The sequence below is a fragment of the Micromonospora sp. NPDC005194 genome (assembly GCF_040608335.1).
In the GTDB taxonomy this organism is placed as follows: domain Bacteria; phylum Actinomycetota; class Actinomycetes; order Mycobacteriales; family Micromonosporaceae; genus Micromonospora.
Genome location: NZ_JBEXIA010000037.1, coordinates 1 through 57,671 on the forward strand (window position 1 = coordinate 1; position 57,671 = coordinate 57,671).

The following is a 57,671-nucleotide window of genomic DNA, read 5'->3' on the forward strand; positions in this document are numbered from 1 at the left end:
CGGGCGCGGCCACGCGCGAGCGCGCCGCGCCCGGCGGCCGACGGCGGTCGCGCTCAGCGCGCGGAGAGCATCTTCTCGGCGTACGCCCAGAGCCGGTCCGCGGCGACCGGGTCGATTGCGTGGTCGGCGACCCCGCCGGTGGCGTTCGGGCCGCCGGGCACCACCTCCGCCTCCTGGTTGTCGACGAAGTACCGGCCGCCGATGCCGTCGAGCAGGGGTGACGCGGCGAGCAGGACGGTGGTCGCCGCTCCCTGGGCGGGGGTCTTGTAGTAGTCCGGCACGACGAGGTTGCCCGCCTCGTCCATCGCGCCGAACGCGCGCATCATGTCGTCGTCCAGGTGACGTTGCAGGTTGGTGTGGATGTACCCGGGGTTGAGGGAGTTGGCGGTGATCCCGTCCTTGGCCCACCGCCGGGTGATGCCGACCGCGAGCAGGACGTCCGCGGTCTTCGACTGCCCGTACGCCGACCACGGGTCGTACGGGCGCCGCTCGAACTGGGGGTCCTCGACGTCGAACGGAGCGCCCAGGTGCGCCCCGGAGCTGACCACCACGACCCGGGCCGCCCCGGCGGCACGCAGGTTGTCGTGCAGACCGACGGCGAGCGCGAAGTGCCCCAGGTAGTTGGTCGCGAGCTGGAGTTCCCAGCCCTGCGCGGAGAGCTGCCGGGTCGCAAGCGCCATGATGCCGGCGTTGGCGACCAGCGCGTCGAGCGGGCCCCGCCAGGCCGCGACGAAGGCGTCGACCGACGCCAGATCGGCGAGGTCGAGCGCGGCCGACCGGACAGCGCCCCGGGTGGCGTCGGTGGCGAACTCCTCGACGAGCGCGGCGGCCCGCTGCGGGTCACGGACCGCGACGGTGACCTCGGCGCCGGCGCCGGCCAGGGCGCGAACCGTCTCGACACCGAGGCCGGAGGCGCCGCCGGTGACGATCATCCGGCGCCCGGTGAGGTCCACGCCGTCGAGGATCTCGGCGGCGGTGGCACGGGCGGTGAACGACGTGGTGAGGCGTGGGTTCGCTGTCATGTCAGCCAGACTATGAACCTGAACCTGGACTGCCTATAGTCTAGGATCCGCGATACTTTAGTGATCGTCCAGGACGGTGCGGATGGATCCCCTTGAGGACGTACTGGCGTTGCTCGGTGCGACGAGTCACGTCTCCGCCGGCCTCGTCGCCGGAGGGCGCTGGGCGGTCCGGTTCGACCCACCGGCCGGCGCGAAGTTCAACGCCATCCGGCGCGGCCGCTGCTTCCTGCTCGTCGACGGCGAGCCCGAGCCGATCGGCCTCGCCGAGGGCGACTGCTACCTGCTGACCCGGCCGGTGGCCTACACGCTCTTCAGTGACCCCGACGCGCCGGTCCAGCCGGCGTACCCGATCTTCGCCGCCGCTGCCGACGGCGTGGCGCACGCGGGCGACGGCGACGGCGACGACATGTTCCTCATCGGCGGCGCGTTCTCAATGGGCGACCGGGGTCGCAGTCTCCTGTTGGACAGCCTTCCGCCGATCATCCACGTGCCCGCCGACACCCCCGCGGCCGCCACCATCCGGTGGGCGCTCGACGAGATCGACAGCGAGCTGCGGCAGGCACAGCTCGGATCGCGACTCGTCGCCGAACACCTGGCGCTCGTCCTGCTGATCCAGGTGCTGCGGCTGCACCTGGCCCGCGGTCCGCAGCACACGTCCGGCTGGCTGGCCGGGCTCGCCGACCCGGTGGTCGCTCCCGCGCTGCGGGCGATGCACGGGCGGCCCGCGCAGTCGTGGACGGTGGACGAGATCGCCCGCGCCGCGTCCGTCTCCCGCTCCACGCTCGCCGCCCGCTTCCGGCAGGTCGTCGGCGTGGGCCCGCTGGAGTACCTCACGCGATGGCGGATCGAACTCGCGGCGGACCGCATCCGCCGCGGCTCGGACACCGTCGCCACCATCGCCCTGGCCGTCGGGTACGGCTCGGAGAGCGCCCTCAGCGTGGCCTTCAAACGTGTCACCGGCGTCTCGCCGCGGACGTACCGCAGACAGGTGGCCGGGAGCGCCGGGACCGCATAGGGGTCACCCGTGCGGTGCGGCGCGTCGCCTGCGCGGTTGGGCGCGTCCGGGCGGGGTAGACCCCGGTCTGCCACGCGGGTGGTGGGGCCACCCGCGGCTGGATCGCCGGCGCCGGGCGGTCGGACGCCTCGGGGGGCGACGGCGGATGGATCAGCGCGGGTGAGCGGGCCCGACACCCTCGGCGACATCGTGGAGCTGCGGGTGCCTTCTGCTGCCGTTCCTGCTGGTAAACGTGGCGATCTGGATGCGTCCGGCGAACCCCCGCTCGGAGGCCATGGTCAAGTCCCTGTGCCGGGTGCTGGCGGTGTTCGCGCTGGTGCCGGTCGTCGCGATCGGCCTGGTCTGGCGGCTGGAGTTGGCGCAACGCCTGCGGCACGCGCCGCCCGAGTGACGCTGATCGGGCCACTTCCCGTCTCCGTCCGGTGCGCGGAATCGCGGGGCAGAACCAGCCCACGGAGCGCGCCACACCGGCGCGGTTGACATCACCGCCCATGATTGTGGTCGCTGCCCGGAATCCTGATCGTCAGAGGCTGGAGGTCGACGTGGCTGCGGTGTCCCACCCGGTGTTCGCGCGGGTGTACAAAAGGCTCAGCGTCGCCATGGACCGCGCCGGCACCGCCGAGTTCCGCCGCGACCTGGTCGCCGGCCTGACCGGCCGGGTGCTCGAGGTCGGCGCCGGCAACGGGCGCATGTTCGCCCACTACCCGCGGACGGTGACCGAGGTCGTCGCGGTCGAGCCGGAACGCCGCCTGCGTGCCGCCGCCGTCTGGGCGGCCCCGGCCGCGCCGGTGCCGATCACGGTCGTCGACGGCCTGGCCGAGGCGTTGCCCGCCGCCGACGGCGAGTTCGACGCGGTCGTGGTCGCGTTGGTGCTGTGCACCGTGCCGGACCAGGCCGCCGCGCTCGCCGAGATCCACCGTGTGCTGCGCCCCGGCGGGCAGCTGCGCTTCTTCGAGCACGTCGCCGCCGAGGAGCCCGGTCGCCTCCGTCGGGTCCAGCGGTTCTCCGACGCCACGCTCTGGCCGAAACTGTTCGGCGGCTGCCACACCGGCCGCGACACCACGGCCGCCATCGAGGCGGCCGGGTTCGCCATCGACGAGCTGCATCGCTTCCGGTTCCCGGCCGGCAGTTCCAGCCCCTCCTCGCCGTGCGCGCTGGGTCGCGCGACCCGGCCGGAGCACCGGCTGCGCTGAGGTGTCATCGGGCCGTCCGCGAGGTTCAGCGCCTCGGCAGGCCGGCCAGCCAGTCGTCCAGGGCCGCCGGGCTCGCATCGCGGCAGCGTACGCCGCAGCGTCGAGCGGGCCTCACCAGCTGCTGCCGGGACAGGCCGGCCGCGTGCCGGGCCCCCGTCGATAATCGCTTGCCGCGCACGACGGGCGTCGACAGAGTGGTGCCCATGACGTACTGACGGACACCACCTGAGCACCGCGCCGAGGCCGCTTCGCGCCGCTCGGTGCCGTACCGCCGTCCGTCCCCTTGCGATTCAGCGAGAAGTGAGCGTCGTTGTCTGAGCACCACTCCCCTCGGGAGTCTTCGTCCCCGTCCGCCCCGGCCACCATTGCCGTGTTCGCGTCCCCCGCGAGTTGGATCGAGTCCGCCGCGCTCGACCAGTGCCGGCAGGTGGCCGCCCTCGACGGCATGGTCCACGTTGCCGGCATGCCGGACCTGCACCCGGGCAAGGGCGCCCCCATCGGCGCGGCCATGGCGTCGACCGTGCTGTACCCGTTCCTGGTGGGCTCGGACATCGGTTGCGGTATCGCGGTGTTCCCCATTCGACTCCGGCGCGTCGTACCCGAGCGGCTGGCTGCCCGGTTCCCCGACCTCGACCGCGCGCTCGACCCCGAGCGGGACGCCGACGATCCGGCCTGGACCGTCGTCCCGGGCGACGTTCCCGCCGGCCACCGGGACGGTCTCGGTACGGTCGGCCGCGGTAACCACTTCGTCGAGCTGGCTCGCGTCGACACCGTCTTCGCACCCGAGCACGCGCACCGACTCGGGCTGGCCACCGGTGACCTCGTCCTCGTCGTGCACAGCGGCTCGCGGGGCCTGGGTGAGCGGATCCTGCGCACGCACACCGAGACGCACGGGGCGGGCCCCGCTCCCGACCCGGCCGCGTACCTGGCCCGGCACGACGAGGCGGTGCGCTGGGGCTCGCTCAACCGCCGGCTGCTGGCCGCCCGGGTCGCGTACGCCCTGGGGGCCGAGCCGACCGAGCCGGTCGTCGACCAGTGCCACAACCTGGTCGAGGTGCGCGACGGCGTCTACCTGCACCGCAAGGGGGCGGCGCCCGGTGACGGCCGCGACGTGCTCGTCGCCGGTACGCGGGGTACCGCGTCGTACCTGGTGGCCGCCCACGCCGGGGCGGACGCCAACCACTCGGTGGCGCACGGCGCGGGCCGGAAGATGTCCCGCGCCGACGCGCTGCGCCGGGGCCGGGCCAAGCACACGGTCGAGGAGTTGCGGCGTACCCCGGTGGGTTCCCTGGTGGTGTGCGGCGACCGCCAGTTGCTCTTCGAGGAGGCGCCCACGGCGTACAAGCGGATCGAGCAGGTGATCGGCGATCTCGTCGAGCACCGGCTCGCCACGCCGGTGGCCACCACGATCCCCCTGGTCACCTACAAGACGCCGGATGTCGGGGCCGCGCCGCGATCGGACCGGCGCGACAAGCGTCGCGGGCGGGGTCGGTCGTGAGCGCGCAGCTGCTGCTGTCCGCCGGCCGTGGGCCGCGGGAGTGCGCGTGGGCGCTGGCCCACCTGTTGCGCCGCCTGGAGGCTGACGCCACCCGGCAGGGCGTGACCGTCCAGCGGGTCCACGCGGTGCCCGGTGACCGTCCTGGCACCTACCGGTCGGTGCTGATCCGGCTGTCCGGCGCCGACGTCGACGCGTTCGCCGCCTCCTGGACGGGGACGCTCTGCTGGCAGGCGCCCAGCCCCTACCGGACGAGCGCCGGTCGAAAGAACTGGTACGTGACCGCGCAACCGCCGCCGAGCGACGCACCGCCGACGACGTTCGCCGAGGCCGACGTCGACATCGTCGGCTGCCGCACCGGCGGCCCGGGCGGCCAGCACCGGAACAAGGCCAGCACTGCGGTACGCGCCACGCACCGCCCCTCGGGCCTGGTCGTGGTGGTGGACGACGAACGGCAGTTCAGTCTGAACCGGCGCGTCGCCCTCGAGCTGCTGCGCCAACGGGTCGAGCGCGGCGACGAGGCGGCCCGCCGCGCGGTCACCACCGCCCGTTGGCGCATCCACGACGACCTCGTGCGGGGCGACCCGACCCGCACCGAACGCCCGTAGCGCAGCGCGCTCAGACCTCCAGGACCGCGTCGGCGAAGGCCCGCGGCGCCTCCTGGGGCAGGTTGTGCCCGACGCCGCCGCCGACGGTCCGGTGCTCGTACCGGCCGGCGAACTGCTTGCCGTAGACACTCGGGTCCAGGTGGGGGGCGCCGTTGGCGTCACCCTCCAGGGTGATGCTGGGCACCGAGATCTTCGGCTTGCCGGCCAGGCGCTTCTCCACCTCGTCGTACTGCGGTTCACCCTCGGCGAGGGCCAGCCGCCAGCGATAGTTGTGGATCACGATGTCGACGTGGTCGGGGTTGTCGAACGCGGCGGCGCTGCGCTCGAAGGTCGCGTCGTCGAACGTCCACCGCGGCGATGCGGTCTGCCAGATCAGCCGGGCGAAGTCGCGGCGGTTGCGGTCGTACCCCTGCCGGCCGCGCTCGGTGGCGAAGTAGAACTGGTACCACCAGGCGAACTCGGCCTTCGGCGGCAGCGGCGTCCGGCCCGACTCCTGACCGTCGATCAGGTAACCGCTGACCGACACCAGACCGGAACAGCGCTCAGGCCACAACGCGGCCACGACATCGGCCGTACGCGCACCCCAGTCGAACCCGGCCAACTTCGCGCTGTCGATGCCCAGGGCGTCCATGAGGGCGATGAGGTCGAGCCCCATGGCGGCCGGCTCGCCGTTGCGGACGGCGTCGTCGGATCGGAACCGCGTCGTGCCGTGACCCCGCAGGTACGGCACGACGACCCGGTGGCCGGCGTCGGTGAGCAGCGGTACGACGTCGACGAAGCTGTGGATGTCGTACGGCCAGCCGTGCAGCAGGATCACGGGAGCGCCGTCGGCCGGGCCGGCGTCCACGTATCCGACGTTCAGGACCCCGGCGTCGATCTGTCGCACGTCATCGAACAGTGCCATCGAACCGGTCCCCTTCCTCGGCTGATTCCGGCTGTCGAAACGCGGCTCCGGACCACCGGCCCAGCCCCGAAATCGTAGGAATCCACGAGCCGCCGGACAGCGAGTTGCGCAAGAACAGCAGCGCCGGTGAGCGGATCGCTAGAATGCGTCCGCGAACAGGACACTTCCCGTGTGGTCGCCGCGCTGGTCGTAGGGTGATGACATGGCTGAGCGATCCCTGACCCTGATGGCGGTGCACGCGCACCCCGACGACGAGGCGACGAGCACCGGTGGCGTCCTCGCCCGGTACGCGGCCGAAGGTGTCACCACGGTCCTCGTGACCTGTACCGACGGGCGATGCGGCGACGGCCCCGGCGGGGCGAAGCCCGGTGAGCCCGGCCACGACCCGGCCGCCGTCGTGGCGATGCGTCAGGCCGAGCTGGAGGACAGCTGCGCGACGTTGAAGGTCACCCACCTGGAGACGCTCGGCTACGCCGACTCCGGGATGATGGGTTGGTCGACGAACGACCAGCCCGGCTCCTTCTGGACGACGCCGGTGGCCGAGGCCGCGGACCGGCTCGCCGACCTGATCCGCCGCTACCAGCCGGACGTCATCGTGACCTACGACGAGAACGGCTTCTACGGCCACCCGGACCACATCCAGGCGCATCGCATCACCATGGCCGCCGTCGCGCAGACCGACATCCCCGCGAAGGTCTACTGGACCACCGTGCCGCGGACGGCGTTCGCGGAGTTCGGCCGGATCATGAAGGAGCTCGGCGTCGAGTGGGCCGAGCCGGACCCGTCGTCCGACCAGCCCGAGCTGGGGCTGCCCGACGACGAGATCACCACCTGGGTCGACACCCGGAGCTACGGCGCGCAGAAGTTCGAGGCCCTGGCCGCGCACGCCAGCCAGACCGAGAACATCTTCTTCCTCCAGTTGGGCCCGGAGCGGTTCACCGAGCTGATGGGCAGGGAGACCTTCGTCCGGGTGCGGGACACCACGGGCGCGCCGGTGCCCGAGGACGACCTCTTCGCCGGCCTGCGCTGACGCGTACCCACACCCGGCGGCGGGCCCGCTACCGTTGCCGGGTGCGGGTGGTGGTGGCGGAAGACCTCGTGTTGTTGCGGGACGGGTTGATCCGGCTGTTGGAGGCCCACGGCTTCGAGGTGGTCGCCGCCGTGGGCACCGGGCCGGATCTGCTGACCGAACTCGTCACGCGGCGCCCCGACGTGGCCGTGGTCGACGTGCGGCTGCCGCCGTCGTACACCGATGAGGGTCTGCGGGCCGCGCTCGCGGCGCGGGCCGAGGTGCCGGGGTTGCCGGTGCTGGTGCTCTCTCAATACGTGGAGCGACTGTACGCGCGGGAACTGCTCGCCGACGGCCACGGCGGGATCGGCTACCTGCTCAAGGACCGGGTGTCCGACCTCGGCGAGTTCGTCGCCGCGGTCCGCCGGGTCGCCGCGGGCGGCACCGCGCTCGACCCCACAGTGGTGGCGAAGCTGCTCGACAGCCGGACCCGGGTGCTGCCCCTGGACCGGTTGACCCCTCGCGAGCGGGAGGTGCTCGGGCAGATGGCGCAGGGCCGGTCCAACGCCGCCATCGGCGCCGCCCTGTTCATCACGGAGAAGGCCGTCGCCAAGCACACCAACAGCATCTTCGCCAAACTCGGGCTGCAGTCCTCCGAGGACGACAACCGGCGCGTCCTCGCCGTCCTCGCCTACCTCGACGCATAGGGGTACTGGTACCACCACGGGAGGGGTTCCAGGCTCCTCGAAACGCGTCGCGCCAGCGGCGAGCCTGAGAACATGACCGCAACCGTCAGCACGACGGCCCTCCAACCGGGCCCTGTCCCCCGCGCCGACCGCGCCCTCGCCCCCGACCTCGCCCGCGGCGCCATGCTGCTGTTCATCGCGCTCGCGAACGCCGCGAACGCGGCGTTCGCCGGCCAGCCCGGCCTGGACGGCACGCCGCACGGCGCGCAGCGCGTCATCAACGCCGTCCTGGCGATGTTCGTCGACAGCCGCGCCTACCCGGTCTTCGCCGTCATGTTCGGGTACGGCCTCGTGCAGATCGCCCGACGACAGGGCGAGGGCGCACGGCGGATCCTGCTGCGGCGGGCACTGCGGGTGCCACCGGGCCGGCGTCTCTGGCTCGCCCTCGACGTCGCCGCGTGCGCCCTGATCGGGTGCGCCGACCTCAGCGTCTGGGTGCTCACCGGCGGCGGCTACTTCTGGCCGGCCTGGACGTTGCTCGGCCTGGCGACGATCGTCGGGCTGCACGCCTGGGTGGTCAGTCGCCCTCCCGGCGCCCGCGAGCGGGAGCTCACCGAGCGGATCGCCACGCTGACCCGTTCCCGCCGCAGCGCCGTGGACCAGCAGGCGGCCGAGCTGAAACGGATCGAGCGCGACCTGCACGACGGGGCCCAGGCCCGCCTGGTGTCCCTGGCGCTGACCCTCGGCCTGGCCGGGGACCTGCTGCGCCGCGACGTCAACGGTGCCGCGCAGCTGCTGGCGGAGGCCCGCGCCACGGCGACCGCCGCCCTCGACGACCTTCGCACCGTCACCCAGAGCATCCACCCGGCGGTCCTCGCCGACCGCGGCCTCGGTGACGCCGTCCGCGCCCTGGCGCTCGACCTCGCCGTGCCCGTCACCGTCACCGGCGACCCGCCCGCGCAGCTCCCACCGGCGGTGCAGACCGCGGCGTACTTCGCGGTGGCCGAAGCCCTGGCCAACGTGGCGAAACACAGCGGCGCCACGGCGGCGTGCGTGACCTTCGACCAGGCCGGCGACATGCTACGGATCCAGGTCGACGACAACGGTTCCGGTGGCGCCGACCCGGGCCGCGGGACCGGCCTGCGCGGCATCATCGGTCGCCTCGACGCCATCGACGCCCGCCTGTCGGTCGACAGCCCGGTCGGCGGCCCGACCCGGGTCAGCGTCACGATCCCGATCGAGCCGGCATGAAGCTGCGCAGGCACCGCAGGCACCGCAGGCCGATGGCCCGCACGCTCCGCGGCGGTACGCCTCAGGACGTCGCGGCCGACTGCCCGCTGCGGCTGTCCGGCAGTACGCCCTGGTCGGGGCGGTGGGTCAGCACCCGGGGGCCGGTCTCGGTGACCGCGACGGTGTGCTCGGAGTGGGCCGAGCGCGAGCCGTCCGCGGACCGGATCGTCCAGCCGTCCTGATCAAATTTGATCTTGCCGGTGCTACGGCAGAACCACGGCTCGATCGCGAGCGTCAGGCCGGGCTTGAGTTTCATGCCCCGCCCGGGTCGGCCGTTGTTGGGCACGTGCGGGGCCTCGTGCATGGTGCGGCCGATGCCGTGCCCGCCGAACTCGTCGTTGACCTGGTAGCCGTAGCGGTGGGCGACCTCGCCGATGGCGGCGGAGATGTCGCCGAGCTGGTTGCCCGGCCGCGCGGCGTCGATGCCGGCCGCCAGCGCGACCTCGGTGGCCTCGATCAGCTTCAGATCCGCCGGGTCGGGGGTGCCGACGACGACGGACAGCGCGGAGTCGGCGGCCCAGCCGTCGATCCCGACCGCCATGTCGATGCTCAGCAGGTCACCGTCGCGCAGGACGTAGTCGTGCGGCAGACCGTGCAGCACGGCGTCGTTGACCGAAAGGCACAGGACGTTGCGGAACGGGCCGCGACCGAACGACGGCGTGTAGTCCCAGTAGCAGGACTCGGCGCCCCGCTCCCTGATTCGGCGGCGGGCGTGGTGCTCCAGGTCCAGCAGGTTGACCCCTGCGGCGGCCACCGCACGCAGCTCGGCCAGCAGCTCGCCGACGAACCGGCCGGTCACGGCCATTCGATCGACTTCCGCGGCGGTTTTCAGCTCGATCACGATCAACCCTTCCGTCTCCGGTGCGGTATATTTATACCACGTTGGCCCGAGGGGTCGGCGGGTCGACATTGCCGGTCCGCGCGGACGCATCTATCCTGCTCACATGGTCCGCCCACCCCTCACACCGGAACAGATCGCCGCGGGGCAACGCCTCGGGGCGGCCCTCCGGGTCGCACGGGGCAGCCGCAGTCTCGTCGAGGTGGCCCTGGCGGCCGGCATGTCACCGGAGACGCTGCGCAAGATCGAGGTGGGCCGGCTTCCGGCACCCGCGTTCGGCACCGTGGTCTGCCTCAGCGAGGTCCTCGGCGTCGCGCTCAGCGACCTGGCCGAGGTGTGGCTGGCCGATCTGCGCGTCCGCGAGGCGTCCTGACCACTCGGTCGACGACCGCTGGGTAGCCTTGAGCCCATGATCTTCATTACCGCGAAGTTCCGGGTGCTGCCCGAACATGCCGACCAGTGGCCACAGATCGCCGCCGCGTTCACCGAGGCGACCCGCGCCGAGCCGGGCTGCCTGTGGTTCGAGTGGTCCCGCAGCCTGGACGACCCGACCGAGTACGTCCTGGTCGAGGCCTTCCGCGACGACGAGGCAGGCGCGGCACACGTCCAGTCGGCCCATTTCCGCGCCGCGCAGGAGACGCTGCCGCCGCACCTGGCCGAGACGCCGCGCATCGTCAACGCCACGGTCCCGCAGCAGGACTGGTCGCTGCTCGGCGAGATGGCCGTACCCGAGGCCCGCTGACCGCCGGCCGACGCCGGCAGGGCCACTTTCCGCCGTTTCCGCTCGGCGCTTTTCGCCAACCCGGGCCGGTGGCTCCACTGGGGACTGTCGGATATCCGCGATCCCCGACGCCGGCCCGGGTGGAGGATGTCGGACATCGATCTCGTCGCTAAGGTCCAGCGTGACAAGCGCCTGCCGGGGAAGGCGGTGATCGATGCGTTGCGTCACCTGTGGGGCCGACACCGATGCGGCGCTCCCCACCTGCCAACGGTGCGGTTCGGCCCTGCCCGGCGCCGTCGTGCCGCAGCAGGAGTCTCCGCCTCGCGCGTTCTCCGTCGCGACCGAGCCTCCCGACTCGACCACCGAGCCGCCCGGCCCGACCGTCCTCGCGACCGAACCGCCCAGCGCGACACCCCTCACGACCGAGCCGCCCAGCGCGACACCCTTCGCGACCGAACCGCCGGGGGTGTCGCCCGTCGTCGGCGGGGCCTCGGGCGCGATGTCGGGGGCGGCCCTGCCACCCCCGCTGTGGGACCTGCTGGTGTGCGCGGTGCTGTTCGCCGGCTGGGCGCTGGTGCTGCTGCTCGTCGCGCTCGCCCGGGGCGCCCAGGAGCCGTCCGAGGTGCCGGGTCGACTGGCCCTGTGGCACTACGTGCTCGCCGCGCTCGCCGTGGCCATCTACCTGTTGACGGCCGTCCGGGGCGTACCCGAGTCACCTGGCTACCTGTGGGCGCGCGCGGCCCGGGGTGACGGCCGTGACGGTGACCTGAGGCGAGGGCTCCAGCTTCTGGTGCCCACGGTCGTGGTGACCGTCGCGGTGGCGCTCGTCGCGGGCATGACAGTGCCGCTGTCCGCCGCCGTCTCCGAGGCGACGTCCACCTCGGCGACCCCGACCGCCGACGACGAGGTGCCCACCGAGACGCCGCCGACGCCCGACCCGGTCCCGACGACGACGCCCGGCCCGGAGACGCCGACGCCGACGGTGAGCGACGATCCGGATGCCCGGCGGCGTACGCAGGCCCAGGCGGTGGACGCGCTGCTGTCGGAGTCGATCGCCTCGCGCGGCGACCTGGCCATCGCCATCGCGGCCGTGGGAGAGTGCCGCGACCTGAACCGCTCGCTCGGCCTGTTGGACGGCGTGACACGCCAACGCCGCACCCAGCGTGACCAGGCCGAGGCACTGACCGTCGACGCGCTCACCGACGGGCCGGCGATGCGCTCCCACCTGGTCTCCGCCTTCACGTACGCCGGGGACGCCGACGCGGCCTACGCCGCCTGGACGCGACGCTCCATCAGCTCCGGCTGCTCGCTCGACGCCAACTGGCGGCGGGGCAACCAACTCTCCGAGCAGTCCCAGAAGGCCAAGAACGAGTTTCTGCGCCGGTGGAACCCGATCGCCACCTCATGCGGGTTGCCCACCCGCACCAGCAGGGAAATCTAGGGAGCCGGGAGATGACGACGTGACGGTGACCGAGGCGCCGCAGACCGACCACTTCGATTTCCCGTCGTACCAGGTGCCACCGCGGCTGTCTGACACCACCCGGCAGTTGTGTGGCGCGGCCTACCTCGACCAGAAGTACGCCGAGACGGTGATCAGAGAGGTGATCGAGGACGAGCGGCGTGCCGTCGCGCTCTCGTTCGGCTTCGACCTCAACGCGGTCGTCCGGCACTGCTTCCGGGCGCAGCACCGCTACCTGGTCCGCGACAGCATTCTGTTCGGGCTGCTCGTCATCGGTCTGCTGACCTCGATCACCGCCACCGTGGGCTGGGTGGTGCTCGGGTTCACCGTGCTGCTGGCCCGGTCCCGGGAGTCGCGCCAGCTGTCCCTGCCCGTCCGCGTCCTGTTGTACGGCACGCTGGCCACCATCGTGCTGTGCAGTGGCGGCCTGGCGCTCGTGCTGCCTCTGTTCAGTCTGTCGAGCGGCCTCGAAATCTTCGCCGGCTCCCTGCTGGGCACCGGCCCCGACCTCAGCGCCGACTCACTGGTCGAGGCGCTGCAGGCCAGGATGACGGCCGGCCTCTTCGGCTTCCTGGCCTGGATGCCCCTCCTGCTCGGTGTCGCCACCCTCGCCGTCCTCGTCCGGTTCGAGCGCACCACCCACCAGATCCTGACCGACGAGCTGCGCCCCGGCATCCCACCGGTCCTGCCGACCCTGCCCAACGAACGGGTGGCCCGCCGGCTCGACCTGGTGGCCCGCGCCCAGTACGGCAACATCACCGTCCAGGAGCGGGACCCCTTCCTGGGCTGCGGTGCGGCCGAGCACGGCTGGTCGTACGCCATTCCGGTGCGGCCCTCCCCCGGCCGGGCCGCCGGCCGCGACGGCGGCACGGATGCCCCGCCGATCGACCAGGCGGAGCTGGGGCCCGCGCTGACCGCGCACGTCCGGGCGGCGATCCGGCGGATGCGGGAGGATCCGCTGCCCCGCGCCGTCCGGGTGCCCGGGCTCTCCCTGGTGCCGCACATCGTCGCCGACGGGGTACGCCGGCAGGGTGACCCGCTGCTCGACCCGGTGACCGGGATGCCGCGCAGCCGCGCCTCGGAAGAGGTGATCGACGTGATCGTCCGGCATCCGCAGGGCGGCCTGCGCTACTACGACCGGATCGTGGTCAGCGGCGCCGGCAAGCCCCTGCACACCGCCGACGGACGGCTCGTGCTGCCCGAGCAGAACCTCGGCATCGACATCTCCGCGTTCGTGCACGCCGCCGTCGAGGGCGGGTTGCTCTACGTCGAGTTCGTCACCACGGTGATGCCCCCCATCGAGGCCCGGTACGCGGTGGTCGATCGGCTGCGGCCCGAGCAGTCGATGGTCCGGATCGTGCGTGACGTGCTGGCGAACATGGTGACCGACTCGGTGCTCAGCGGCTGGCACCTCATCAAGCGACTGCGGCACGATCGGGGCATGAAGACCCGGATGGACGACGCGCTCGCCGCGAGCGAGCAGTTCCGGACGCACGACTACGGCGCCCGGGTCAGTGTGCGTCAGCTCGTCGCCGAGCGGACCGCGGTCAAGCACCTGCAGCTGCTCGACGAGTGGAAGTACACCAAGCTGCTGGAGCGGGCCGTGCTGGAGGCGGTCGTGTCGTTCCTGACCGAGCGGGGCCTGGACACCGGCGATCTGGTGCAGCGCGCGTCCGAGGTCCAGAACATCTTCGGCAACGTCAACACAATCTTCGGCGGTCAGCAGGCGTTCGCCAGCTCCAATGTCACGTTCGAACAGCACACCTAGGAGGCCCCCGATGGCGGACCCGGATCAGCCGGCCCGGTCGATCGTGTTCCACAACACGATCCATGGTGGGCAACAGGCGATGGCCAGCGACAACGTCACCATGGTCCAGTACAACGGGACCAACGACCTCGCCGAGCGGTTCGACGCGCTGCTGCGCACCCTGAAGGAGCATGTCGCCGACTTCGAGGACCCGGATCGCGCCGGCCGCGAGGTGGCCGCGATCGAGGTCGCCCGCGAGCAACGGCAGCCGGACCCCAAGCCGGTGCTGACGTCGTTGGAGACACTTGCCGCGCTGGCCACGGTTGGCGGCACGCTGGTGGAGGCGGTCAGGGGCGCCATCGACATCGTCTCCCAGCACTGGCCACTCTGACCGGTACGGTGAGCAGAGCTGGCTGGCCCGACGGCACCAAGGGCGCCCAGGTCGGTGCGAGCGAATACCGACAGTCGTCTATGGACATGCCATCCTGTTAACGCTAACGTAGCCGACGACCGTCGATATCTGAGCGTAATCTGACCGTCACGAAGGGCCTGTCATTGCTGGTCCCGGCTGTGCGGTCGACATCGTTCGCGGCGTGGGGCGGGTGGAGCGTGGCCGGCACGGGACGGCCCGGGATCACCACCGGGCGACCCGCGCCGAGGGCCGGACGATTCCAGGCCACGGCCACTTCATCGATCACCGCCGCGTCCCCGGGCAGGACCGTCGGCGCTGACCGGCAACCGTAACGCCACGTACCGAACCGCCTGGCCCGCCGACCACGCCGTCCCCGACGGCTCACCCCGGCGCCGGACGGCCTCGGTTTCGTCGTACGCGGCCACAGACCGGGCCAGGTCCCGCCGTCCCCCTGCTCAGAGTCCGGGCCCGAGCAGGGGGAACGGGCCGGCCCCCGGCACATCGTCAATCTCTCACCGATGAGGAGAGCACGTGCGACTCAGACAACCCCGCCACCGGCGGTCGGCGCTCATCGCCGCCGCCGCCACACTCGTGCTCGTCGGCGCCGCCCTCACCCAGACCGGCGCCTCGGCGGCCGCCGCCGGATGCCAGGTCACCTACTCGGTCAGCTCCCAGTGGCAGGGCGGCTTCGGCGCCAACGTCACCATCACCAACCTGGGCGACGCCGTCAACGGATGGCGACTGACCTGGAACTTCGCCGCCGGCCAGACCGTCACCCAACTGTGGAACGGCAGCTACACCCAGGCAGGCAGCGAACTCACCGTCACCAATGCCCCCTACAACGCCAGCATTCCCACCAACGGCAGCACGAGCTTCGGCTTCAACGGCAGTTGGACCGGCAGTAACCCCGTACCGGCCTCCTTCGCCCTGAACGGCACCACCTGTACGGGAGGGGTGGACCCGACGACCCCGCCACCGACCACACCGCCACCCACCACACCGCCACCGACCACACCGCCACCCACCACACCGCCGCCGAGCACGACCCTGCCCTGCGACATCTACACGGCCGGTGGCACGCCCTGCGTCGCGGCGCACAGCACCACCCGTGCCCTGTACGCCTCCTACAACGGGTCGCTCTACCAGGTGCGCCGATCCTCGGACAACAGCACCCGCAACATCGGGGTGCTCAGCACCGGAGGACGGGCCAACTCCGCCACCCAGGACAGCTTCTGCGCGAACACCACGTGCGTCATCACGGTCATCTACGACCAGTCCGGGCGCGGCAACAACCTCGGCTACCAGGGCGCGGGGGGCATCGGGGGCGCCGTGCAGCCCGCGGTGGCGACCAGGGAGTCGTTGACTGTCGGCGGCAACAAGGTCTACTCGCTTTACATCAACGGCAACAGCAGCTACTGGCGCGACGGGCACCTGACCGGCATCCCGACCGGGGCCGCGCCGGAGGGCATGTACATGGTGACCAGCGGCACCCACGTCAACAGCGGCTGCTGCTTCGACTACGGCAACAGCGAGACCACCCGTCGGGCCGACGGCCGGGGCACGATGGACGCCATCTACTTCGGAACGAGTTGCTGGTTCGGCGGCTGCTCCGGCAGCGGTCCCTGGGTCCAGGCGGATCTGGAGTGGGGTCTGTTCCCGGGCGGCAGCAGCTCGTGGAACCCGAACCAGCGGGCGTTCACCAGCAAGTTCGTCACCGCTACGTTGAAGAACAACGGTACGACGCGCTTCGCCATCAAGGGCAGCAACTCCCAGTCCGGCAACCTCTACACGCTCTGGGACGGCTCGCTGCCCTCGGGCTACAACCCGATGCGGAAGCAGGGCGCCATCATCCTGGGCAGTGGTGGCGACTGCTGCATCGACAACTCCAACCAGAGCGTCGGAACCTTCTACGAGGGCGCGATGGTGGCGGGCTACCCGTCCGACGCGACCGAGAACGCGGTGCAGGCGAACATCGTCGCCGCCGGCTACCGCTGAGGTCCCGCGGCCGCCACCCCCGTCTCGCGGCGTGTGGCGGCCGCGACCAATCGCTACGCCGCGTGGCCCGGCTCGGGAAGGCTCCCGAGCCGGGGTGAGCCCGCGCGGCGACGCCAAGCGGCGGCAGGCATCATGTCGGCGTGAACTCAACCCTGGCCGCCCTGCTCGGCTCCGCGATCACCGCCTTCGCATCGCTGTTCGTGGTGTGGGTGCACGGTCGGATCAGGCGGCGGCAGCGCGAGCGGGCCGAGCTTCAGCGGGCGTACGTCCTGGTTCTGTCCGGCGCTCTACGCCTCGCCCACAAGGCCGAGGCGTTGCGGCAGACCGGGTACTGGCGGTCGGGCCTGCCGGAGGCGGGTAACGACCTGCTCGGAGGGCACAAGCCGCTGGGGCCGATGATGCTGCACGACTGGCTGGCCCGGGACATGGTCACGGTGGAGGCCGCCTGGTCGGAGATCTGGACGCGCGGGGACCAGGACGGCATCGCGCTGACCAACGGGCTGATGACCGCGTTCAACGGGGTGCTGGCCGCCGCGCTGCGGGCCAGCGGTACAGAGCCGTTCGAGTCGTCCGACGAGATGACGATCGCCAGCCGCCGCCTCGGCGAGGCACGTCGGCAGCTCGCCCTGCACGCGCGCCGGGCCGCCAAACTGGGCCCGCGGGACGTCGACCTGTTCACCGAGCGCGAGTACGGCGTACCGGTGGGCTGAGGTCTCGTTTCGTTGCCGCGGTGGCTTGGGGCTTGGAAGGAGGCTCGGGTCGCTCGGCGGGCGTGGGCAGGACCAGGTGGACGACCCCGAGCATCAGTGCCGCCACCACACCGTCGAGCCAGTAGTGGTTGCCGGTGGCCACGACGACCAGCAGGGTGACGAGCGGGTGGGCCAGCCACAGCCACCGGAGGCGCCCGCGGGTCACCGCGACGAGCGCGACGGCCACGACCAGCGCCCACCCGACGTGCAGGGACGGCATGGCGGCGTACTGGTTGCTGAGGGTGTCGGTGTCGGGTGGACCGTAGACGGTGGGCCCGAACCGGCGGCCGGTGTCCACCAGGCCCGTCAGCGCGGTCAGCCGGGGCGGCGCCAGGGGGACCAGGAGGTGCAGGGCCAGAGCCGCCGCGGTGAGACAGGCGAGCACGCGACGCGTCCACAGGTAGTGCGCCGGGTGTCGCACGTAGAGCCAGCCGAGGGTGATCACCGTGGTGGGGAAGTGCACGTACGCGTAGTAGCCGTTGGCCAGGTGCGCCACCAGGTCGTGCGCGAGCAGCGGATGCTGGACGGCAGCCTCGTCGGGCAGGTGGAACAGCCGCTCGATGTGCCAGACCGACTCGCCGTTGGCCAGCGCGGTCGACACCCGACCGGCCACCGCCATCCGCGCCACCTTGTAGAGCAGGAACAGCGTGGCGACGAGCAGCAGCTCGCGCGCCGCGCGGCGGGCCGGAGCGGCCCGCCGGCCGGGTGCCACCGGCTGCGGCACCGCCAGCTCGGCGATCTCCACAGGCGCCTCGATTCAGTCACTGTCGCCGGGTGGATCGGGCCGCCACCGTCTCCAGACGGTGGCGGCCCGCTGCGGTCGGACGTCAGCGCCGGTCGGGCGTCCCCCTCGGCGCGGGGTCGACGGAGACCTGGTCGAACGCGGGCGCCCCGTCGACCGCGTCGGCGCCGACCGCCGTCGTCGTGGCGGCGTCCGGCAGGTCGAGGCTGGTCCGCAGGGTCACCGGCCGGAGCAGGAGCGCGGCGATGACGCCGACCACCCCGATGGCGGCCGAGATGAGGAAGATGTGCCCGGTGGCGTCGCCGTACGCGGCCCGCACGATGTGCTGGATCCCGTCGGGCAGCGCGGTGATGTTGAGGTTGCTGTCGCCGCCGGCGCCGGAGGCGGGGATCCCGGCGGCGGTCAGGTCACGCGTGATCTGGTCGGTGACCCGGTGGGCGAGGACGGCGCCGAGCACCGAGACACCGATGGTGCCGCCGAGGGACCGGAAGAACGCGACGCTGGAGCTGGCCGCGCCGATGTCCTTGAGGGCCACCGTGTTCTGGACGGCGAGGACGAGGTTCTGCATGGTCATGCCGACGCCGGTGCCGACGATGAACATGGCGACGCCGACCAGGACGAGCGACGTCTCGTGGTCGATGGTGCCGAGCAGTGCGAAACCGGCGACCAGGAGGATCGAACCGGCGACGATGTACGGCTTGATCCGCCCGGTCCGGGTGATCAGCCGCCCGGCGACGATCGAGGAGCCGAGGACGCCGGCCATCATCGGGATGGTGAGCAGGCCGGCCTCCGTCGGGCTGTAGCCGCGGCCGATCTGGAAGTACTGGCCGAGGAAGACCGCGCCGCCGAACATGGCCATGCCGACCGCGAGGCTGCCGAGGATGGCCAGCGCGGTGGTGTGCTGGCGCACGATGCCGAGTGGGACCACCGGCTCGGCCGCCCGCGACTCCACCCAGACCGCGAGGGCGAGCAGGAGGAGCGCGCCGCCCACCATGACCCCGGTCTGCCAGGAGACCCACGCGAACGACCCGTCGACGAAGGAGATCCAGATCAGCAGCACGCTGACGCCGGCGGCGATCAGGGTGGCACCCAGGTAGTCGATCTTGACGTTCTCCCGCCGCAGCGTCGGCAGGTGCAGGGTCGCCTGGAGCAGGATCAGCGCGATGGCGGCGACCGGCACGCCCACGAAGAAGCACCAGCGCCAGCCCAGCCAGGACGTGTCAACGATGAGGCCGCCGAGCAGCGGGCCGCCGACGGTCGCGACCGCCATGACGCCGCCGAGGTAGCCGTTGTAGCGACCCCGCTCACGCGGCGGGATCATGGCGGCGATCGCCACCTGGACGAGGGCCTGCAGGCCGCCGACCCCGATGCCCTGGAACGCGCGGGCCGCGATGAGCTGCCCCGCGCTCTGCGAGAAGCCGGCGATGACGGAGCCCAGCAGGAAGACCACGATGGCGATCTGGATGAGGAGCTTCTTGTTGAACAGGTCAGCCAGCTTGCCCCAGATCGGGGTGGTGGCGGTCGCGGTGAGCAGGGTCGCGGTGACCACCCAGGTGTACTGGTTCTGGGAGCCGTTCAACGACCCGATGATCTTGGGAAGCGCGGTCGAGACGACAGTGCTGCTCAGCATCGCGACGAAGAGCACCAGCAGCAGACCGCTGAGCGCCTCGAGCGTCTGCCGATGGGTCATCGGCTCGGTGCCGGCCGTGGTGGTGGGTGCGCTCATCGCGCGGCCTCCAGCTTGTCGTGGTTGGCGAGGGCGACGTCGAACAGGGCTGCGCGGCGAGCGCCGTGGGTTCACGAACCCGCGCATTCGCGCACCTGAGTTGGTTGCCTCACGCAAGCATCTACCGATCTTGCCCAGTCGGCAAGTTTGCGCATTGAGAAGCCGGTCACTCCACGTACGCTGAGCGCGATGGACGAGATCACCGGTCTACGGGAGCGCAAGAAGGCGGCCACCCGCCTCGCCCTGCACGAGTCAGCCCTGCGCCTCGCGGCCGAGCAGGGCCCGGACTGCGTGACCATCGAGGCGATCGCCGACGCCGCGAACGTCTCCCGGCGGACGTTCTCGAACTACTTCTCCAGCAAGGAGGAGGCGCTCTTTTACGGCGACACGGTGCGCCTGCGCCGGCTGTTGCAGTTGGTGCACGAGCGGCCGGGCAGCGAGCCGCCGTGGACCGCGCTGAGCCGGGCGGCCGAACACGTGACCAGGGAATCATCGGATGATCGCGACCACAGCTGGCTGACCCGACGCCGGCAGCTACGCGGGCACCCCGGCCTGGCCGCGCAGCAGGTCGCGGCGTACACCGCGATCGAGCGCGAGCTGGCCGCGGAGCTTGCGCACCGGCTCACCGGCGCGGCGGTGGAGCTGCGCTCCCGTCTGCTGACCGCGACGTTCCTGGCCGCCCTGCGCGTCGCCACCCAGCACTGGATCGACCACCCGGGCGACGACCTGCTGGAGATCGTTCGCACCGCGCTCGCCGAGGTCGCTCCCCCGTCGGCCGCCGCACCGGCAGACGACTCGACGACCTGACCATCGACAGGTGTACGACCCGACACGGCGCGCGCCGGCCCGCCGCCAGCGAGCGCCACAGCGGAACGACGGCGGGCCCCGTCGCGCCGGCCACCACCGCTCTCGGCGCTGGTGGCCGGCGGACGAGGCCCGCCGTCGACGGGGTCAGCGGTAACCAGCGGTCACCACGTTGGCCTGCACCGCGTTCTCGGTCGCGTCGGACGGGTAACCGGCGACCATGGCCCCCTCGTAGAAGGTGCCGGCGCTCAGGTTCGCGCCCCCGTCGGGCTTGCAGCAGTCACCGCCACTCCCCAGGATGATCGCGCCCTGCTTCTTCATGGGGCTGTATCCCGACGGGAGCGAGCCGTCCCACAGCGTGTAGAGGCTGCCGGACTGGGCGTCGCTGCCCTTCATGGCGAAGCGGGACGTGCCGTTGTTCTTGAGCGTCGCCGTGACGAACTTGCTGGTGAACGCCCGCTGGTTCGGGTTCCACGAGCTGCTGCCACCGGGGAACAGACCCCACTCCAGGTCGGCCTGCACCCAGGGACCACTGCCGGAGCAACCGCCGAACCAGCACTGCTTGCCGAAGTTGATGGCGTCCATCGCGCCGGCGGCGTCGGCCTTGCGCGTCGTCTCGCTGTTGCCGTAGTCGAAGCAGCAGCCGCTGTTGACGTGGGTCCCGCTGGTCACCATGTACATGCCCTCGGGCGCCGCGCCGGTCGGCACGCCGGTCAGGTGCCCGTCGCGCCAGTAGCTGTTGCCAGGATTGATGTAGAGCGAGTACGCCTTGGCGCCGCCGACCGTCAGGGACTCCGAGGTCGCGGTCGCCGGCCTGCTCTGCGGCGAGCCCGGAACCACGCTGGACCCCTGGTACCAAAGGTCGTTTCCGCGCCCGGACTGGTCGAAGACGACGGTGATCACGCAGGTCGTGCCGGAGCAGAACGAGTCCTGCGTCGCCGCGTTGGCGGTGCCGCCCGTGCCGGTCAGGCCGATGTTGCGGGTGGTGTTGTCCGACGAGCGCCGGACCTGGTAGAGGTTGCCGGCGTACGTCGCGTAGAGGGCTCGCGTCGTGCTGTGGGCCGCCACGCACGGGGTGCCGCCGGAGGCGTAGATGTCGCACGGGCGCGCGCCGCTCGGCGGCGGGGTCGTGGTCGGCGGGGTGGTGGTCGGCGGGGTCGTTGTCGGCGGGGTGCTCGGCGAGGCCCAATGCTGGTTGGCGCCGCCGTTGCAGGCCCAGAGGATCAGTTTGGTGCCGTTCGCGGTGGCCGCGCCGTTGGCGTCCAGGCACAGCCCGGACTGCACACCGGTGATGGTGCCGTTGCTGTTGACGTTCCACTGCTGGTTGGTCTGGCCGTTGCAGTCCCAGATGATCGCCGCGGTGCCGTTGGTGGTGCCTCGGCCGGAGGCGTCCAGGCACTTGTTGCCGTACACCGTGAGCTGCTTGCTCGACGTCCAGGTCCAGGTCTGGCCGGCCGCGCCGTTGCAGTCCCACAGTTGGGTCTGGGTGCCATTGGTGGTGCTGGAGTTGGGAACCTCGATGCATCGACCGGACGGGACGCCGACGATTGTGGTGCTCTGCCCGGGCGCGATGGCGGCGGCCGCCAGCGGCGCGGCGGCGGCCTCGGCGGCGGACGATCCGGCGCCGGCCGTCGCACCGACGGTGACGAGGACGAGGACGCCGGCCAGTGCGCTGGCCAGGACGGCCAGGCGTGGGAGGCGACGTCTCGGGATGGGATCGCGGGCCATGCCTGACCCGGCGGGGGACGGGGTTCGCACGAGGTGGCTCCTCGGAGTCGTGACGGCGTGGATGGCCGACGCCGCAGGTGGTGGTGGCGGGGGCAGCCGAATCGATTCGCGGCAATCGTAGGATCAATTTTCGATGAGTGTCAATGAATGCCCGCCCGGCGGGAGTCCGGCGGTGGCCGCCCGTGCCGACGGCCACCGCCTGACCTCTTCCGCGACGCCTACCGCCCCCAGATCCGCCAGGTCTGGTTCAGCGGATTGCCCTGGCTGACCGCGTTGCAGGGCCACTGGAGGACCGTCGCGCGGGCCGCCGTGGAGACCCCGTTGACGTCGACACACTTGCCGCTGTGCCGGGCGACGAGCTGGTAGTCGTGCGAGTCGTTACCGGAGTAGGTCACCTTCCGGAGGGCGAACTGCTGGTTGAGCCCGTTCTGGCAGGTCCACTGGTCCACGGCGGCGCCGTTGGCGGTGGAGGCGCCGCTGACGTCGAGGCACTTGCCGCTCTGCTGGTTGACCACCGTGTAGGTGTCGGCCACGCCGGCGACCGGCCGGAAGTTCCAGAGCTGCTGGTCACCGCCCTCGCAGTAGAACTGCTGCTGAACGTTGCCATCGGTGGTGCTCAGGCCGGTGTTGTCCAGGCACTGCTGGGAGTGCTGGGCCACCGCCACCGACTGGAAGCCCCCCTCGGAGGGCGGCAGCAGGGTCACCGTGTACGTGTCGTTCTGGTTGCCGTACGGCAGGTTCACTGTGGCGTTGTTGTTGGACACGGTGACGACGCTGTTCGAAACCGTGACCGGGCCCTGCACCGCACCGCCGTTGTTGTACGGGATGCGCTGCGTGAGCACCCGCACCTGGTTGTTCTGCACCACGCCACTCGTCGTGTCGAGGCGTTGCAGATTGACGCTCAGGTTCCCGGTCGTCCGACCACCACCGACCAGGACCTTCGCCACCCCGTTCGCCTTCGTGGCGTACGCGTCGTAGGACTGGCTGCCGGTCACTGACACGATCTGCCCGGCCTGGGAGGCGTAGTAGCGGTAGACCCACCACTCGCCCTTGGGCTGATGCTGGCCGGCCGAGTTGCGGACCAGCAGGTTGCCGAGGTCGTTGTGCAGGTTGCCGGCGCTGGCCCAGTTGGCCCGCAGGCCGTCCGCCCGGGCCCGCTCCAGGCGGGCGATGTACCAGGCGCCGTCGGCCGGGTTCTGCTCGTTGCTCGCCCCGTACTCGTTGATCTGGTAGGGGCGGGGATGCGGGATGCCGCGCGGGTCGAGGGTGGCGTTGGCGGCGGCGACATTGGCGACCGGGTCACCGGGCAGCGAGTGCCAGCTGATGATGTCCGGCACGGTGTTTGTCGAGCGCACGAAGTCCAGGTACTGGTTCCAGAACGCGTGGTTGGTCGACGGCACGCAGGCGCAGCTCGGCCCGACGATCAGCTGGTTGGGGAACTCCGTCCGGAGGCGCTGGTACGTGCGCCGCCAGAGTTCGAGGTACTGGGAGATCGGCCGGTTCCAGAAGATGGTGATGTTGGGTTCGTTCCAGATGTCCCACTGCACCGACAGTCCGGACGCCCGGACGTCGCTGATCACCCGGGTCAGGAAGTTGTCGTAGTCGGTCCAGTTGCCGTTGTCGCCGGGGAAGCGGGAGATGCCGGCACCGTCGGCGCCCCACAGGTCGTGCGGCAACAGGATGAACTGCCCGCCCAGGGCGACGGTCCGACGGGCCTGGGCGACTGTGGCGTTCCAGCGGCGGTCGTAGTTTCCACCGACCCAGCCGCTGCCGGGCAGTTGCGCGCCGCCGGCGCGCATGTACTGGAAGTTGACGTCGCGGTAGAAGTGGTCGGGCGGGCCACTGGCGTTCTCGGTCATGCCGTAGATCCAGCCGGACGCGCGGTAGGTCGGCGTGCCGGTGGTGGTGGAGAAGTTGACGCTGATCGACTCGTCGGCGGCCTGGGCCGGGGACGCGGCGACGGTGACGGCGGTGGTTGCGGCGAGCAGGCCGACGACGAGTCGGGCGACGAGCGCGTGGGCTCGTCCCGACCTGCTGCGGGACGGGGTTTTCACGGGCGGCTCCTTGGTGGGGCGCGGGGGACGCTCTCCGGAGGGCTGCGCTTGCGAATCGATTCGCAGGGATCGTAGGTCGGAGACTCATCCGTGTCAATGAAGTGACGATCGCGTGAAGCCGCTGTTTCCCAGCAGTGCCTCCATGGACGCTCACCAGCCCTTGACCATCGCGCACGGGCGGTCCTATCTTCGTGCGAACCGGTTCGTCGAATCGGTTCGCCTCATGGTCGGACGTGGTCCGGCCCGCGACGGTCAACCCACGACACCCCACCTGACGATCGACTTGAAGTGAGGCAGCACATGACACGACTCAACCGACGGCGGCGCCTGGCCGCCGTTGCCGTGCTAGCGCTCGCCGCGGTGACGGCGAGCGCCTGCTCGTCGTCGTCCGGCGACTCCGACGGTGGCGGCGGCGCGTACCTCGTCTGGGACCCGTATCCGCAGTTCGCCGACGACTCCGACTGGGTCGCCCTGCTCAAGAAGTGCGGAACCTCGGCGGGCGTGACTGTCGAGCGGACCGGCTACGACACCACCGACCTCACCAACAAGGCGCTGCTCGCCGCCCAGCAGGGCAACTCGCCGGACGTGCTGATCGTCGACAACCCGGTCATCTCGACACTGGCCGAGGCCGGCGCGCTCACCACCACCGAAGAGAACAAGCTGGACGTGTCGAGCATGGCGGCGAACCTGCTCGGCGCCGGCCAGAGCGGGGGCAAGACGTACGGGGTGCCGATCGGGGCCAACACCCTCGCGCTCTACTACAACAAGGACCTGCTGACCGCCGCCGGCGTCGACCCGGCCTCGGTCAAGGACTGGACGTCACTGACCGCGGCGCTGACGAAGGTCAAGGCCAAGGGCAAGAAGGGCATCACCTTCTCCGCGATCGGCACCGAGGAGGGCAGCTTCCAGTTCCTGCCCTGGTTCTGGGGATCGGGCGCCCAGCTGACCAGCCTGGACTCGCCGCAGGCGGTGTCCGCGCTGACTCTCTGGACGGACTGGCTGGGGCAGGGCTACGCCCCGAACTCGGTCATCAACAACACCCAGACCACGAGCTGGCAGGAGTTCGCCACCGGCGACTTCGCGTTCGCCGAGAACGGCACCTGGCAGTTGGCCAACGCGGAGAAGCTCGGCTTCTCGTACGGCACCATCGCGATCCCGGCCAGCGCCGGTGGGCCGGCCCCGGCGCCGACCGGTGGCGAGTTCGTCTCGATCCCGGTCCAGAAAAAGACCGACCGGTACGCGACGTCGCAGAAGCTCGTCACCTGCCTCACCAGCGCCGACAATCTCCTCACCACCGACACCACGCTCTCCTACGTCGCGCCGGCGGCCGCCGTGCAGGACCGGCAGGCAACCGAGAACCCCAAGCTCAAGGTCTGGGTGGAGGCCGTCCGGGCGGCGAAGGGCCGCACCGGTGACAACCTCGGCACGAAGTACCCGAAGATCTCCGAACCACTGTGGACCGCCGTGCAGGCAGCCCTGAGCGGCGGGAAGTCGCCGCAGGAGGCGCTGACCGCCGCGCAGGCCTCGGCCACGAGCAAGTAAGCGCGCCGAACCGACACGATGACCCCCACGACGCGGATTTCCACCATCACGCGAGGCCACGGTGGGGCGGTTGAGGCCGCCCCACCCGGGCCCCCCGCGCCTCGAAGCCGCCGGCCCGGACGTTGGCTGGCGTGGGGCTTCCTGGCGCCGACGGTCGTCTACCTGCTGGCCTTCTACGCCTACCCGCTCTACCGCAACGTCGAGCTGAGCCTGCGCGAGTACACCGTCCGCTCGTTCGTGCAGGGCGGCGCACCCTTCGCCGGCCTGGACAACTACCGCACCGTCCTGGCCGACCCGGCGTTCTGGCCGACGTTGGCGCACACAGTGGTCTTCACCGGCGCGTCGCTCGTCTTCCAGTTCAGCATCGGCATGGCCCTGGCCCTCTTCTTCCGCCAGAACTTCCCGCTGTCGGGCACCCTGCGGGCGCTGATCCTCGTACCGTGGCTGCTGCCGCTGATCGTGTCGGCCTCGACCTGGTCGTGGCTGCTCAACAGCGACTCGGGCCTGGTCAACGCCGCGCTGGGCGTCGTCGGGATCGACCCGGTCAACTGGCTCACCTCGCCGACCTGGTCGCTCACCTCGGTGATCATCGCGAACGTCTGGATCGGCATTCCGTTCAACCTGGTGGTGCTCTACAGCGGCCTTGCAGCGATCCCGGTCGAGGTGTACGAGGCGTCCGCGCTCGACGGCGCGACCGGTTGGCAACGGTTCTGGTCGATCACGTTCCCGCTGTTGCGCCCGGTCTCCGCGATCACGCTGCTGCTGGGGCTGATCTACACGCTGAAGGTCTTCGACATCATCTGGATCATGACCAGGGGCGGCCCGACCGGTTCCTCCGCCACGCTCGCCACCTGGTCGTACCGCCTCGGCTTCGGCAACCTGCTGCCCGAGTTCGGTCCGGGCGCGGCCGTCGGCAACCTGCTCATCGTGATGGCCCTGATCGCCGGGCTCGTCTACATCCGGTCCCAGCGGAGGCAGCACCTACGATGACCACGTCACCGCGTCGTGTCTGGTGGAAGACCGGAGTCGGTCTGGTGCTGACCGGGCTGATGCTCTTCCCCGTCTACTGGATGATCAATGTGTCGTTCACCCGGGACCAGGACATGCGGGCCAGTCCGCCGCACCTGTTCCCGACCGACGGCACGCTGGACGGCTACCGGGCCGTCCTCGACCAGCAACTGCCGTACCTCGGCACCAGTTTCCTCGTCGGGCTCGGCACGGTGGCGCTGACCGTGGCGCTCGCCGCCCCCGCCGGGTACGCGCTGGCGAAGCTGCGGCCACCCGGCGGCCCGGCGCTGAGCTTCCTGCTGCTGATCGCCCAGATGATCCCGGGCATCATCATGGCGATGGGCTTCTACGCCATCTACCTCACCCTCGGCGTCCTCAACACGCTGCCGGGCCTGATCCTGGCCGACACGACACTCGCGGTGCCGTTCGCCGTACTGATCTTCACGGCCTTCATGTCCGGCATCCCCGACGAGCTGCTCCAGGCCGCCGTGGTCGACGGCGCGGGACGGCTGCGTACCTTCTGGTCGATCGTGCTGCCGGTCAGCCGCAACTCGATCGTCACGGTGTCGCTCTTCGCGTTCCTGTGGTCCTGGTCCGATTTCATCTTCGCCTCGACCCTGGCCGGCGGCGGCGACCACCAGCCGATCACCCTCGGCATCTACCACTACATCGGCAACAACAACCAGCAGTGGAACGCCATCATGGCCACCGCCGTCGTCGCCTCGATCCCCGCCGCCGTGCTGCTGATCCTGGCGCAGCGGTACGTCTCGATGGGCGTGACCGCCGGCGCCGTCAAGGATTGACCATCCGCGGCGGTCGAGGACTGACCACCCGCACCACAGAAAGGCACCCGCCACCCATGACCGTCGCCCCGTCCGGTCCGGAGTTCGCCATCCAGGACATCCCGTTCAGCTACCGCGGATCCTGGTTCAACATCTCCCCGGTGGTAGCCGAGAAGACGTACGCCGACGACCTGCACCTGGTGTCGCACCAGACCGGGCTGCACCCGGTGCTGCGCCTCTCCCCCACGGCCGCGGGCACCACGGTCGTGGCCACGCCCGCGCTGCTGACCTGGCGTGCCGGTCCCGGTCGGATCGAGGCCGCCTACGACGCACCCGACACCCTGCGGATCCGGGGCCGGCACCTCGGCCTGCGGATCGCCGCGGCCGCGGGCACCCTCACCCCGTTCAGCGGCACCTACCTCTACCTCGACCCGGTCGACGGCTCACACGTCTTCACCTCGTACGAGACCGGGCGCCGCTACCGGGTCACGGTGCTCTCCGGCGCGCTGCGTCGCGCCGACGGCGTCGAGGCGCTCGGCACCGCCGACCGCTGCCTGGACCTCCCCGGCGACCAACCCTGGGAGATCGCCATCGAGGAGTACGCCACCGCCCGCCGGCCGTACGCCGCCGCCGTCCCCTTCGACCGGGTGTGCCGCGACCGCAGCGCCGAGTTCGCCGCGTTCGTCGACGCCGTCGCGCCGTGGCGCGGCGCGGACACCCCCGCCGCCGAACTGGCCGCGTACGTGCTGTGGTCCGCCACCGTCGCCCCGGCGGGCTTCGTCACCCGGCCCGCCGTCCTGATGTCCAAGCACTGGATGGACAAGGTGTGGAGTTGGGACCACTGCTTCAACGCGATCGCGCTCGCGGCCGGTGAGCCGGAGCTGGCCTGGCACCAGTTCCACCTGCCCTTCGACCACCAGGACGGCGCGGGTGCCCTGCCCGATTCGGTCACCCACTCGGAGGTGCTGCACAACTACGTCAAGCCCCCCATCCACGGCTGGGCCCTGCGTCACCTGCGCCGACGCCTCCCCCAGTCACCGGACCGGGCGGCGCTCGCGCAGACGTACGACCGGCTGGCCCGCTGGACCGGGTTCTGGCTCGACGCGCGCCGTGCGCCCGGCCACGACCTGCCGCACTACCAGCACGGCAACGACAGCGGCTGGGACAACGCCACCACGTTCGACGAGGGCCGGGTCGTGCAGACCGCCGACCTGGCCGCGTTCCTGGTCTCCCAGTTGCGGTGCTTGGCCGACCTCGCCACCGAGCTGGGCGAACCTGCCGACCGGTGGTCCCGGGAGGCCGACCGGATCCGGACGGCCATGATCGGGCAGCTGTGGGACGGCGAGCGCTTCACCGCCCGCAGCCCGCACACCGGGCAGCGGCGGACAAGCCGCAGCCTGCTCGACCTGATGCCGGTCGCTCTCGGCGCCGACCTGCCCGCCCCGATCGCCGACGCGCTGGCCCGGGGCGTCGAGACCCACCTCACCACGCACGGGCTGGCCACCGAACCGACGGACTCGGCCCACTACCTCGCCGACGGCTACTGGCGGGGCCCGATCTGGGCGCCCTCCACCGTGCTGGTCGAGGACGGTCTGCGGCGGGCCGGGCACACCGCGATCGCCGACGACATCAGCCAGCGCTTCCTCGCGCTGTGTGAGAAGTCCGGTTTCGCGGAGAACTTCGACGCCGAGACCGGCGCCGGGCTGCGGGATCGCGCGTACACCTGGACGGCCAGCAGCTACCTCATCCTCGCGGCCGCCCAGGAGGAACGCCGAGCCGCGCGGCGGTAGCCGGCCAGCGGGGTCCCGCCGATGGGCGGGGCCCGCGCGCCGGTGGAGGGTCAGTGGGTCCGGACCGGGCCGGTGCTGGACCGCAACGAGATGGGCGGGCTGTAGAGGCGGTGCCGCGGCACGCTGCCGGGGGCCGCGATGATCTCCAGCAGCAGCGACACCGCCTCGGCGCCCATGTCCCGCATGGGCACGTCCGCCGCGGTCAGCGGCGGGCGGAAGTCCTCCGCCCAGTGCTGGGCGGCGACCCCGGTGACGGAGAAGTCGGCCGGCACGGACAGCCCGGCGCTGGTCAGCGCACGCTGCATCCCGGGCAGCGCCGCCTCGTTGATGGTGGCCACCGCCGTGACGTCCGGATGCGTCCCGAGCAACTGCTCCACGCACGCCTCACCGGAGGCCGTGTCGTCGCCGCAGCAGACGTCCACGCCGACCAGACCTCGTTCCGCCACCGCCGCCTGGAAACCGGCCAGCGCGCGATGGCTGGGCCCGTAACCCGCCGCCACCAGCTCGGCGGAGCGGTTGACCAGCGCCACGTGCCGATGCCCCAGATCGGCCAGGTGGTGCACGCAGCGCGCGATCAGCCCGGCGTAGTCGATGTCGACCCAGCTCATGCCGTGCGCTTCGGCCGTCCGACCGATCGTGACGAACGGCAGACCCGTTCTGGCCAGCCGCGTGACCCGGTCGTCCTCCAACCGGATCTCCATGAGGACCACGCCGTCCACCCGACGGCCGGTGACGATCCGCTCGAACGACCGGTCGTGGTCGCCGCCGGACGGGGACAGCAGCACATCCAGGTCGTGGCGGGCGGCGGCCTCGACGACGCTGGCCACGAAGCCCAACTGCATGTCGGTCAACCGCTGGCTCGCCGGTGGGATCACCAGCCCGAGGGTGCGGGTACGCCCCTCCTTCAGGGCGCGGGCGCTGGCGTTCGGCCGGTAGTCCAGCTCGTCGATGACCGCCTGGATCCGCTGCCGGGTCGCCTCCGAGACGGTCCGCTTGCCGCTCAGCACGTACGACACGGTGCTGCGGGACACCCCCGCCCGCCGGGCGATCTCCCCGATGTTCATACGCCGCCCTCGAATCGATTCCTGCCCCGACGGGGACGCGCCCAGCTCCGGTTCCGAGCATAAGCGCTCCGCACCGGCACCCGGATGCCCCGCCCGGCCCGTTCGGCCCGCCGGACCGGGTCGGCCCGCCCGTCCGCCGTCCTCGACCCGGTCAGGAATCAAGAAGCGCCGCCTCGGCGCCCCGGCCTAGCCTTTTCCCAGGTAGCCGGCACCACGCCGGGCCGGAAAACATCGAGAGGGAGCCCGACATGTCCGCGAAGACCTCCACGACCGAGTCCGACGGCTTCAGCGCCGAGGAGCGCGCCGCGATGAAGGAGCGTGCGGCCGAGCTGCGCGCCGAGGGTAAGAAGGGCGCCAAGAGGGCCGACGGGTTGCAGGCGGTCCTCGACCGGATCGCGCAGATGGCGCCCGACGATCGCGCGCTCGCCGAGCGCGTGCACGTGGCGGTGACCGCCGCCGCCCCCGAACTGACGCCGAAGACCTGGTACGGGATGCCCGCCTACGCGAACGCGGCCGACAAGATCGTCGTCTTCTTCCAGGACTCCGGCAAGTTCAACTACCGCTACTCGACCCTGGGCTTCCAGGACACGGCCAACCTCGACGACGGAGATATCTGGCCGGTGGCGTACGCGCTGCGGACGTGGAGCCCCGAGGTGGAGAAGAGGGTCATCGAGCTGGTACGCGCGGCGGTCTCCTGAGCACCGCCGCGATCGGGTGGCTCGCGGTCGGCGGACCGGGTCCCGTCCGCACGCCCGCCGGCCCGCGGTGACGCTGGCGCTTGCGCCCACCGGCGATGATCGGTCCGTGTCGCTCTGGGAGGTCGTCTCGCGCATCGGCGTACCGCTGATCGCCGTCGTCGGCGCCGCGTTCGTCGTGGCTGGCGCGTTCGCCGACCCGCCCGACTCCTTCTCCTGGCCACGCGGCTGGCAGTGGGCGTGGACGGGGCTGTGGCTCATGGCCGCCGGCGAAGCGGCGTTCGGCACCGACCGCCCGTGGTTCGAGCGTGCGTGGAAGGGCACCGCGGCGCTGCTCGTCGCCGTGGCGTGCGCGGTCGCCGTGTGGCGTCATTATCGGTGGCGAAGGCAGGCGAGGCCCACGGGCGAGCGAGGGCGGTAGCCGACGGTCCGGGACGACGCGACGCGCACGCCGGCCGCCCCAGCCCGCCACCGGCACCGGGCCGACGGCGGGCTGAAGCGCAGGCGCGGGACGCGCCGGGTCAGGTCGTCGTGCAGGTGAGGTCGGTCGGCGGGTTGTTGACGCCGGTCGCGGAGGCGATGAAGCCGAACGTCGTCGAGCCGCCTGCCGGCAGCGACCCGTTGTAGTCGACGTTCGTCACCCGCACGTTCGCGCCGCTCTGCGTGTGGGCGCCGCTCCAGATCTGGCTGATCACCTGCCCGTTGGGGAACGTCCAGGAGACGGTCCAGCCACGGATCGGGGCCGCGCCGGCGGTCACGGTGACCTCGCCCTGGAAGCCGCCCGACCACGAACTCGTCACCGTGTACGTGGCCCGCGCACCGGACGGCGACGGCGTGCTCGTCACGGTCGGCGTCGGCGTCGGGCTCAGGGTCGGAGTGACGGTGGGCGTGGGCGTGCTGCTCAGCGTCGGCGACGGTGTCACACCGGGCCGCGCGGCGCGGTAGGTGTGCCCGGCGCGGACGGCGAACTGGACGACATCCGTCTCCGGCCGGGTGGTGGTGGGCGTGCTGCCGTCGGTGACGTCGTCGAGGGTGAAGGAACCGGTGAAGAGCCGGCCCCGGAGTCGTACGGTGCCGTCACGGTCGGCGCGGACGCTGATCTCGTCGGCCTGCCCGCTGGTCCAGGCCACGCCGACGGTGTATCCGCCGCGCGCGCGTAGCCCCGCGACCTGGCCGGTGGGCCAGGCGCTCGGCAGCGCCGGCAGCAGGTGCAGCTCGCCGGTGTGGCTGTGCAGCACCATCTCGGCGATGCCGGAGGTCGCGCCGAAGTTGCCGTCGATCTGGAACGGTGGGTGCAGGTCGAACATGTTCGGCGCGAGCCGGTCGGTCCGCACGAGGTCCTTCAGGAGCTTGTGGGCGCGGGCGCCGTCCTCCAGCCGAGCCCAGTAATTGATCTTCCAGGCGAGGGACCAGCCGGTGCCGTCGTCACCGCGCAGCTCCAGCGTCCGGCGCGCGGCCTCGTAGAGCTGCGGGGTGCCGCGCCGGGTGATCTGGTTGCTGGGATGCAGGCCGTACAGGTGGGAGACGTGCCGGTGGTTCCGCTCGGTCTCGACCCAGTCGGCGAGCCACTCCTGGACGTTGCCGCGCGAGCCGACCTTCGTGGGCGCCAGCCGGTCCCGGGCCGTGCGCACCTGGGAGCGGAACGTCGTGTCGACGCCGAGCACCTCGCTGGCGCGGGCGACCGCGTCGAACAGGTCCCGCAGGATCTGGTTGTCCATGGTGGGGCCCGCGCAGACACTGGCGTTCGAGTGGTGCGGCAGCTCGGGCGAGTTCGACGGGTTCGTGACCAGGTAGCCGAGCGTCGGGTGGGCCACCAGGGTGTCGAGGAAGAACTGGGCGGCGCCCTTGAGGGCCGGGTAGTTGGCCGACAGGAAGCCGGTGTCGCCGGTGAACAGGTAGTGCTCCCAGATGAGGGTGGACAGCCAGGCCCCGCCGGTCTGCCACATGCCCCACAGCGCCCCGTCGACGACCGAGGCGCCGCGCCACCCGTCGGTGTTGTGGTGGGTGACCCAGCCGCCGGCGCCGTACTGCGCCTGGGCGACGCGCGCACCGGTCACCGTGAGGTCCTTGATCATGTCGAAGACCGGCAGGAAGCACTCGGCCAGGTTCGTCGTGTCGGCGGGCCAGTAGTTCATCGGCAGGTTGGCGTTGATGGTGTACTTCGAGTCCCAGGGCGGCGTCATGGAGTCGTTCCAGATGCCCTGGAGGTTCGCCGGCTGGGTGCCCGGCCGCGACGAGGAGATCAGCAGGTAGCGGCCGTACTGGAACAGCAGGGCGGAGAACTGCGGGTCGTTGGTGCTCGCGTGCTGGGCGATCCGCACGTCGGTCGGCTGATCGGCGGCGGCCGTACGACCCAGGTCGATGGTCACCCGGTTGAACAGGGCCTGGTAGTCGGCGAGATGGCGACCGCGCAGCTGGTCGGCGCCCACGCCACGGGCCGCGGCGAGACGGCTGCGCGCGATGCCCTGGTAGTCACCGTTGACCGTGCGGTAGTTGACATAGCTCGAACCGATCGAGATCAGGACGGTCACGCTCGTGGCGCCGGAGACGCGCAGGGTGCCCCCGGAGCTGCTGACCGTGCCGCCGGTCGCGACGGCCTGGGCCAGGGCGAGGAAGCGCACCGACCCGTTGACACCCTCCATGGCGCCGGAGATGCCGTCGACGGCGATCGTGGTGGCGTCGGGGCTCGACATCGTCGTCCGCTGCGGGCTGTCGAAGGTGGCGTTGAACGTGATCGAGTTGGCGCGGTCGGCGGTCAGCCGGAGCACGATCACCGCATCGGGTGCGCTGGCGAACACCTCACGCTGGTACCGGACACCGTTCAGCACGTACGTCGTGGTGACGGTGGCGGTGGTGAGGTCGAGCGTCCGGTTGTACTGCGAAACCCCGCTGGCGGAACCGAAGGCGAGTCGGAGGTTGCCCACCGGCTGGTAGGCGAGCTGGCCGCCCGGGGTTCCCATCATCGTCTGGTTGATGAGGTCCTGCGCCTGGGTCCACTGGTCCGCGAAGACCCGCCGCCGGATCTCGGCCAGGTTGGCCGCCCCCCGGGTGTTGGCCGAGTCGTACGGGCCGCCGGCCCAGATGGTGTCCTCGTTGAGCTGGAGTCGTTCGGTGTCGACGTTGCCGAACACCATCGCGCCCAGCCGGCCGTTGCCGATCGGCAGCGCCCGTAGCCAGTCGGTGCCCCCGGGTCCGTCGTACCAGAGGGCCAGGTCGCCGGCGGCGAGCACCTGCGGCGGCGCCACCGAGCCGGCGCGGGCGACGGCGGACCACGCGACTGGCAGCAGCGCGGCTCCGGCGCCCGCCGCACCGGCCCTGAGCACGTTCCTTCGTGTCACTTCAGGCATGGTCTCTCCAATCAGCGCAGTTCAGAGGCGCAGGAGGGGGAAGGACGGCGCCCGTGCCGGGCCACCGCCGAGGAAGTCGAATGTCGTGGACATGCCCACGGCCAGCGCGCCGTTCGAGGTCTCGTGCGAGACGTGTGGTGGGGCACCCTGGTGTTAGCGTTAACAGGTGCCGCCCGTTCGCACCCTGCAGCAACGTTCACAGCCGGGACCGACGCGCCGAGCTCCCGACGGCGCGTCACCTCTCCCTCAATAGACCTTCGTAGATGGCAGTGCCGCTCGTCAAGAGGTGTCGGCCATGTTTCCCGCCAGCGTCCCGCCGGGGTCGCGGGCCGGCCGCCCCGCCCCGACGCTCGGACCGGGTTGCCATCCCGACGCCATCTTCGTAGCATCCAGGGCAGACGATGTTATCGCGAACATTTGGTGGCATCAGGGTATGCACCCCGCAGGAGGTGGCGCCAGTGTCCGCAGGCACGCCGGCCGTCTCGGGCTACCACAACCCGGTCGTCCCCGGCTTCTACCCCGATCCGAGTGTCTGCCGGGTCGGCGAGGACTACTACCTGGCCTGCTCCAGCTTCGAGTACTTCCCCGGGGTACCGCTCCTGCACAGTCGGGACCTGGTGAACTGGCGACAGATCGGCAACGTCCTCGACCGTCCCAGCCAGCTGGAGATCCCGCCGGACGCCGACGCGTCCCGCGGCATCTTCGCGCCGACCATCCGCCACCACGACGGCCGGTTCTGGGTGATCACCACCAACGTCAGCCTGGGCCGACACCTCATCGTCACCGCGGAGGATCCCACCGGCCCGTGGTCCGAGCCGGTCTACCTCGACCTCCCCCACGTCGACCCGTCCCTGGCCTGGGACGACGACGGCACCTGCTGGCTGACGACCTCCGGAGTGGACGCCTACCGGATCGACCCGGACAAGGGGCAGGTGCTGGAGGGGCCGATTCCGCTCTGGTCGGGCACCGGCGGCCAGTACCCGGAGGCGCCGCACCTCTACCGGATCGGCGACTGGTGGTACCTGCTGCTCTCCGAGGGCGGCACGCACACCGGCCACGCCGTCTCGGTCGCCCGCTCACGCAGCCCACGGGGGCCCTTCGAGCCCGCGCCGACCAACCCCATCCTCACGCACCGCAGCACCAACCTGCCCGTACAGGCCGCCGGGCACGCGGATCTGGTGCAGGCCGCGGACGGCAGCTGGTGGATGGTCCTTCTCGGCATCCGGGCGAAGGGCCAGTGGCCGCCCTTCCACGTGCTCGGACGCGAGACGTTCCTGGTACCGGTTCGCTGGGACGGCGGGTGGCCCGTCGTGGACGTCGTCCGGGAGGTCACCGCCGCACCCGCCGGCAGCGCACCGGCCCTCGCGGCCCCGCCCGGCCCGGTCACCTACCACGACGACTTCGACGCGACCGCCCTCGCGCCCGGCTGGATCTCGCCCCGCTCCCGCCCCGACGCGGCCTGGTCGCTGACCGAGCGGCCCGGATGGCTCACCCTGCACGCCACCGGTACGACGCTGGACCGCGCCGGCGCGACGATCGTGGCGACGCGCCAGCGCCACCATGACTGCCGTGCCGGCACCCGGGTGGATCCGGGCAGCGGCACGGCCGGGCTCACCATCCGAATCGACGAGGCGCACCACTACGACCTGGAGGTCCGCGCCGGCAGCGTCCGCGTCGTCGGCCGGGTCGGGCCGTTCCGGCAGGTCTTCGCGTCCCTCGACGTACCCGCTGGCCCGCTGGTCCTGACGATCGCCACCCGGACCGACGACCTCTACCCGCCGACCGTGACCTCCGCGGCGGACCTGGCGGCCGCGGACGAACCCTTCGGTGTACGCCCCGCCACCTCCGACATGATCTCGTTCGAGGTGGAGACCTCCGGGGGCCGCGTCCTGCTGGCCGAGCTCGACGGGCGCTACCTGTCCACCGAGGTCGCCGCCGGCTTCACCGGCCGGGTCATCGGCATGTACGTGACCGAGGACAGCGCCGCCTTCGACTGGTTCGACTACCGCCCGGCAGCGCGGCCGATCGACTGAGCGCGGACCGGCTCGCCATCGACGGATCACCGTAGACTCCCCGTGTGATCGAGGAGAGCCGGCGGCACCACCCCCGCAAGCCCCGGCGCGGTGACCTGCCCATCGCCACGATCGCCGAGCTCGCCGGGGTGTCCCCTCCCACGGTCTCCAAGGTTCTCAACGGCCGCGCCGGGGTGGGCGAGCAGACCCGGCAGCGGGTGGAGGCCCTGCTGCGGGACCATGGCTACCGCCGGCCGGAGACCGCCGCGAGAACCCTCTGCATCGAGGTGCTCTTTCACCAGATGCTGTCCTCGATCGCCCTGGAGATCCTGCGGGGGATCCAGGAGGTCGCCGGCTCCCGGGACTGCACGGTCGGCTTCATCGACATCCGCCATCGGGTGGCGGCGGGACTGCCCTGGATGGAGCCCCTGCTGCTGCGGCAGCCCACCGCCGTCATCGCGGTCTGCTCCCTGGTCACCGCCGAGCATGGCAGACAGCTGACCGCCATGGGCATCCCGCTCGTGGCCATCGATCCGGTCGGCGAGCTGTTCCCCACGCCTGCCGTCGGGTCGAACAACTGGAGCGGCGCCCTGGCCGCCACCCGGCACCTGCTCGACCTCGGCCACCGACGGATCGGAGTGGTCACCGGGCCGCAGCAGGACCTGTCCGCGCGGGCTCGCCTGGACGGCTTCCGAGCCGCGCTGGACCATGCCGGCGTTCCGTTCGACGGCAGCCTCGAACGACGCGGAGTCTTCAGCTTCGAGGACGGCCGTGACCTCGGCCGTGAGTTGCTGACCCTGGCCGAACCGCCCACCGCCGTCGTCTGCGGCAACGACCTCCAGGCGCTCGGCGTCTATGCGGCGGCCCACGAGGCCGGTCTGCGAATCCCCGACGACCTCAGCGTCGTCGGCTTCGACGACGTGGACCAGGCGACCTGGACCACGCCACCGCTCACCACGGTGCGACAGCCGTTCAGCGAGATCGGGGCCACCGCTGCCCGGCTCGCGTTGGCGCTGGCCGACGGCCATTCCCTGCCCCAGGAGCGGTACGAGCTCGGCACCGCGCTGGTCGTGCGGGGCAGCACCGGGCCGCCCGGTTCCCGGCGGCCGGACGCCGCCCTCCGCCCGTGAGCCGCAAAGTTCTCTTGGCGGCCATGTCGAGAAACGGCGCGCGGCTCCGTCCCTGACCGAGCCCCCCACCATCGCCGAATGACCTCGGCGATGAACGACGCACTGCTCCGGAGCCTCACGCCGGGCGTGCTCGGCGTCCTCGTCCGCCGCGGAGCTGACTTCGCGGCGGCCGAGGACGCCGTGCAGGACGCGCTGGTCGAGGCCATCCGCGTCTGGCCGGCCGACCCGCCGCGGGACCCGAAGGGCTGGCTGATCACCGTGGCCTGGCGCCGGTTCCTCGACACCACGAGGGCGGACGCTGCCCGTCGCCGTCGTGAGGACCTGGTCGACTCCGAGCCGGCGCCGGGGCCCACGCCGGCGGTGGACGACAACCTCCAGCTCTACTTTCTCTGCGCCCACCCGTCGCTGACGCCGTCGTCCGCCGTCGCGCTCACGTTACGCGCCGTCGGCGGGCTGACCACCCGTCAGATCGCCGACGCCTACCTGGTGCCCGAGGCGACCATGGCGCAACGCATCAGCCGGGCCAAACGCACCGTCTCCACCGTGCGGTTCGACCAGCCCGGCGACGTCGCCACCGTGTTGCGCGTCCTCTATCTGGTCTTCAACGAGGGCTACACCGGCGACGTCGACCTCGCGGCCGAGGCCATCCGGCTCACCCGGCAGCTCGCGGCCGCCATCGACCATCCCGAGGTGGCGGGGCTGCTCGCCCTCATGCTGCTGCACCACGCCCGCCGCGCCAGCCGGACCGCGTCCGACGGCAGCCTGGTGCCGCTCGCCGGGCAGGACCGCAGCCGGTGGGACACCGCCGTCATCGCCGAGGGTGTCGACATCCTCCAGGCGGCCCTCGCCCGCGACCGGCTGGGCGATTTTCAGGCCCAGGCCGCCATCGCGGCGCTGCACGCCGACGCGCCCACCGCCGAGGAGACCGACTGGGTGCAGATCGTCGAGTGGTACGACGAGCTGGCACGCCTGACCGACAGCCCGGTCGTCCGGCTCAACCGCGCGGTGGCCGTGGGTGAGGCCGACGGCGCCCGGGCCGGTCTGGCGGCGCTCGCGGCGTTGGACGACTCGCTGCCCCGTCACACGGCGGTGGCGGCGTACCTGCACGAGCGCGACGGCCAGCTCGCGACGGCGGCCCGCCTGTACGTCGAGGCGGCCCACCAGGCCCCCAACCTCGCCGAGCGCGACCACCTGACACGCCAGGCCGCCCGCCGGCAGCGGTGACGGCTCCCGCCCGACGTCGGCAACGCCCCCGTCACACGCCTGTCGCCGGCGGCGACGGCGCGGACCACCGGGCACCGGTCATCCGGACCAGCCTCGACTGCCGGCCCCGCCGCCGTCGCATGGCGGAGCCGGCGCGAACGATCGTGCTCGGTCAGCTGTTCAGAGTGGCGAGCAGCGCGCTGCTCATGCCCTGCTCACCGCGCGCGTTCGGGTGGAAGGGCGCGGCCGAGTTCTGCGGCACCAACCCCTCGACCCACCGGGTGCCGCTGCCCTTGCACGCGTCCCGACCGATCGACGGCGTGTAGACGTCGGCGTAGGTGGCGCCGTTCGCCCCCGCGGCGCTGGCCAGCATGGCGTTGAGCGACTTCTCGATACCCCGCAGGTACGGCACGTCCTGGTAGGCGATCGGGACGACGGGCCAGCAGCCGTATCCGCTGTCGGGCAGGATCGCCGGATATCCGAGCACCACGATCCGCGCACTCGGCGCGGCCCGACGGATCGCCTGCAGCGTGGTCGTCACCTTCGGCACGGTGGCCGCGATCCGGGCCTGTAGCTGGTCGGTGCCTCCGGCGGTGTACCGGTTCTTGCAGGGTGAGCCGAGGGGACTGCTGAGGCTCGCCTCCGCGCATTCGCTGATGATGCCGGAGAAGCCGATGTCGTTGCCGCCGATCTGCACCGTCACCAGCGCCGTGCTCGACGTGACCGCGTTGAGCTGCGGTGGCACGTTGATGCCCAGTTGGCCGCTGCCGCCGTAGAGGATGTCGTCGGTCGTGGCGCCGGAGCAGCTCACGTCAGCGAACGACGTCGAGCCGGCGGACGCGGCCACCAGCGAGGGATAGTTGCGGTTGGACCGGAGGCAGTTGAGGTCGACCTGGGTGGGGATCAGCGGACCGGCGGTGTACGAGTCGCCCAGCGCGACGTAGCGGCCGGTGGGGACCGCGGCGCTGGCGGGTGTGGCGACGGCGAGCAGCACACTGGCGGTGGCCGCGGCGAGCGCGGCGAGTCGGGTGGCTGCCCGCAGGAGCGGCAGGCGGGGACGGGGCATGACGCCTCCCAGGGGAGATCGCGGTGGTGATGGTGGTGCCGAGATCCTGTCGCCGCCCGACGAGTGGCGTCAATATAGATGGACCTCACTAAATACCTTCCCACGATGTGGGTCAGGGGGGCTGTGCGACAGGCTCCGACCCTTCGAGGTCCGCGCCGGATGCCGGCGGCGTTGACGTCATATGTCGTACGGGTTAAATTGTCAGTGATCTATATCCCTGGCTCCTGTGGACCGGCAGCCGGCCCTCGCCGCCAACCACCCGCGAGGAGTGCACGTGCTCAGACGAAGAATCGCCCTACTGCTCCCCGCGCTCCTCGCGGCCGCCCTCGGCACCGCGGTGGTCAGCGGCGCGGTGGTGCTCACCACCACCCGACCCGCGCAGGCGTTGGAGAACGGGCTGGCCCGCACGCCACAGATGGGCTGGAACGACTGGAACGCGTTCGGGTGCAACGTCAACGAGACGCTCATCCGGCAGACGGCCGACGCGCTGGTCTCCAGCGGCATGGCCGCGGCCGGATACCGCTACGTCAACATCGACGACTGCTGGTCCACCAAACAGCGCAACGCCAGCGGCGACCTGGTCGCCGATCCGCAGAAGTTCCCGAGCGGCATCAAGGCTCTCGCCGACTACGTCCACGACAAGGGCCTCAAGCTCGGCATCTACTCCTCAGCCGGCACCCTCACCTGCGCCGGGTACCCGGCCAGCATCAACTACGAGCAACGCGACGCCAACCTCTGGGCATCCTGGGGGATCGACTACCTCAAGTACGACAACTGCGGCGACCACCTCGGTCGGAGCGCGCAGCAGCGCTACACCGCCATGCGGGACGCGCTCGCGGCCACCAACCGGCCGATCCTCTACAGCCTGTGCAGTTGGGGACAGGACAGCGTCTGGACCTGGGGCGCGGGGGTGGGCAACTCCTGGCGTACCACCGGCGACATCGGTGGGAACTGGAACTCCATCATGAGCATCCTCGACCAGCAGGTCGACAAGGAGTCGTACGCCCGACCCGGCGCGTGGAACGACCCGGACATGCTGGAGGTCGGCAACGGCCCCACCGACACCGAGTCCCGGGCCCACTTCAGCCTGTGGGCGTTGCTGAACGCCCCGCTGCTGGCGGGCAACGACATCCGCACCATGTCGGCGGCCACCCGCACGATCCTGACCAACACCGACGTGATCGCCGTCAACCAGGACTGGGGCGGTCAGCAGGGCCGCAAGATCAGTGACTCCGGCGACCTGGAGGTCTGGCGCAAGCCGATGTCCACCGGCGGGGTGGCCACAGTGCTGCTCAACCGCGGCAGCGGCACGACCACGATCTCCACCACGGCCAGCGCGCTCGGGCTCGGCAGCGCCGGCTCGTACGCCGTACGTGACCTGTGGTCCCACACGACCTCGACGTCCACCGGCACGATCAGCGCGTCGGTGCCGGCGCACGGCGCCGCCATGTTCCTGGTCACCGGCGGCGGCACTCCCCCACCGAGCACTCCCCCACCGAGCACGACGTCGACGATCCGCAGCACGTCCGCCGGCCGGTGCCTGGACGTCAACGGCGCGTCCCAGACCAACGGCGCCACGACCATCATCTGGGACTGCCACGGCCAGGCCAATCAGTCCTGGACCTCGACCAGCGCTCAGGAGCTGCGGGTCTACGGAGGCAAGTGCCTCGACGTCTACAACGCCGGCACCGCCAACGGAACATCGGTGATCATCTGGGACTGTCACGGCCAGGCGAACCAACAGTGGCGCTTCAACGCCGACGGCTCGATCACGGCGGTCGCCTCGGGCCGCTGCCTGGACCTGGTGGGCAACGGTACGGCGAATGGCACACGCACCCAGATCTGGGACTGCAACGGCGCAGCCAGCCAGCGGTGGAGCCGCAGTTGAGCGACCCGCCACGGTAGGCGGGGCCGGCCGGGCGCGGTCGCGGGCACCGACCCGCGCGTCGCCCGGCCGGCGCACGCCGCTCCATGCTCACCCCTGCGGCACGCGGGGAACGTCCGACGCATAACATTGCCACGGTTCGGGACGGCTCTGCTGAAACGAGGCGACATGCGTTGGCTCCAGCGGTTGCTGGGCGGCGGGCGGGTCCAGCTCGACCCGGGGCGGCAGCAGGCGCTGCTGCGAGACCTCCAGCACGGATACGGCGCGCACTCCCGGAACCCGTTTCCCGCGCAGGTCGAAGCGGCCACCGGAATGCTGGGCGGCGACGACGGCCTGGTGGTGGCGGCCCGGATTCTGAGCCAGGTCGCCGACGAGGCACACGTGGATCTGCGGGCGCAGGCGCAGGACATCCACCGGCGGACGGGCCGGCGGCTCCTGGTGCACCGGCGCAACTACCGGCCGCTGTGGATGGAGGCCGGTCCCGGCCTGCGGTGGCCGCTGTTCGCGTTGCCGTGCGGCTTCCACCCGTACGCCCAGGTGGCCGCCGCCGTCGCGGTGGTCGGCGGCCGGGCGGCCCGGCTCGATCGGGTGACCGACCCGAACCCGCTGGTGATCCATGTGTTCGAGGTGCTCGACCTCACCACCGCCGGCTGGGAGTACGGCCGGGTGCGGGTGGACACCGACGCCGCCGCCTTCGTCGATCGACTGATCACGAGCGCCGCGCAGATCCTCGCCGCGATGGACGACCCGCCCCGGTTGCCACCTCCGATCCGTGCGCTGATGCGTCGCAACAACACAGTGGACGTGCACGATCCGGCCGGCCCGCGCGCGGTGGGACGGATCAACCTGGGCGCGCGGATGCGGGAACAGCTGCTGGCCTGACCAGGGCGGGCCGAGGACCCTAGGCGGGCTCAGGACCCTAGGCGGGCGTTGACCCTAGGCGCGGGCGTTCGTGGCCAGGAAGGCGAGCAGCAGGGCCGCCGTCTCGTCGGGGTACTGCACGTGCGGGTAGTGACCCGCGCCCTCGATGACCTCGAGGCGACCCAACCCGGCCGGCAGCGCGGCCACGATCGCCTCCCCCTCGGCTCGCGGGTCGGCCCAGTCCGGGTCGAGCGATCCCTCGACGATCAGGGCCGGGCAGCGGACGTTACCCAGCTGCGCCCCGGCGTCGACCGGCGCCGACTGGCCCATCTTGCGCATCGCCGCCATCCGGCCGGGCTCGCGCATCATGGCGTCGATCCGGGCCGTGCGAGCGGCCCAGTCGGCCGGCTTTTTCGCCGGGTAGGCGATGTCGAGGTAACTGCGCCAGAGGGGCACGCTGCCCAGCAGGCCGGTGCCGAGCAGCCGGGCCATGCCCTTGCGGTAGCGGGCGACCCGCAGGTCGCCCAGCTTGATCGACTGCTTGCGGGTGAAGGGGGTCAGTTCGACGATGCCGGTGATCAGCTCGGGCGCCTGGGCGGCGGCGATGGTGGCGGCCCCGCCGGAGATCGAGTGGCCGACCAACACGGCCGGACCGCCGAGGTGGCGGATCACCGCGAGCAGATCGCCGGCGATGTCGGTGCGGCTGTAGGAGGGCCACTGCGCGCTCGACTCGCCGCAACCCCGCAGGTCGACGGCGGTCACCCGGTAGCCGGCGGCCACCAGGCGCGGCACGACGAAGCGGTACGCCTCGCGGCTGTCACCCATGCCGTGGGCGAGAACGACGAGCGGCCCGGAGGCGCCGGTCACCTCGTACGCCAGGGTGCCGCCATCGACGGTCAGGTACTCGGTCATGGGATCCTCCATGTTCGGCTAATTGCGTTAGCTTTAAGCTAATGCAATTAGCCAGACGTGTCAAGCCTGATCACCTTCGCCACGTCACCGAGGTCGTCGTTCAGCTGGTGATCGCGCCCCGGCAGCCGGTACACCCGCGCCTGCGGGAGCACGCCCGCGTACAGGTCCGCGTGCGACGGCGGCGCCGTCTCGTCCTGGAGCCCGTGAAACACCCGCACCGGTACGCCACGCGGCAGCCGGGCACCGAGGTCGTGCGGCAGCTCGAACTCGTCGCCGGGCCAGCCGCCCGCGCCGACGAACGGGGCGGCGATCAGCACGATCATCGCGAGGTCCCGCTCGGGTGGCCGCTCGGCGAGCGCGTGGACGAGGATCGCCCCGCCCACCGAATGGCCCACGACGACGGCGCCGTCGTCCAGTGCCGCGATCTCCCGCCGGATGGCGGCGCTCCAGGTGGCGTAGCTCGGGTCGCCCTCGTCGGGCATCCGCGGGTAACGAACCTCGTACGAGTCCCCGAGCCCGCGCCGCAAACTGTCGAACAACCTGCTGTCCCACTCGTCGTGCGTGCCGGCGCCAGCGCCCTGAACGAACAGGATCTGCGCGGTCGCTGCCATGACGATCTCCTCTCGCGTGCTCGCCCCCGATCGGGTTCGATACCCGGTGCAGCGTCGACGCGGCGCCGTGCGCCGGCGACGGTGTGCGCCGCGCTGCCGCGGGGCGCTTCGACGGGGATTGTGCGGCGCGTGCAGGGCCGGCGAGGACGTGCCGGACGGCCTGCCGCAAGGGCGGAACCAGGCACGAATCAGCGGAACGATTTCATTCACAGCGGGAAAAACACCACTGCTATCCGCTCCCACTTTAACGTATATCGCAACGGGGGTCTTGCCGCAAGACCCGGGTCTTGCCGCAGAATCGTCCGCCGGACACCGGAACGGACGAAGAAACGGGGCGCGATGATCGACCAGTATGTGCGAGATCTCGACGAGGTCGACGAGACGCAGGTCGCGATCGTCGGCGGCAAGGGCGCCCGTCTGGGGGCGTTGTCGCGGATTGACGGCATCCGCGTACCGGCTGGCTTCTGCGTGACGACGGACGCCTTCCGACGGGTCATGGCCGAGGTGCCCTCGATCGACGATCAGCTCGACCACCTGTCGCGCCTGAGGCCGGACGACCGGGAGGAGGTCCGCGACCTCAGCGCCCAGATCCGCCGGACCATCGAAGGGGTCGCCCTGCCCGACGACGTGGCGGCGGCCATCGGCCGGGCGCTCAGCCAGCACGGCGAGGAAGCTGCGTACGCCGTCCGATCCAGCGCCACGGCGGAGGACCTGGCGACGGCCTCCTTCGCGGGCCAGCAGGACACGTACCTGAACGTCAGGGGTCCGGCGGCGATTCGCACGCACGTCAGCCGGTGCTGGGCCTCGCTCTTCACCGAGCGGGCGGTCACCTACCGTCAGCGCAACGGCATCGACCATCGGGCGGTCCACCTGGCCGTTGTCGTGCAGAAGATGGTGTTTCCACAGGCGGCCGGCGTCCTCTTCACGGCCGACCCCGTCACGTCCAACCGGAAGGTCGCGTCCGTGGAGGCCAGCTTCGGCCTCGGCGAGGCCCTGGTCTCCGGGCTGGTGAACCCGGACTCCTACCGGGTGCGCGACGGCGCGATCATCGACCGGACGATCGCCAGAAAGCGTCTCGCCATCGAGGCGCTGCCGGCCGGCGGGACCACGAGGCAGGCGATCAGCCCGGAACGACAGGAGCAGCCGGCGCTGACGGACGCGCAGGTCCTGCGGCTGGTGGACGTGGGCCGGCGGATCGAAGCGCACTTCGGGCACCCGCAGGACATCGAATGGTGCCTGGTCGACGGTGACGTCGCGATCGTGCAGAGCCGGGCGATCACGACGCTGTTCCCCGTCCCGGCGGCCGAGGACCGGGAGAACCACGTCTACCTCTCCGTCGGCCATCAGCAGATGATGACCGACGCCATGAAGCCGTTGGGGCTCTCCATGTGGCAGCTGACGGCCATGGCGCCGATGCACGAGGCCGGCGGGAGGTTGTTCGTCGACGCCACCCGGCTGCTGGCAGCGCCCGCGAGCCGTGCCGGCTTCCTCCGCATGGCGGAGAGGTCCGATCCGTTGACCAGGGACGCGCTGGAGACCGTCCTCGCCCGCCCCGACTTCGTTCCGACGCTCCCGGACGGCGGTCCCAGCGGCCCGCCCGTCGGCGGCACGCCCGCCCCGATCGAGAACGACCCGGCGATCGTCACCGAGCTGATCGAGCGCAGCGAGGCGTCTCTCGCCGCCCTGCGGCACGACATCGCGACGGTGACGGGCCCGGCGCTGTTCGACTTCCTGCTGAAGGCGTTCGAGGAGCACAAGCGGATCCTCAGTGATCCCTTGAGCATGCAGGCGATCATGGCGGGGATGGAGGCCACCTGGTGGCTCAACGAGCAGCTGTCCGAATGGCTGGGCGAGAAGAACGCCGCCGACACCCTCACGCTGTCCGCCCCGGGCAACATCACGTCGGAGATGGGCCTGGCACTGCTCGACGTCGCGGACGTCATCCGACCGCATCCGGAGGTGGTGGCCTTCCTGCGGGACGTCGAGGACGACGGCTTCCTCGACGAGCTGCCGAGGCTCGCGGGCGGGACCGAGGTGCGCGACGCCATCCGGGCCTACCTCGACCGGTACGGCATGCGGTGCGTTGGCGAGATCGACATCACCAGACCGCGTTGGAGCGAACGCCCCACCACGCTCGTACCCCTGATCCTCGACAACATCAGGCTCCTCGAACCGGGCGCCGCCGGGCGGCGGTTCGCGCAGGGGCTTCAGGAGGCGCAGCAGAAGCGCGAGGAGCTGCTGGAGCGGCTGCGGGCCCTGCCGGACGGGGACCGGAAGGCCGACGAGACCACGCGGATGATCGACCGGGTCCGCACCTTCATCGGGTACCGGGAGTATCCGAAGTACGCCATCATCAGCCGCTACTTCGTCTACAAGCAGGCCCTGCTTCCGGAGGCCGAGCGCCTCGTGCGGGCCGGCGTGCTCCGCGAGAGCAACGACATCTTCTATCTGACCTTCTCCGAGCTGCGCGACGTCGTGCGGACGCACCAGGTCGACGACCACCTCATCCAGCGGCGGAGGGACGCGTTCCGCTTGCACCGGACGCTCACGCCGCCCCGGGTGCTCACCTCCGAGGGTGAGGCCATCGCCGGGGCGTACCGGCGCGACAATGTGCCGGCCGGCGCGCTGGCCGGCCTCCCGGTCTCCGGCGGGATCGTCGAGGGCCGAGCCCGCGTCCTGCTGGACATCGCCGAGGCCGAGCTGGAACCCGGCGACATCCTGGTCACCTCCTACACGGACCCGAGCTGGTCACCCCTGTTCGTCGCGGTCCAGGGCCTGGTGACCGAGGTGGGCGGCCTCATGACCCACGGGGCGGTCATCGCCCGGGAGTACGGCCTGCCCGCCGTCGTCGGGGTGGCGGACGCGACCAGGCTGATCCGCGACGGGCAGCGGATCCGGGTGCACGGCACCGACGGGTACATCGAGATCCTGTCACCGCCGAACGACGCCGACACCCGCGCTCAGTTGTAGGGCATCGTCGGGAACCAGCCGTAGCCGAACATCGCCGGCACCCGGACGGTCCAGTAGACGAGGGTGAAGACGCCCAGCGCGAGCAGCAGCGACCCGGTGACCGCGAGGGTGCGTGCCGGTCGCGCGGACAGCCAGCGGATCAGCCCTCCGCGGGTGGCGAGGACGACGAGTGCGAACAGGATGCCCACGATCGCGATGTTGCCCAGCGACTGCAACACGAAGGCGGCCGACCCGTACAGGGGGTTTCCGTTGTCGGCGGCCCACTGGAAGAGCTTGTGGAACAACGGGTACGGCCGGCCGATCAGGAAGGCGCCGACCAGCATGCCGAGCACGAAGACGCGGGCGAACGGGCGGCGCGCGAACGGATCGGGGACCTTGTCGAGGGCCGCGAGACCGAGGTAGATGAACGCGAGACCGATCAGACCGAAGACCACCACCGACTGCACGAGTCGTACGGGCATGCCACCGGCGGTCGTCGCCGTCGACAGCTGCGGCAGCGAGTCGCCGAGCAGGACTCCGACGAAGCCGTACGTGGCGGAGACGACGACCATGCCCAGCGCCAGCAGGCCCACCGGCCGGAGCATGAAGCGCAGCCCCGCCGCCGGTGTGCCGCCGGCGCCGGCGTGTGTCATCGGCCCGATCGAGGCGGCCATGGCGATGTTGCAGGCCGTGAACGTGCCCGCCAGGCCCGAGACGAACGCGAACAGCAGGCCCGCCGCGGTGCCGCCGATCGCGGTCGCCTTCGCGTCGTGGCCCAGCAGGGTGTTGGCGACGTTGTCGCCGATCGTCTGGTCGACGAACTGGTACGACCAGAGCAGGGACAGCGCGATTCCCGCGAGCACACTGCCCACGATCAGCGCGCCGCGCCGGTCCGAGCGTGCCGGCGTCGGGGTGGCCGCGTTGGGCGCGGCCGGTCGTTGCGTGGCGGTCATGACAGCCTCTCTCGAATTCTGCGACGGCAGGATGCGCTGACTGGCTCTCCGTCCGTGGCCCGGCCGGGCCGTCCTCGCACTGCGGATCTCCGCCTGGGAGGACTGCCGGCCGGGCCACGCGGATCGACAGGGTCAGCGGGCGATCGGCAGCTCCACCGCCGCTGGCGGTGGCACCGGCTGCACCGCGGTGCGGGCGCCCCGCCGCTCGGCGAGCCACCTGCCCCACCAGAACAGACCCCGTGCCAGGCACACGATCGTGACCGCGAAGAACAGGGTGTAGACGACGTTGAACAGCATCAGGACGCCGTACACCATGGCCACCGAGGCGCCGAACATGAACTGGAAGCGGGGCTTGGAGGGCGTGGTGCCCGGATCGGTGATCATGTAGTTGGTGAACAGCACGAACGCCACCCCGGTCATGATGCTCAGCGCCGACCAGAGCTGTACGTCCCAGACGAAGTGCCGGATCAGGGCCTGGATGACGAAGCCGCCGACCCAGCCCACGATCAGCGCGACCTTCTTCGTGAGCATCGCGTTGAGGATCGTGCCCGCAGTGAGCACCACCATCGGGATGAACATCCGGAAGACGTCGGGCACGTTCTCCGTGAAGTGGTACGGCGGCGCGACGTTGACCCAGGAGAACGCGAGCAGCGTGATGGTGATGCCGAAGTTCGACGGGTTCATGAAGTGCCGCATGCGTCCGGCGATCGGGGCCTGCAGCACCGCCTTCTGACCGACGGCCACGACCACGGCGAAGGCGATCGGCCAGAACAGGTCGTTGGCGTACAGCAGCATGTTCGCGGCGAGCGCGGTGATGTGGGTCGGCAGCAGGAACGTGTAGACGCCCCACGCGCCGTTGCCGCTGTAGGCCGGTCGGCGACCCAGGGAACGGGCGGCGACCGCCTCGATCGCGAGCTCGACCGTGTACCCGATCGCCAGGGCGAACAGCGGCCAGGTCCAGGGCTGCTCGAACCCGAGCACCGTGTAGCCGAGCACGTTGAGGATGGACATGGAGATGGCGAAGTTCCGCAGGGCCAGGTAGCGGGGGTCGCGCTTGTCCACCCGGGGTACGGGCGGTCGCCGGTCGACGCCGGCCCGGGCCCGGTCCGGCCCGCTGCCGTTGCGGGTCGCGTCGGCGACCTCGGCCGTGGTGGTCACGCCCACCGGGGCGCGTTTGACGTCCGTCATGGTGTGGTCAGCTCCTGGGCTCGGTCGGTGAGCGTGAGGTCGTGCCATCCGGCGGAGAGGGGCAGGGTCTGCTGATGCTGGACACCGTCGAGGTCGCGCCAGCTCAGTTCGACGGTGACGGGCGCGCTGCCCTGGTCACCGAGGCCGAAGAACAGGTCGAAGCTGCGCTTGCCCGAGTGCCCGCCGCCGCCGTCGAGCTGGGCGAGCTGGGTGCGGCCGTCGGCTGTGGTCACCCGAGCCTGCGCGCCGTACGCCGGGGTGCGGGCATCGTTGCCCGTGGCGGCGCCGAGCGCGGGCCGGTGCAGCCGCAGTCCGAGGAAGTCGCCGACCTGCGCCTTGGTGTTGTGGTAGTAGGCGGGCGGCCCCCACTGGCGTGCCATCGCGAAGTCCTGGCGGCCGTCGCCGTCGGTGTCACCCACGGCGACACCGCGGGTCGGGGTACGGTCGTCGAGTCCGAGCTGCGGGCTCAGGTCGACGTAGCGGCCGTTGTCCTCCGGTGCCCAGAACGCCAGCGCGTTGGAGCCGGCGATGTCGTCGCCCGGCTGCGCGTTGGGCCACATGTCCGGCTCCCGCAGCATCAGGTCGTTGCTGGCGGCCAACTCCTGCAGCCAGTTGAACCGGTTGACCGTGCCCTTGACGAAGCCGCAGGACTGCACCACGACGAGCCGTCCGCTGTTGTCGAAGTCGGCCATCTTGACGTCCCAGCCCCAGCCGACCCAGGCGAGGTTCTTCGCCGATGCCTTGTTCTCGAAGGGAGCGATGCCCTTCGACAGCCGTTCCCGCGCCTCCTGGGGGTTGGCCGCGGTGTTCTGCCAGACGAAGTTGCTCTCCTCCAGCCCCCACGACTCGGTGATGTTGCTGACGAAGGCGTCGAACCGGCCGCTGCCGCGCAGATCGGCGAAGTCGACGGCCATCCCCTTGAACGAGTCGTGGCCCACGACCAGCGACTTGGGGTCCAGCGGGCCGCGACGCCCCTCCGCCAGGGCGAACCTGATCCGGCCGGGGGCCGACACGTTGTGGAAGAAGCGGTCGTTGCCGAAGTCGTTGGCGAGGTACAGCTCGGGCAGCAGATCCCCGTCGAGGTCGGCGGAGGCCGACGCGAGCGTCCATCCGGTGGCGTACCGGGGGTCGATCGCGCTCTGCTCCTCGTAGGTGACGCTCGGCTCGGCGCCGGTGGTGGCCGCGGTCCAGCGCAGGATGTGCGCCCCGCCGGCGTTCTGCGCGCGGGACATGGAGTGGTTCATCTGCACGTTCGGCAGGCCCTGTGCGTCGAGCACCTGGGAGTCCGGGAAGTAGTTGAAGATCCCGATGTCGGGCCGGCCGTCGCCGTCGAAGTCCGCGACCGCTGTCGCGTTGGTGTTCCACAGCGGTCCCCGGTAGCGGCCGTCGGTGGTCTGCTGCTGCGGGATCAGCTCGACCGGGTGGTACGACGCGAGGCTCAGGCTCGCCGCGTTTCCGGTCTGTAGGAACACGACCGGGGTCCGTCCCCAGTAGACGACCAGCAGATCCGTCCGGCCGTCGACGTTGAAGTCGCCGGGTGTGCAGCCCATCGGGGCGATCGCCGGTCCCATCGGCAACGGCGCCGGGTCCAGCACGAACGGCGCGTAGCGGGCGCCACCGCCGGGCGCCGGAGTCACGATGGCGCTGTCGCTGCGGGGGTCGACGAGGCAGAGGTCGTTGGCGCCGCCCTGCCCGTCGAGGTCGTTGACCGCCACTCCGGCGCCGACCGACGAGATCCAGGACCGGATGTGCTCGTATTTCGGGTTCACCGTCCGGATCGTGCGCTGCGGCAGACCCGGCGGCAGGGCGATGGGCAGTTCGGTGAACGCGAACTGCGACGCCATCGCGCGCCGGTCCGCCGCGGATGCGGACGGCAGCCGCGAGATCGTGAACAGCCCCGCGACGAGTACCAGGACGAAGACGACGGGAATGAGTCTGCGCAGCGGACCCACTGGTTTCGGTGGCAACGATCCCCCTCGGGTGGTGCCCGACCCGGCCGGGTCGGGCGTTCGGGTGGTGCGGTCGTGGGTGACAGCGGTCCGCGGTCACCCGGCGGTGTCCTCAGTCCGCCGGACGCACGGTCATCGGCAGGCCGCCGCGTATGCGCAGCGACAACATCGGCTCGGGTACGACGTTGTGCGTGGCGACCGTCGTGAGCGTCAGGTCCCGGGCCAGTACGGCGAGGACGAATGCGGCCTCCATCAGGCCCAGGTGGTTCCCGACGCAGAACCGCGGCCCCGCGCCGAACGGGATGTAGGCGTACCGCGGGCGGTCGGTGGTGCGGGCCGGGTCGAAGCGCTCCGGATCGAAGCGTTCGGGCTGGTCCCAGAAGTCCGGGTGCCGGTGCAGCGTGTAGGGGCAGACCAGCACGTCGGCGCCCGCCGGCACCGCGTACCCGCCCACCACGTCGGCGGCGAGCGCCTTGCGGGGCAGGATCCACACCGGCGGGTACAGCCGCACCACCTCGTCGATGACCATCGCGGTGTACCGCAGGCGGCCCAGGTCGTCGAAGGTCGGCAGCCGGTCGCCCAGCACCGCGATCGCCTCTTCCCGCAGCCGGTGGCGCACCTCGGGATGCCTGTCGAGCAGGTAGAGCGCCCAGCTCAGCGTGCTGGCGGTGGTCTCGTGCCCGGCGAGCAGCAGGGTCACGAGCTCGTCGCGCAGCCGCTGCCGTCCGACCCGGGGGTCGGGCTCGGCCCGGGCCGACACGATGAGCCGCGACAGCACGTCGTCGCGGTCACCGGTGTGGCTCCCGCGCTCGGCGACGAGCTGGTCGACGATCGTCTGCAGACGACGGCGGGCACGCCGGAACCGCACCTGACGCGGCAGCGGCACCCAGGGCGGCACGGCGCTCAACGACGCGAGCTCGAACATGGCCTGGTCCTGCACCACGGCGAAGTCGCGCCCGATCGACGGGAACCTCCCGAGGTCGGTGTCGAGCAGCGTGCGCCCGAGCACGCCGAGAGTCAGACCCGTCATCTCCTGGAGCACGTCCACCGGGCCGTGGCGGCCGAGCGTCCGCAGCCGGCCGACGAGGGCCGCCGCCTCCTCGGCGACGATGCCGGCCTGCTGGGCGATGCGCCGGCTCTGGAACGCCGGCTGCGCCACCCTTCGCTGCTTGCGCCACAGCTCACCCTCGCTGGTCAGCAACCCGTCGCCGAGCGCTCGGCGGGCGTGCACCAGACCGATGCCCTTGTGGTAGTTGGCCGCGTTGTCGGCGAGCACGTGCTTGGCGTGGTCGGGGTGGTTGAAGAAGTAGAGCTCCTTCGGACCGACCGGCAGCAGCGCGACGTCGCCGTAGCGGGCGGCCGCCGACGTCATCATGCCGAGGCGGTCGCGGCCCATCGTGATGAGCATGCTGACGGCCGACGCGCGCGACGGACCGGGAAGGGACGGCGCCGACCGGGTGACGGCGGTCATGACGTCACCACCGCCGACGGCGTCCTCTCGAGCCGACGGAACCGGCCACCGAGGAACACGAGGGCCTCGCCGTCGCCGTCGTCGTGCCGGCGCATCCCGCACGGACGGCCCAGGAAGATCGTGTGATCTCCCCCGTCGTACGACCGCCAGAGCTCGCACTCGATGTGGGCGGCAGCGCCGCCGAGCAACGGCGCCGCCGTCCGCGCGCCCGGCCGCCACTCGGCGAACTCGAACTGCTCCTGTCCGAGCGGGCGGCGTCGGTCGGCGTAGTAGCGCGCCACCGCCTCCTGATCGGCGGCCAGCACGGAGACGCCGAACGCGCCGGCCCGGCTGAGCGCCTGGTGCATGAGGGCGTCCCGGCCGACACACACCAGGATCAGCGGCGGATCGAGGGACACCGCGCTGAACGAGTTCGCGGTCATGGCGTGCGGCTCGTCCCCGCCGACGCTGACCACCGTGACACCGGTGGCGAAGGTCCCGCAGACGCGGCGCATCAGCACCGGGTCCGTCAACTCTTCCGTACCGAAGGTCGTCATCGCCGGACCCCGGCGGCGGCATAGGGTTCCAGAGCGCGTTCGAGCGCTTCCGGGACCCGGGTGGGAACGGTCCGGTTGTTCGGGCCGCGCATGCAGGCGACGCGCTGGGCGCCGCGGGCGACGAGTGTCTCGCCCGCCGGTCCGGTACGCACATAGTCGAAGCCGAACTCGAGCTGCGTCTGGGCCAGTTCGAGCAGTCGCATCCGGACGGCGATCTCGTCGAACGCGGTGATCTCGGCGAAGAACTCACACTCGACCTTGAGCGTGAACAGCTTGAGGTCGTCCTGCAGGTCGGCGAGGACCGTCGGCGCCCGGTCCTTCAGGAACATCTCCCGGCAGCGGCCCTGCCACCGCAGGTAGTTGACGTAGTAGACGTTGCCGACGATGTTCGTCTCCTCGAACCCGACGGTGTGCCGCAGCTCGTAGTAGCTCTCCATGCTCATCCCTCCGCACCGGCCAGAACAGTGATGACGACTCGTCCGTCGCTGCCGCGCAGGCTCGTGACGAACGAGGCGGCCCGAGCGCCGCCGGCGGCGAAGAGCACCCAGCCGGGACGGGCCGTACCGCCCAGGACGAGTGGGCCGCGCATCGGCAGGCCGGCCTTCTGCATCGCCTCGACCGCGGTCCAGACCCGGGTCGAGGCGGTGTCGGCGTCCTCGCCCGAGTCGCCGGCCAACTGCTCGGCGAGCCCGGCGTGGGGGCCGAGCAGGCCCTTCCACTCCTCGGGACTGCGCCGCGCCACGCTCTCGAGGTCGCAGCCCAGGACGCCCGCCCCGGCGACGGCCAGCGTCACCCCGGCGCCGTGCGCGATCGAGACGGTGTGCTCCCCGGCGACCTCGGGCCGACCGTCCGGCCGGTAGGTGATCTCGACCGGCCGCCCGAGCGCCTGCCCGACGGCGCGGGCGCTGTCACGTCGGCGCGTGGCGGAGCGCTCGCCCGGCTCGGGTGCCGGGGCGTCGGGCTCGATGGCGACGGCGACGCCGGTGAGCCCGAGGTCTCCCAGCCCACGCTCCAGGTAGGGGCCGAGCAGCGGCGCCACCCACGGGCCGGCGCCGTCCTGCTTGCGGACCGCGCGCAGCCGCAGTCCCTCCCACCGCTCGACGGTCATCCCGGACTCCGTGCGCAGGGCGATGTCGTAGACGTACGTGTCGCCGTCGCGCTCGCGTTCGGTGGCGCAGTACCGCAGCTCGCGGGCGGACGACAGCTTCTCCCCGCCGGGGTGGATGCGTTCCACGCCGACGGGCAGCAGCGTGGCGTCCGGTACGCACACCTGGTTGCCGTGCATGAGCGCGTCGCGGACGCCGGGGTCGCCCAGCAGCAGCGTCGCGGAGACGTACGGGGCGAACCACGCCGTCGAGTCGTCGGCCTCCACGATCGCGTCCACGTGACGGGCGGCGGCCCGGTGGTACTGCCGGATCCGCTGGAACCGGCCTCCCTGGAACAGGGTGCCGCCGTACAGGTCGTCGAGCGGGGCGATCGAGGCCGGCGCGAGACCGTCCGGCACCTGGTCCGGAGGGCCGTCGGGCACCGTGTCGGCGCCGAGGCGCAGCCGGGCGGTGAAGTGATCGGCGGTGAAGCCGGTCTCCTCGCTGCGGATCGCCACCTCGATGACGTCGTCGTCGGTGACCAGGGCAGCCACCCGGATCCTCGTGTGCCCGTGGGGCGCGACGATGATGGGCCGCAGGAACTCCGCCCGCTCGATGACCGGGAGGACGTCGGCGCCGGAGAGGGCCGCGGCCACCTGCGCCATGGCCTCCATCCCGAAGACCGCGGGGAACAGCAGGTTGCCGTCCAGGTCATGATCTTCGAGGTAGCGGTCGGTGCCGACGTTGAGTTCCGTCTCCACCACGAGTTCGACCTGGTGGTAGCGGATCAGCGCGCGGTCGACGAAGCGCAGCAACGGCAGCGCCGGCTGGTGGTACCGGACCGTGTGGATGCCCTCGGTGCGGCCGCTGATCACCACCACGACCGGCGCGGTGGTGTCCGCGACCAGACGCCGCAGGATCGCGATGCCCTGGTCGGGGGTGATGGGCGTGACGCCCTCGCGGCTGAGCGACTCGACGACCGACAGCCGCTCCCCCATGCCGACGCCCGACCAGACCGACCACTCCAGGCACCGGGTGCGGCACTCGGGGTACGCCCGGGAGAAGGCCGTGGTCTCCTCGGCCAGCCAGTCGTTGGCGGTGGCGTAGTGCGCTTCGCCCCGCAGCCCCGCCCGGCCGATGATGCTGCCGAGCGTCACGAGCAGCCGGAGCCGAGGCTTCTCGACCGCGTCGAGCACCGCCCGCAGGCCGTCGACCTTCGGTGCCAGGGTGTGACGGAACGCGGCCGGGTCCAGGCTCGCCAGTCCGGCGGGTTCGTTGCGGCCGGCGCCGTGCAGAACACCGGTGATCGGCCCGAGTTCGGCGGAGAGGTCCCGCACCGCCTGCCGGACGGCGGCGGCATCGGTGACGTCGGCGCGGGCGTACCGCACGGTGACGCCGGCGGTGGCGATCCGGGCCAGGTTCGCGGCCAGTTCGGCGTCCTCGGCGGGGTCGGAACGGCCCAGCACCGCCAGGCTTGCGCCACTGTCGGTGGCCAGGGCGAGGGCGCACTCGGCAGTGATGCCCTTGCCCCCACCGGTCACCAGCAGCACGTCGTCCGCGCCGAGCGGGGCCTCCACCGTCGCGGGGCGTACCGGCAGCGCGCGGAGCGTCGGGACGCGCCGCACCCCGTCGTCGTAGTGCACCTCGGTGAAGCTGGTCGTCGCGGCGACCTCCCGCACCACCAGCTCCACCGCCGAGTCGCTGGCGGCCGGCAGGTGCACGACGGTGACCAGCACGGACGGCGCCTCAAGATGCAACGTCCGGGCGATGGCCGCCGCGCCCCGACCGTGCCCGACCAGGACGAAGCGGGTGCTGCCGGCGGCGAGGGCCTGCTGCGCTCCCCGCAGGGCCGGCTCCAGTTGCTCCTCGGTGCAGTCCGGTGGCAGGCAGACCAGAACGCCGCCACCGAGCCCGGCCTGTTCGAGCGCCGCGGCGAGGGTCGCGGCGAACGGGTGCTCCGCTGACGCGTGCGCGTGCCACGGACCGTTCGCGGCGGTGGCGTCGCCGGGAACCGCCGGCAACGGCACCTCGTCGAGGTCGAGCCGCCAGGGCCGCGCCCAGCCGGCCACACCCGCCACCACAGGCGTGGCGGTGGCGTCGCTGTCCCGGGCCGTACGCGCGAGGGTCTCCATCGTCGCCGCGAGTTCCCGGACGGTGGCGGTCGCGAAGTTGAGCGGCATCTGCGCCGGTGGCAGCTCCAGACGCTGTGCGAGCTGGTTGGCCACCTGGCCGATCGTGATCGAGCTCAGGTGCAGGTCGTCGAGCAGGCGGCTGTCCGGCCGGACGAGTTCGATCGGCAGCTCGGCGCGCTCGGCGGTGAGCCGCCGCATGAGGTCCTCGGTGGACTCCTCCCCCACCCCGACCGCATCGGCGGTGGTGGACGGCGGCGCCACGGCCGGCCCGCGCTCGATCGCCGCGCTGAGCTCCGGCGCCTGCTCGCAGGGGCTGGTCAGGAAGGAGAACGCGGCGCCGACCTCCAGCGGCCGCACGAACCGCCCGTCGAACAGCGCCGCCGGGGCCGGGGCCGCGCCGACGACGTACGCGGCGCCGGCGACCCGCAGCAGACTCGCGAGCGAGTCGTTGTCGGTGTCCACGGCGACCGCCGGGACGTCCGTGACCGTCGTGGCCAGCCCGGTTAGCACCCGCCCGGGCCCGACCTCGACGAACAGGTCGGTGTTCTTGGCGGCGAACGCGACGGCCTGGTTGAACAGGACCGGGTCGGTGATCTGGCGGCGCAGGAGGCCGCGCACGTCGGTGTCGGCGGGCAGCACCTCACCGGTGACTGTGGAGACGACCCGGGCGCCGACCTGGTGGAAGGTCTCGCCCGCGAGGGCGTCGGCGAACGTGTCCGCGGCCGGTGCGACCAGCGGGGAGTGGAAGGCGTGCGAGACCCGCAGCCGCGTCGCGCTCAGGCCGGCGGCCCGAGCCTTGTGGCAGACCGCCTCGATCGCGTCGACCGACCCGGAGACGACGGTGTGCTGGGGCCCGTTGTAGGCGGCCACGACCACCGGCAGCCCCGCGATGATCCCGTCGACCGTCTCGGGGGGCGCTCCGATGTCGGCCATCGTGCCGGCCTGGCTGTGCCCGGCCATGGTCCGGCCCCGGACGCCGGCGACGCGCAGGAGCGTGTCCTCGTCCATGACGCCGGCCCACTGCAGGGCCACGATCTCGCCGAGGCTGTGCCCGATCGCGGTGGACGCCTCGATGCCGAGCAGCGCCAGGGCGTGCTGCCCGGCCAGTGATCCGGCGACGATGCGCGGTTGGGCGACCTCGGTCGCGACGACGTCGCTGCCGGTGGGCAGCGCGGCGCGCAGGTAGACGTCCTCGACCTCGGCGAACCGCCGCCGCAGCGCGCCACCGCTGACACCGCGTCCGGAACCCTGCCCCGGGAAGAGGAAGCTGATCCGGGCCGGGCCGCTGACGTGTCCGAGCAGG

At 71.6% G+C, this 57,671-nt stretch carries 47 protein-coding genes (1 of these 47 running past the window's edge); 28 read left to right on the forward strand and 19 right to left on the reverse strand.

Annotated elements, in window-relative coordinates:
• Nucleotides 1–53: 53 nt before the first annotated feature.
• Nucleotides 54–1,022, reverse strand: coding sequence for an SDR family NAD(P)-dependent oxidoreductase (locus ABZU53_RS25685; RefSeq protein ID WP_355067973.1), 969 nt, complete (start codon nucleotides 1,020–1,022; stop codon nucleotides 54–56).
• A gap of 82 nt (nucleotides 1,023–1,104) precedes the next feature.
• Here ABZU53_RS25685 and ABZU53_RS25690 point away from each other — a divergent pair, with 82 nt between their 5' ends.
• The 5 genes from ABZU53_RS25690 to prfH all read left to right on the forward strand — a co-directional run bounded on the left by ABZU53_RS25690 (nucleotide 1,105) and on the right by prfH (nucleotide 5,333).
• Entirely contained in the window at nucleotides 1,105–2,037 is a 933-nt protein-coding gene (locus ABZU53_RS25690) for an AraC family transcriptional regulator (RefSeq protein WP_355067975.1), read from the forward strand.
• Nucleotides 2,038–2,269: 232 nt separating this feature from the next.
• Entirely contained in the window at nucleotides 2,270–2,428 is a 159-nt protein-coding gene (locus tag ABZU53_RS25695; protein ID WP_354861058.1) for a hypothetical protein, read from the forward strand.
• Nucleotides 2,429–2,579: 151 nt separating this feature from the next.
• Nucleotides 2,580–3,230 carry a methyltransferase domain-containing protein gene (locus tag ABZU53_RS25700; protein WP_355067977.1) on the forward strand — a complete coding sequence of 217 codons (651 nt, stop codon included), beginning with the start codon at nucleotides 2,580–2,582 and terminating at the stop codon, nucleotides 3,228–3,230.
• Nucleotides 3,231–3,540: 310 nt separating this feature from the next.
• On the forward strand, nucleotides 3,541–4,728 hold the full coding sequence (locus ABZU53_RS25705) for an RNA ligase RtcB family protein (RefSeq protein ID WP_355067979.1): 1,188 nt from the start codon (nucleotides 3,541–3,543) through the stop codon (nucleotides 4,726–4,728).
• On the forward strand, nucleotides 4,725–5,333 hold the full coding sequence (gene prfH, locus ABZU53_RS25710) for a peptide chain release factor H (RefSeq protein WP_355067981.1): 609 nt from the start codon (nucleotides 4,725–4,727) through the stop codon (nucleotides 5,331–5,333). The genes ABZU53_RS25705 and prfH overlap by 4 nt, the downstream gene beginning before the upstream one ends.
• Before the next feature lie 10 nt (nucleotides 5,334–5,343).
• Here prfH and ABZU53_RS25715 read toward each other — a convergent pair whose 3' ends face one another.
• Nucleotides 5,344–6,237: an alpha/beta hydrolase gene (locus tag ABZU53_RS25715; RefSeq protein WP_355067983.1), complete on the reverse strand. Its 894-nt coding sequence runs from the start codon at nucleotides 6,235–6,237 to the stop codon at nucleotides 5,344–5,346.
• A gap of 202 nt (nucleotides 6,238–6,439) precedes the next feature.
• On the opposite strand from ABZU53_RS25715, the gene ABZU53_RS25720 reads away from it, so the two are divergent.
• The 3 genes from ABZU53_RS25720 (at nucleotide 6,440) to ABZU53_RS25730 (ending at nucleotide 9,183) form a co-directional block, all read left to right on the forward strand.
• The gene (locus ABZU53_RS25720) at nucleotides 6,440–7,267 is read left to right on the forward strand and encodes a PIG-L family deacetylase (RefSeq protein WP_355067985.1); all 828 of its coding nucleotides are present in this window, start codon (nucleotides 6,440–6,442) and stop codon (nucleotides 7,265–7,267) included.
• 41 nt (nucleotides 7,268–7,308) lie between these two features.
• Nucleotides 7,309–7,953, forward strand: coding sequence for a response regulator transcription factor (locus ABZU53_RS25725; RefSeq protein ID WP_354861068.1), 645 nt, complete (start codon nucleotides 7,309–7,311; stop codon nucleotides 7,951–7,953).
• Between the two features lie 72 nt (nucleotides 7,954–8,025).
• Entirely contained in the window at nucleotides 8,026–9,183 is a 1,158-nt protein-coding gene (locus tag ABZU53_RS25730) for a histidine kinase (protein WP_355067987.1), read from the forward strand.
• A gap of 61 nt (nucleotides 9,184–9,244) precedes the next feature.
• Here ABZU53_RS25730 and map read toward each other — a convergent pair whose 3' ends face one another.
• A complete protein-coding gene (gene map, locus ABZU53_RS25735) occupies nucleotides 9,245–10,063 on the reverse strand; it encodes a type I methionyl aminopeptidase (protein WP_355067989.1) in 819 nt (272 codons plus the stop codon).
• A gap of 103 nt (nucleotides 10,064–10,166) precedes the next feature.
• Here map and ABZU53_RS25740 point away from each other — a divergent pair, with 103 nt between their 5' ends.
• The 7 genes from ABZU53_RS25740 (at nucleotide 10,167) to ABZU53_RS25770 (ending at nucleotide 17,104) form a co-directional block, all read left to right on the forward strand.
• Entirely contained in the window at nucleotides 10,167–10,433 is a 267-nt protein-coding gene (locus ABZU53_RS25740; RefSeq protein ID WP_354861073.1) for a helix-turn-helix transcriptional regulator, read from the forward strand.
• A gap of 36 nt (nucleotides 10,434–10,469) precedes the next feature.
• Nucleotides 10,470–10,802 (forward strand): putative quinol monooxygenase, encoded by a 333-nt coding sequence (locus ABZU53_RS25745; protein WP_354861075.1) that lies wholly within the window; start codon nucleotides 10,470–10,472, stop codon nucleotides 10,800–10,802.
• 277 nt (nucleotides 10,803–11,079) lie between these two features.
• Nucleotides 11,080–12,222 (forward strand): hypothetical protein, encoded by a 1,143-nt coding sequence (locus ABZU53_RS25750; protein WP_355067991.1) that lies wholly within the window; start codon nucleotides 11,080–11,082, stop codon nucleotides 12,220–12,222.
• 19 nt (nucleotides 12,223–12,241) lie between these two features.
• The gene (locus ABZU53_RS25755; protein ID WP_355067993.1) at nucleotides 12,242–14,008 is read left to right on the forward strand and encodes a hypothetical protein; all 1,767 of its coding nucleotides are present in this window, start codon (nucleotides 12,242–12,244) and stop codon (nucleotides 14,006–14,008) included.
• A 10-nt stretch (nucleotides 14,009–14,018) separates the two neighbouring features.
• Entirely contained in the window at nucleotides 14,019–14,378 is a 360-nt protein-coding gene (locus ABZU53_RS25760) for a hypothetical protein (RefSeq protein ID WP_355067995.1), read from the forward strand.
• A gap of 552 nt (nucleotides 14,379–14,930) precedes the next feature.
• Entirely contained in the window at nucleotides 14,931–16,394 is a 1,464-nt protein-coding gene (locus tag ABZU53_RS25765; protein ID WP_354861082.1) for an arabinofuranosidase catalytic domain-containing protein, read from the forward strand.
• A 140-nt stretch (nucleotides 16,395–16,534) separates the two neighbouring features.
• Complete coding sequence (locus ABZU53_RS25770) at nucleotides 16,535–17,104, forward strand: hypothetical protein (RefSeq protein WP_354863375.1); 570 nt, start codon at nucleotides 16,535–16,537, stop codon at nucleotides 17,102–17,104.
• On the opposite strand, the gene ABZU53_RS25775 is transcribed toward ABZU53_RS25770, so the two are convergent.
• Both ABZU53_RS25775 and ABZU53_RS25780 read right to left on the reverse strand, forming a co-directional pair.
• Entirely contained in the window at nucleotides 17,070–17,888 is an 819-nt protein-coding gene (locus tag ABZU53_RS25775; protein WP_355067997.1) for a phosphatase PAP2 family protein, read from the reverse strand. The genes ABZU53_RS25770 and ABZU53_RS25775 overlap by 35 nt on opposite strands.
• Nucleotides 17,889–17,970: 82 nt before the next feature.
• A complete protein-coding gene (locus ABZU53_RS25780; RefSeq protein WP_355067998.1) occupies nucleotides 17,971–19,611 on the reverse strand; it encodes an MDR family MFS transporter in 1,641 nt (546 codons plus the stop codon).
• A gap of 189 nt (nucleotides 19,612–19,800) precedes the next feature.
• Here ABZU53_RS25780 and ABZU53_RS25785 point away from each other — a divergent pair, with 189 nt between their 5' ends.
• On the forward strand, nucleotides 19,801–20,418 hold the full coding sequence (locus ABZU53_RS25785; RefSeq protein WP_355068001.1) for a TetR family transcriptional regulator: 618 nt from the start codon (nucleotides 19,801–19,803) through the stop codon (nucleotides 20,416–20,418).
• Nucleotides 20,419–20,562: 144 nt separating this feature from the next.
• On the opposite strand, the gene ABZU53_RS25790 is transcribed toward ABZU53_RS25785, so the two are convergent.
• Together ABZU53_RS25790 and ABZU53_RS25795 are read right to left on the reverse strand one after the other, a co-directional pair.
• Nucleotides 20,563–22,173, reverse strand: coding sequence for an arabinofuranosidase catalytic domain-containing protein (locus ABZU53_RS25790; RefSeq protein WP_355068002.1), 1,611 nt, complete (start codon nucleotides 22,171–22,173; stop codon nucleotides 20,563–20,565).
• Between the two features lie 188 nt (nucleotides 22,174–22,361).
• Entirely contained in the window at nucleotides 22,362–24,197 is a 1,836-nt protein-coding gene (locus ABZU53_RS25795) for an RICIN domain-containing protein (RefSeq protein WP_355068003.1), read from the reverse strand.
• Between the two features lie 300 nt (nucleotides 24,198–24,497).
• On the opposite strand from ABZU53_RS25795, the gene ABZU53_RS25800 reads away from it, so the two are divergent.
• From ABZU53_RS25800 to ABZU53_RS25815, 4 genes are read left to right on the forward strand one after another with little or no spacing between them, the layout of a single operon-like run.
• Nucleotides 24,498–25,739 (forward strand): sugar ABC transporter substrate-binding protein, encoded by a 1,242-nt coding sequence (locus ABZU53_RS25800; RefSeq protein WP_355068004.1) that lies wholly within the window; start codon nucleotides 24,498–24,500, stop codon nucleotides 25,737–25,739.
• A gap of 18 nt (nucleotides 25,740–25,757) precedes the next feature.
• Nucleotides 25,758–26,729, forward strand: coding sequence for a sugar ABC transporter permease (locus ABZU53_RS25805; protein ID WP_354856186.1), 972 nt, complete (start codon nucleotides 25,758–25,760; stop codon nucleotides 26,727–26,729).
• The gene (locus tag ABZU53_RS25810) at nucleotides 26,726–27,550 is read left to right on the forward strand and encodes a carbohydrate ABC transporter permease (protein WP_354856187.1); all 825 of its coding nucleotides are present in this window, start codon (nucleotides 26,726–26,728) and stop codon (nucleotides 27,548–27,550) included. Before ABZU53_RS25805 ends, ABZU53_RS25810 begins: the two co-directional genes overlap by 4 nt.
• A 56-nt stretch (nucleotides 27,551–27,606) precedes the next feature.
• Nucleotides 27,607–29,319, forward strand: coding sequence for a trehalase family glycosidase (locus ABZU53_RS25815; RefSeq protein ID WP_355068005.1), 1,713 nt, complete (start codon nucleotides 27,607–27,609; stop codon nucleotides 29,317–29,319).
• A 50-nt stretch (nucleotides 29,320–29,369) separates the two neighbouring features.
• Here ABZU53_RS25815 and ABZU53_RS25820 read toward each other — a convergent pair whose 3' ends face one another.
• Nucleotides 29,370–30,383, reverse strand: coding sequence for a LacI family DNA-binding transcriptional regulator (locus tag ABZU53_RS25820; protein WP_354856189.1), 1,014 nt, complete (start codon nucleotides 30,381–30,383; stop codon nucleotides 29,370–29,372).
• A 248-nt stretch (nucleotides 30,384–30,631) separates the two neighbouring features.
• Between ABZU53_RS25820 and ABZU53_RS25825 the strand changes: the two genes are divergently transcribed.
• Nucleotides 30,632–31,081 carry a hypothetical protein gene (locus ABZU53_RS25825; protein WP_354856190.1) on the forward strand — a complete coding sequence of 150 codons (450 nt, stop codon included), beginning with the start codon at nucleotides 30,632–30,634 and terminating at the stop codon, nucleotides 31,079–31,081.
• A 106-nt stretch (nucleotides 31,082–31,187) separates the two neighbouring features.
• Nucleotides 31,188–31,499: a hypothetical protein gene (locus ABZU53_RS25830; RefSeq protein WP_355068007.1), complete on the forward strand. Its 312-nt coding sequence runs from the start codon at nucleotides 31,188–31,190 to the stop codon at nucleotides 31,497–31,499.
• Nucleotides 31,500–31,599: 100 nt separating this feature from the next.
• On the opposite strand, the gene ABZU53_RS25835 is transcribed toward ABZU53_RS25830, so the two are convergent.
• Nucleotides 31,600–34,425 carry a glycoside hydrolase N-terminal domain-containing protein gene (locus ABZU53_RS25835; protein ID WP_355068008.1) on the reverse strand — a complete coding sequence of 942 codons (2,826 nt, stop codon included), beginning with the start codon at nucleotides 34,423–34,425 and terminating at the stop codon, nucleotides 31,600–31,602.
• Between the two features lie 458 nt (nucleotides 34,426–34,883).
• On the opposite strand from ABZU53_RS25835, the gene ABZU53_RS25840 reads away from it, so the two are divergent.
• The 3 genes from ABZU53_RS25840 to ABZU53_RS25850 all read left to right on the forward strand — a co-directional run bounded on the left by ABZU53_RS25840 (nucleotide 34,884) and on the right by ABZU53_RS25850 (nucleotide 38,791).
• Complete coding sequence (locus ABZU53_RS25840; protein WP_355068010.1) at nucleotides 34,884–36,458, forward strand: glycoside hydrolase family 43 protein; 1,575 nt, start codon at nucleotides 34,884–34,886, stop codon at nucleotides 36,456–36,458.
• A 44-nt stretch (nucleotides 36,459–36,502) separates the two neighbouring features.
• Nucleotides 36,503–37,567, forward strand: a complete 1,065-nt coding sequence (locus ABZU53_RS25845; RefSeq protein WP_354856194.1) for a LacI family DNA-binding transcriptional regulator — start codon at nucleotides 36,503–36,505, stop codon at nucleotides 37,565–37,567.
• Nucleotides 37,568–37,657: 90 nt separating this feature from the next.
• Nucleotides 37,658–38,791: a DUF6596 domain-containing protein gene (locus tag ABZU53_RS25850; protein ID WP_355068035.1), complete on the forward strand. Its 1,134-nt coding sequence runs from the start codon at nucleotides 37,658–37,660 to the stop codon at nucleotides 38,789–38,791.
• A 151-nt stretch (nucleotides 38,792–38,942) separates the two neighbouring features.
• Here the strand turns inward: ABZU53_RS25850 and ABZU53_RS25855 are convergent, their stop codons facing one another.
• Nucleotides 38,943–39,836 (reverse strand): SGNH/GDSL hydrolase family protein, encoded by an 894-nt coding sequence (locus ABZU53_RS25855; protein WP_355068012.1) that lies wholly within the window; start codon nucleotides 39,834–39,836, stop codon nucleotides 38,943–38,945.
• Nucleotides 39,837–40,110: 274 nt separating this feature from the next.
• On the opposite strand from ABZU53_RS25855, the gene ABZU53_RS25860 reads away from it, so the two are divergent.
• Together ABZU53_RS25860 and ABZU53_RS25865 are read left to right on the forward strand one after the other, a co-directional pair.
• Nucleotides 40,111–41,724: a ricin-type beta-trefoil lectin domain protein gene (locus ABZU53_RS25860; protein ID WP_355068014.1), complete on the forward strand. Its 1,614-nt coding sequence runs from the start codon at nucleotides 40,111–40,113 to the stop codon at nucleotides 41,722–41,724.
• A 165-nt stretch (nucleotides 41,725–41,889) separates the two neighbouring features.
• Entirely contained in the window at nucleotides 41,890–42,603 is a 714-nt protein-coding gene (locus ABZU53_RS25865; RefSeq protein ID WP_355068015.1) for a hypothetical protein, read from the forward strand.
• A 54-nt stretch (nucleotides 42,604–42,657) separates the two neighbouring features.
• Here ABZU53_RS25865 and ABZU53_RS25870 read toward each other — a convergent pair whose 3' ends face one another.
• Together ABZU53_RS25870 and ABZU53_RS25875 are read right to left on the reverse strand one after the other, a co-directional pair.
• A complete protein-coding gene (locus ABZU53_RS25870; protein ID WP_354856198.1) occupies nucleotides 42,658–43,494 on the reverse strand; it encodes an alpha/beta hydrolase in 837 nt (278 codons plus the stop codon).
• A 47-nt stretch (nucleotides 43,495–43,541) separates the two neighbouring features.
• Nucleotides 43,542–44,105 carry an alpha/beta fold hydrolase gene (locus ABZU53_RS25875; protein WP_355068016.1) on the reverse strand — a complete coding sequence of 188 codons (564 nt, stop codon included), beginning with the start codon at nucleotides 44,103–44,105 and terminating at the stop codon, nucleotides 43,542–43,544.
• A gap of 339 nt (nucleotides 44,106–44,444) precedes the next feature.
• Between ABZU53_RS25875 and rph the strand changes: the two genes are divergently transcribed.
• Nucleotides 44,445–47,075, forward strand: coding sequence for a rifamycin-inactivating phosphotransferase (gene rph, locus ABZU53_RS25880; protein WP_355068018.1), 2,631 nt, complete (start codon nucleotides 44,445–44,447; stop codon nucleotides 47,073–47,075).
• Here rph and ABZU53_RS25885 read toward each other — a convergent pair.
• From ABZU53_RS25885 to ABZU53_RS25915, 7 genes are all read right to left on the reverse strand, one after another.
• The gene (locus tag ABZU53_RS25885) at nucleotides 47,066–48,007 is read right to left on the reverse strand and encodes a hypothetical protein (protein WP_355068020.1); all 942 of its coding nucleotides are present in this window, start codon (nucleotides 48,005–48,007) and stop codon (nucleotides 47,066–47,068) included. The two genes, rph and ABZU53_RS25885, sit on opposite strands and share 10 nt — an antisense overlap.
• Before the next feature lie 132 nt (nucleotides 48,008–48,139).
• A complete protein-coding gene (locus ABZU53_RS25890; RefSeq protein WP_354856202.1) occupies nucleotides 48,140–49,195 on the reverse strand; it encodes an enediyne biosynthesis protein in 1,056 nt (351 codons plus the stop codon).
• A complete protein-coding gene (locus ABZU53_RS25895) occupies nucleotides 49,192–51,162 on the reverse strand; it encodes a CRTAC1 family protein (RefSeq protein WP_355068021.1) in 1,971 nt (656 codons plus the stop codon). Before ABZU53_RS25895 ends, ABZU53_RS25890 begins: the two co-directional genes overlap by 4 nt.
• 94 nt (nucleotides 51,163–51,256) lie before the next feature.
• Nucleotides 51,257–52,615 (reverse strand): cytochrome P450, encoded by a 1,359-nt coding sequence (locus ABZU53_RS25900; protein ID WP_355068023.1) that lies wholly within the window; start codon nucleotides 52,613–52,615, stop codon nucleotides 51,257–51,259.
• Nucleotides 52,612–53,151 carry a flavin reductase family protein gene (locus ABZU53_RS25905; protein WP_355068024.1) on the reverse strand — a complete coding sequence of 180 codons (540 nt, stop codon included), beginning with the start codon at nucleotides 53,149–53,151 and terminating at the stop codon, nucleotides 52,612–52,614. Before ABZU53_RS25905 ends, ABZU53_RS25900 begins: the two co-directional genes overlap by 4 nt.
• Nucleotides 53,148–53,588 (reverse strand): acyl-CoA thioesterase, encoded by a 441-nt coding sequence (locus tag ABZU53_RS25910; protein WP_039905788.1) that lies wholly within the window; start codon nucleotides 53,586–53,588, stop codon nucleotides 53,148–53,150. Before ABZU53_RS25910 ends, ABZU53_RS25905 begins: the two co-directional genes overlap by 4 nt.
• A 2-nt stretch (nucleotides 53,589–53,590) precedes the next feature.
• On the reverse strand, nucleotides 53,591–57,671 hold the 3' portion of the coding sequence (locus ABZU53_RS25915) for a type I polyketide synthase (RefSeq protein ID WP_355068026.1). The gene runs 1,703 nt beyond the window's last position; the window shows 4,081 of its 5,784 coding nt (coding positions 1,704–5,784); its start codon lies off the right edge, out of view — the gene reads right to left on this strand; it ends in the stop codon at nucleotides 53,591–53,593.

Bases quoted from the DNA above. Each gene is read 5' to 3' on its own strand.
- ABZU53_RS25740 (WP_354861073.1), top strand. From the start codon at position 10,167: ATGGTCCGCCCACCCCTCACACCGGAACAGATCGCCGCGGGGCAACGC.
- ABZU53_RS25800 (WP_355068004.1), top strand. From the start codon at position 24,498: ATGACACGACTCAACCGACGGCGGCGCCTGGCCGCCGTTGCCGTGCTA.
- ABZU53_RS25690 (WP_355067975.1), top strand. From the start codon at position 1,105: ATGGATCCCCTTGAGGACGTACTGGCGTTGCTCGGTGCGACGAGTCAC.
- ABZU53_RS25760 (WP_355067995.1), top strand. From the start codon at position 14,019: ATGGCGGACCCGGATCAGCCGGCCCGGTCGATCGTGTTCCACAACACG.
- ABZU53_RS25745 (WP_354861075.1), top strand. From the start codon at position 10,470: ATGATCTTCATTACCGCGAAGTTCCGGGTGCTGCCCGAACATGCCGAC.
- ABZU53_RS25850 (WP_355068035.1), top strand. From the start codon at position 37,658: ATGAACGACGCACTGCTCCGGAGCCTCACGCCGGGCGTGCTCGGCGTC.
- ABZU53_RS25900 (WP_355068023.1), bottom strand. From the start codon at position 52,615: ATGACCGCCGTCACCCGGTCGGCGCCGTCCCTTCCCGGTCCGTCGCGC.
- rph (WP_355068018.1), top strand. From the start codon at position 44,445: ATGATCGACCAGTATGTGCGAGATCTCGACGAGGTCGACGAGACGCAG.
- ABZU53_RS25720 (WP_355067985.1), top strand. From the start codon at position 6,440: ATGGCTGAGCGATCCCTGACCCTGATGGCGGTGCACGCGCACCCCGAC.
- ABZU53_RS25910 (WP_039905788.1), bottom strand. From the start codon at position 53,588: ATGGAGAGCTACTACGAGCTGCGGCACACCGTCGGGTTCGAGGAGACG.
- ABZU53_RS25820 (WP_354856189.1), bottom strand. From the start codon at position 30,383: ATGAACATCGGGGAGATCGCCCGGCGGGCGGGGGTGTCCCGCAGCACC.
- ABZU53_RS25890 (WP_354856202.1), bottom strand. From the start codon at position 49,195: ATGACGGACGTCAAACGCGCCCCGGTGGGCGTGACCACCACGGCCGAG.
- ABZU53_RS25780 (WP_355067998.1), bottom strand. From the start codon at position 19,611: ATGAGCGCACCCACCACCACGGCCGGCACCGAGCCGATGACCCATCGG.
- ABZU53_RS25870 (WP_354856198.1), bottom strand. From the start codon at position 43,494: ATGACCGAGTACCTGACCGTCGATGGCGGCACCCTGGCGTACGAGGTG.
- ABZU53_RS25875 (WP_355068016.1), bottom strand. From the start codon at position 44,105: ATGGCAGCGACCGCGCAGATCCTGTTCGTTCAGGGCGCTGGCGCCGGC.
- ABZU53_RS25885 (WP_355068020.1), bottom strand. From the start codon at position 48,007: ATGACCGCCACGCAACGACCGGCCGCGCCCAACGCGGCCACCCCGACG.
- ABZU53_RS25810 (WP_354856187.1), top strand. From the start codon at position 26,726: ATGACCACGTCACCGCGTCGTGTCTGGTGGAAGACCGGAGTCGGTCTG.
- ABZU53_RS25785 (WP_355068001.1), top strand. From the start codon at position 19,801: ATGGACGAGATCACCGGTCTACGGGAGCGCAAGAAGGCGGCCACCCGC.
- ABZU53_RS25855 (WP_355068012.1), bottom strand. From the start codon at position 39,836: ATGCCCCGTCCCCGCCTGCCGCTCCTGCGGGCAGCCACCCGACTCGCC.
- ABZU53_RS25805 (WP_354856186.1), top strand. From the start codon at position 25,758: ATGACCCCCACGACGCGGATTTCCACCATCACGCGAGGCCACGGTGGG.
- ABZU53_RS25865 (WP_355068015.1), top strand. From the start codon at position 41,890: ATGCGTTGGCTCCAGCGGTTGCTGGGCGGCGGGCGGGTCCAGCTCGAC.
- ABZU53_RS25715 (WP_355067983.1), bottom strand. From the start codon at position 6,237: ATGGCACTGTTCGATGACGTGCGACAGATCGACGCCGGGGTCCTGAAC.
- ABZU53_RS25825 (WP_354856190.1), top strand. From the start codon at position 30,632: ATGTCCGCGAAGACCTCCACGACCGAGTCCGACGGCTTCAGCGCCGAG.
- ABZU53_RS25685 (WP_355067973.1), bottom strand. From the start codon at position 1,022: ATGACAGCGAACCCACGCCTCACCACGTCGTTCACCGCCCGTGCCACC.
- ABZU53_RS25730 (WP_355067987.1), top strand. From the start codon at position 8,026: ATGACCGCAACCGTCAGCACGACGGCCCTCCAACCGGGCCCTGTCCCC.
- ABZU53_RS25835 (WP_355068008.1), bottom strand. From the start codon at position 34,425: ATGCCTGAAGTGACACGAAGGAACGTGCTCAGGGCCGGTGCGGCGGGC.
- ABZU53_RS25905 (WP_355068024.1), bottom strand. From the start codon at position 53,151: ATGACGACCTTCGGTACGGAAGAGTTGACGGACCCGGTGCTGATGCGC.
- ABZU53_RS25815 (WP_355068005.1), top strand. From the start codon at position 27,607: ATGACCGTCGCCCCGTCCGGTCCGGAGTTCGCCATCCAGGACATCCCG.